The 57671-nt window shown below is 71.9% G+C and carries 46 protein-coding genes and 1 pseudogene (1 of these 47 running past the window's edge); 25 read left to right on the top strand and 22 right to left on the bottom strand.

The window, feature by feature from the left end:
* The 3 genes from AB0I15_RS35905 to AB0I15_RS35915 form a co-directional block, all read left to right on the top strand.
* Positions 1 to 1125 (top strand): thaumatin family protein (locus tag AB0I15_RS35905; protein WP_358105587.1); only part of this gene is annotated, 1125 nt, incomplete at its 5' end.
* A gap of 106 nt (positions 1126 to 1231) precedes the next feature.
* Positions 1232 to 2434 carry an FAD-dependent oxidoreductase gene (locus AB0I15_RS35910; protein ID WP_358105591.1) on the top strand — a complete coding sequence of 401 codons (1203 nt, stop codon included), beginning with the start codon at positions 1232 to 1234 and terminating at the stop codon, positions 2432 to 2434.
* Between the two features lie 131 nt (positions 2435 to 2565).
* Positions 2566 to 3462 (top strand): RNA polymerase sigma-70 factor, encoded by an 897-nt coding sequence (locus tag AB0I15_RS35915; RefSeq protein WP_358105594.1) that lies wholly within the window; start codon positions 2566 to 2568, stop codon positions 3460 to 3462.
* Positions 3463 to 3495: 33 nt separating this feature from the next.
* On the opposite strand, the gene AB0I15_RS35920 is transcribed toward AB0I15_RS35915, so the two are convergent.
* Positions 3496 to 6534 carry a BTAD domain-containing putative transcriptional regulator gene (locus AB0I15_RS35920; RefSeq protein WP_358105597.1) on the bottom strand — a complete coding sequence of 1013 codons (3039 nt, stop codon included), beginning with the start codon at positions 6532 to 6534 and terminating at the stop codon, positions 3496 to 3498.
* Between AB0I15_RS35920 and AB0I15_RS35925 the strand changes: the two genes are divergently transcribed.
* On the top strand, positions 6533 to 6871 hold the full coding sequence (locus tag AB0I15_RS35925) for a hypothetical protein (RefSeq protein WP_358105600.1): 339 nt from the start codon (positions 6533 to 6535) through the stop codon (positions 6869 to 6871). The genes AB0I15_RS35920 and AB0I15_RS35925 overlap by 2 nt on opposite strands.
* Here the strand turns inward: AB0I15_RS35925 and AB0I15_RS35930 are convergent.
* The gene (locus tag AB0I15_RS35930) at positions 6840 to 7448 is read right to left on the bottom strand and encodes a TetR/AcrR family transcriptional regulator (protein ID WP_358105603.1); all 609 of its coding nucleotides are present in this window, start codon (positions 7446 to 7448) and stop codon (positions 6840 to 6842) included. The genes AB0I15_RS35925 and AB0I15_RS35930 overlap by 32 nt on opposite strands.
* A 74-nt stretch (positions 7449 to 7522) precedes the next feature.
* Here AB0I15_RS35930 and AB0I15_RS35935 point away from each other — a divergent pair, with 74 nt between their 5' ends.
* Both AB0I15_RS35935 and AB0I15_RS35940 read left to right on the top strand, forming a co-directional pair.
* Positions 7523 to 8710, top strand: coding sequence for a cytochrome P450 (locus AB0I15_RS35935; protein ID WP_358105606.1), 1188 nt, complete (start codon positions 7523 to 7525; stop codon positions 8708 to 8710).
* A gap of 109 nt (positions 8711 to 8819) precedes the next feature.
* Entirely contained in the window at positions 8820 to 9629 is an 810-nt protein-coding gene (locus AB0I15_RS35940) for an oxidoreductase (protein WP_358105609.1), read from the top strand.
* On the opposite strand, the gene AB0I15_RS35945 is transcribed toward AB0I15_RS35940, so the two are convergent.
* The 4 genes from AB0I15_RS35945 to AB0I15_RS35960 form a co-directional block, all read right to left on the bottom strand.
* Positions 9622 to 10575: an aminoglycoside phosphotransferase family protein gene (locus AB0I15_RS35945; RefSeq protein WP_358105611.1), complete on the bottom strand. Its 954-nt coding sequence runs from the start codon at positions 10573 to 10575 to the stop codon at positions 9622 to 9624. The genes AB0I15_RS35940 and AB0I15_RS35945 overlap by 8 nt on opposite strands.
* A 42-nt stretch (positions 10576 to 10617) precedes the next feature.
* Positions 10618 to 10971: a VOC family protein gene (locus AB0I15_RS35950; protein ID WP_358105614.1), complete on the bottom strand. Its 354-nt coding sequence runs from the start codon at positions 10969 to 10971 to the stop codon at positions 10618 to 10620.
* 123 nt (positions 10972 to 11094) lie between these two features.
* Positions 11095 to 17184: an RHS repeat-associated core domain-containing protein gene (locus AB0I15_RS35955; protein WP_358105617.1), complete on the bottom strand. Its 6090-nt coding sequence runs from the start codon at positions 17182 to 17184 to the stop codon at positions 11095 to 11097.
* Between the two features lie 101 nt (positions 17185 to 17285).
* Complete coding sequence (locus tag AB0I15_RS35960) at positions 17286 to 20759, bottom strand: LamG domain-containing protein (protein ID WP_358105620.1); 3474 nt, start codon at positions 20757 to 20759, stop codon at positions 17286 to 17288.
* Between the two features lie 129 nt (positions 20760 to 20888).
* Here AB0I15_RS35960 and AB0I15_RS35965 point away from each other — a divergent pair, with 129 nt between their 5' ends.
* The 4 genes from AB0I15_RS35965 to AB0I15_RS35980 all read left to right on the top strand — a co-directional run bounded on the left by AB0I15_RS35965 (position 20889) and on the right by AB0I15_RS35980 (position 22879).
* Positions 20889 to 21074 (top strand): hypothetical protein, encoded by a 186-nt coding sequence (locus tag AB0I15_RS35965; protein WP_358105623.1) that lies wholly within the window; start codon positions 20889 to 20891, stop codon positions 21072 to 21074.
* Complete coding sequence (locus AB0I15_RS35970; protein WP_358105626.1) at positions 21071 to 21808, top strand: PmoA family protein; 738 nt, start codon at positions 21071 to 21073, stop codon at positions 21806 to 21808. Before AB0I15_RS35965 ends, AB0I15_RS35970 begins: the two co-directional genes overlap by 4 nt.
* On the top strand, positions 21802 to 22359 hold the full coding sequence (locus tag AB0I15_RS35975; protein ID WP_358105629.1) for a hypothetical protein: 558 nt from the start codon (positions 21802 to 21804) through the stop codon (positions 22357 to 22359). Before AB0I15_RS35970 ends, AB0I15_RS35975 begins: the two co-directional genes overlap by 7 nt.
* A gap of 88 nt (positions 22360 to 22447) precedes the next feature.
* Entirely contained in the window at positions 22448 to 22879 is a 432-nt protein-coding gene (locus tag AB0I15_RS35980) for an ABC transporter substrate-binding protein (protein WP_358105632.1), read from the top strand.
* 646 nt (positions 22880 to 23525) lie between these two features.
* Here AB0I15_RS35980 and AB0I15_RS35985 read toward each other — a convergent pair.
* A complete protein-coding gene (locus AB0I15_RS35985; RefSeq protein WP_358105635.1) occupies positions 23526 to 27086 on the bottom strand; it encodes an alpha-N-acetylglucosaminidase TIM-barrel domain-containing protein in 3561 nt (1186 codons plus the stop codon).
* Positions 27087 to 27262: 176 nt separating this feature from the next.
* On the opposite strand from AB0I15_RS35985, the gene AB0I15_RS35990 reads away from it, so the two are divergent.
* From AB0I15_RS35990 to AB0I15_RS36010, 5 genes and pseudogenes are all read left to right on the top strand, one after another.
* Positions 27263 to 28105 (top strand): class II aldolase/adducin family protein, encoded by an 843-nt coding sequence (locus AB0I15_RS35990; protein ID WP_358105854.1) that lies wholly within the window; start codon positions 27263 to 27265, stop codon positions 28103 to 28105.
* A 37-nt stretch (positions 28106 to 28142) separates the two neighbouring features.
* Positions 28143 to 28448: pseudogene (locus AB0I15_RS35995) on the top strand (FAD/NAD(P)-binding protein); the annotation flags it as partial.
* 619 nt (positions 28449 to 29067) lie between these two features.
* Positions 29068 to 29544: a hypothetical protein gene (locus tag AB0I15_RS36000; RefSeq protein ID WP_358105866.1), complete on the top strand. Its 477-nt coding sequence runs from the start codon at positions 29068 to 29070 to the stop codon at positions 29542 to 29544.
* A 77-nt stretch (positions 29545 to 29621) separates the two neighbouring features.
* Entirely contained in the window at positions 29622 to 31724 is a 2103-nt protein-coding gene (locus AB0I15_RS36005) for a tetratricopeptide repeat protein (RefSeq protein ID WP_358105638.1), read from the top strand.
* A gap of 180 nt (positions 31725 to 31904) precedes the next feature.
* Entirely contained in the window at positions 31905 to 32666 is a 762-nt protein-coding gene (locus AB0I15_RS36010) for a methyltransferase domain-containing protein (protein WP_358105857.1), read from the top strand.
* Between the two features lie 82 nt (positions 32667 to 32748).
* On the opposite strand, the gene AB0I15_RS36015 is transcribed toward AB0I15_RS36010, so the two are convergent.
* The 6 genes from AB0I15_RS36015 to AB0I15_RS36040 form a co-directional block, all read right to left on the bottom strand.
* Positions 32749 to 34023: a serine hydrolase domain-containing protein gene (locus AB0I15_RS36015; protein ID WP_358105641.1), complete on the bottom strand. Its 1275-nt coding sequence runs from the start codon at positions 34021 to 34023 to the stop codon at positions 32749 to 32751.
* A 58-nt stretch (positions 34024 to 34081) separates the two neighbouring features.
* Positions 34082 to 34513, bottom strand: a complete 432-nt coding sequence (locus AB0I15_RS36020; protein WP_358105644.1) for a hypothetical protein — start codon at positions 34511 to 34513, stop codon at positions 34082 to 34084.
* Positions 34514 to 34524: 11 nt separating this feature from the next.
* Positions 34525 to 34785 (bottom strand): hypothetical protein, encoded by a 261-nt coding sequence (locus AB0I15_RS36025; protein WP_358105647.1) that lies wholly within the window; start codon positions 34783 to 34785, stop codon positions 34525 to 34527.
* A complete protein-coding gene (locus tag AB0I15_RS36030) occupies positions 34782 to 35144 on the bottom strand; it encodes a DUF2089 domain-containing protein (RefSeq protein WP_358105650.1) in 363 nt (120 codons plus the stop codon). Before AB0I15_RS36030 ends, AB0I15_RS36025 begins: the two co-directional genes overlap by 4 nt.
* A gap of 86 nt (positions 35145 to 35230) precedes the next feature.
* Positions 35231 to 35506 carry a hypothetical protein gene (locus tag AB0I15_RS36035; RefSeq protein ID WP_358105653.1) on the bottom strand — a complete coding sequence of 92 codons (276 nt, stop codon included), beginning with the start codon at positions 35504 to 35506 and terminating at the stop codon, positions 35231 to 35233.
* 198 nt (positions 35507 to 35704) lie between these two features.
* Complete coding sequence (locus AB0I15_RS36040; RefSeq protein ID WP_358105656.1) at positions 35705 to 36112, bottom strand: nuclear transport factor 2 family protein; 408 nt, start codon at positions 36110 to 36112, stop codon at positions 35705 to 35707.
* Between the two features lie 92 nt (positions 36113 to 36204).
* On the opposite strand from AB0I15_RS36040, the gene AB0I15_RS36045 reads away from it, so the two are divergent.
* Genes AB0I15_RS36045 through AB0I15_RS36055 form a run of 3 tightly spaced genes read left to right on the top strand, consistent with a single transcriptional unit; the run spans position 36205 to position 38112 of the window.
* Positions 36205 to 36387, top strand: a complete 183-nt coding sequence (locus tag AB0I15_RS36045) for a hypothetical protein (RefSeq protein ID WP_358105660.1) — start codon at positions 36205 to 36207, stop codon at positions 36385 to 36387.
* A gap of 56 nt (positions 36388 to 36443) precedes the next feature.
* Positions 36444 to 37256 (top strand): alpha/beta hydrolase, encoded by an 813-nt coding sequence (locus AB0I15_RS36050; RefSeq protein ID WP_358105663.1) that lies wholly within the window; start codon positions 36444 to 36446, stop codon positions 37254 to 37256.
* A gap of 28 nt (positions 37257 to 37284) precedes the next feature.
* Positions 37285 to 38112: a MerR family transcriptional regulator gene (locus tag AB0I15_RS36055; protein ID WP_358105666.1), complete on the top strand. Its 828-nt coding sequence runs from the start codon at positions 37285 to 37287 to the stop codon at positions 38110 to 38112.
* A 124-nt stretch (positions 38113 to 38236) separates the two neighbouring features.
* On the opposite strand, the gene lysA is transcribed toward AB0I15_RS36055, so the two are convergent.
* The 3 genes from lysA to AB0I15_RS36070 all read right to left on the bottom strand — a co-directional run bounded on the left by lysA (position 38237) and on the right by AB0I15_RS36070 (position 40476).
* Complete coding sequence (gene lysA / locus AB0I15_RS36060; RefSeq protein WP_358105669.1) at positions 38237 to 39568, bottom strand: diaminopimelate decarboxylase; 1332 nt, start codon at positions 39566 to 39568, stop codon at positions 38237 to 38239.
* A complete protein-coding gene (locus tag AB0I15_RS36065; RefSeq protein WP_358105672.1) occupies positions 39568 to 39828 on the bottom strand; it encodes an SAV_915 family protein in 261 nt (86 codons plus the stop codon). The genes lysA and AB0I15_RS36065 overlap by 1 nt, the downstream gene beginning before the upstream one ends.
* A gap of 126 nt (positions 39829 to 39954) precedes the next feature.
* Positions 39955 to 40476 (bottom strand): MauE/DoxX family redox-associated membrane protein, encoded by a 522-nt coding sequence (locus AB0I15_RS36070; RefSeq protein WP_358105675.1) that lies wholly within the window; start codon positions 40474 to 40476, stop codon positions 39955 to 39957.
* A 100-nt stretch (positions 40477 to 40576) separates the two neighbouring features.
* Between AB0I15_RS36070 and AB0I15_RS36075 the strand changes: the two genes are divergently transcribed.
* The 5 genes from AB0I15_RS36075 (at position 40577) to AB0I15_RS36095 (ending at position 46447) form a co-directional block, all read left to right on the top strand.
* Positions 40577 to 43285: a BTAD domain-containing putative transcriptional regulator gene (locus AB0I15_RS36075; RefSeq protein ID WP_358105678.1), complete on the top strand. Its 2709-nt coding sequence runs from the start codon at positions 40577 to 40579 to the stop codon at positions 43283 to 43285.
* Between the two features lie 98 nt (positions 43286 to 43383).
* Positions 43384 to 43566 carry a hypothetical protein gene (locus AB0I15_RS36080; protein ID WP_358105681.1) on the top strand — a complete coding sequence of 61 codons (183 nt, stop codon included), beginning with the start codon at positions 43384 to 43386 and terminating at the stop codon, positions 43564 to 43566.
* Positions 43567 to 43617: 51 nt separating this feature from the next.
* A complete protein-coding gene (locus AB0I15_RS36085) occupies positions 43618 to 44166 on the top strand; it encodes a hypothetical protein (RefSeq protein ID WP_358105684.1) in 549 nt (182 codons plus the stop codon).
* Positions 44163 to 45995, top strand: coding sequence for an ABC transporter ATP-binding protein (locus AB0I15_RS36090; RefSeq protein ID WP_358105687.1), 1833 nt, complete (start codon positions 44163 to 44165; stop codon positions 45993 to 45995). Before AB0I15_RS36085 ends, AB0I15_RS36090 begins: the two co-directional genes overlap by 4 nt.
* Positions 45992 to 46447: a S26 family signal peptidase gene (locus AB0I15_RS36095; protein WP_358105690.1), complete on the top strand. Its 456-nt coding sequence runs from the start codon at positions 45992 to 45994 to the stop codon at positions 46445 to 46447. The genes AB0I15_RS36090 and AB0I15_RS36095 overlap by 4 nt, the downstream gene beginning before the upstream one ends.
* A 64-nt stretch (positions 46448 to 46511) precedes the next feature.
* Here AB0I15_RS36095 and AB0I15_RS36100 read toward each other — a convergent pair whose 3' ends face one another.
* Positions 46512 to 50477 carry a S8 family serine peptidase gene (locus AB0I15_RS36100; RefSeq protein WP_358105860.1) on the bottom strand — a complete coding sequence of 1322 codons (3966 nt, stop codon included), beginning with the start codon at positions 50475 to 50477 and terminating at the stop codon, positions 46512 to 46514.
* Positions 50478 to 50643: 166 nt separating this feature from the next.
* Here AB0I15_RS36100 and AB0I15_RS36105 point away from each other — a divergent pair, with 166 nt between their 5' ends.
* On the top strand, positions 50644 to 51672 hold the full coding sequence (locus AB0I15_RS36105) for a helix-turn-helix domain-containing protein (RefSeq protein WP_358105693.1): 1029 nt from the start codon (positions 50644 to 50646) through the stop codon (positions 51670 to 51672).
* 109 nt (positions 51673 to 51781) lie between these two features.
* Here AB0I15_RS36105 and AB0I15_RS36110 read toward each other — a convergent pair whose 3' ends face one another.
* The 3 genes from AB0I15_RS36110 to AB0I15_RS36120 all read right to left on the bottom strand — a co-directional run bounded on the left by AB0I15_RS36110 (position 51782) and on the right by AB0I15_RS36120 (position 54724).
* Complete coding sequence (locus tag AB0I15_RS36110) at positions 51782 to 52762, bottom strand: aldo/keto reductase (RefSeq protein ID WP_358105696.1); 981 nt, start codon at positions 52760 to 52762, stop codon at positions 51782 to 51784.
* Between the two features lie 216 nt (positions 52763 to 52978).
* Entirely contained in the window at positions 52979 to 53911 is a 933-nt protein-coding gene (locus AB0I15_RS36115) for a cytochrome P450 (protein WP_358105701.1), read from the bottom strand.
* 99 nt (positions 53912 to 54010) lie between these two features.
* Positions 54011 to 54724, bottom strand: coding sequence for an SDR family NAD(P)-dependent oxidoreductase (locus AB0I15_RS36120; protein WP_358105705.1), 714 nt, complete (start codon positions 54722 to 54724; stop codon positions 54011 to 54013).
* A 573-nt stretch (positions 54725 to 55297) separates the two neighbouring features.
* Between AB0I15_RS36120 and AB0I15_RS36125 the strand changes: the two genes are divergently transcribed.
* Positions 55298 to 56539: a low temperature requirement protein A gene (locus AB0I15_RS36125; protein ID WP_358105708.1), complete on the top strand. Its 1242-nt coding sequence runs from the start codon at positions 55298 to 55300 to the stop codon at positions 56537 to 56539.
* Between the two features lie 113 nt (positions 56540 to 56652).
* Here the strand turns inward: AB0I15_RS36125 and AB0I15_RS36130 are convergent, their stop codons facing one another.
* Entirely contained in the window at positions 56653 to 57420 is a 768-nt protein-coding gene (locus AB0I15_RS36130; protein WP_358105711.1) for an SDR family NAD(P)-dependent oxidoreductase, read from the bottom strand.
* A 150-nt stretch (positions 57421 to 57570) separates the two neighbouring features.
* Positions 57571 to 57671, bottom strand: partial view of a helix-turn-helix transcriptional regulator gene (locus AB0I15_RS36135; protein WP_358105863.1) — the 3' portion only. Its footprint extends 85 nt past the window's final position; 101 of the gene's 186 nt are visible here — the last part of the coding sequence; its start codon lies off the right edge, out of view; its stop codon occupies positions 57571 to 57573.

Below are 57671 nucleotides of genomic sequence, written 5' to 3' on the forward strand. Positions count from 1 at the left end.
GCGGCGGGGGCGGCGGGGGCGGCGGGGGCGGGGGCGGATCGTGCCGTCGGCGCGGCGGCGTCGTACACGGTGACGTTCGTCAACCACTCCGGCCAGACGATCTGGATCGGCAGCGGCGTCAACGCCGACGGTTCGGAGAACCTGACCGGCCTGCCGACGCTGGCCCCCGGCCAGTCGGCCACCGTCGCCGTCCCGATGACCTCCACCGACCACTGGCGCGGCAAGTTCTTCGCCCGGCAGTTCTGCTCCGGAGCCCCCGGGAGCGATTTCCGCTGCCTGGTCGGGGACTGCGGTGTCCAGGCCGACCGGTGCACCACCGGGGAGCAGCCGGCCGGCCTCGCCGAGTTCAACTTCGACCGCGCCGACCGGCTCGCCCCCTGGTACAACGTGAGCTACGTCAACGCGTTCTCGCTGCCGATCACGATCAGCCCGGACAACGCCCCGCCACCGCCGGTCGGCGGCGGGGAATGCGAGGTGGTGGGATGCAGCACCGCCCTGCTGGCCTACTGCCCGGCCGAGAACCTCACCTACCGTCCCGGCACGCGTGAACGCATGGTGTGCACCAACCCGAACCGCGACGCCGCCACGTCGTACAGCAACGCCATCACCGCGCACTGCCCCAAGGCGTACGCCTGGTCCAAACAGGACACCGTGCCGGGTAACAGGGTGATGCGGCAGTGCGCCCCGTGCACCGGCTTCACGATCACGTTCTACCCGCCGGGCGGCACCGAACAGGCCATGCCCAGGGGCGAGATCCCGGGCTTCGCCGCCAAGTGCGCCGACGTGGCCGGCGCGGACCCCGCCGACCGTACGCAGGTCCAGCTCTACCGGTGCAACGGCTCCATCGCACAGCAGTGGACGGTCGCCACCGACGGCACGCTGCGCGCGCTGGGCAAATGCCTCGACGTGGACGGCGGAGGCACCGGCAACGGCACCAGAGTGCAGTTGTACACGTGTAACAACTCCGGCGCCCAGCAGTGGCGCCACACCGGCGGCAGGGACATCGTGAACCCGCAGGCGAACAAGTGCCTGGACGTCAAGGACGTCAACTCCGCCGACGGCACGCCGCTGCACCTGTGGGAGTGCACGGGCGGCGCCAACCAGAAGTGGTCCTTGCCCACCTGATGACGCGTTCCCCGCCGCCTCCGGTGTGCGCTATGTCTCATCCTCGGGCCGTTACGCCGGATGCGCGGCCGGTGTCTCCATGCCGAGTCCACAACACGAGGGAGACATGATGAACGGCAACGTCGAGGTGGTCGTGGTCGGCGGCGGGTACGGGGGCGTGATGGCGGCCAATCGCCTGGCCCGGCACGACGGCGTGTCGGTGACCCTGGTCAATCGACGTCCCGACTTCGTCGAACGGATCCGCCTGCACCAGCTCGTGACCGGCTCCGATGACGCGGTCGAGGGCTTCGGAGAGGTTCTGGGCGGGAACGTCCGGCTGGTGGTCGACGCCGTGACCCGGATCGACGCCGCCGGGCGCCGGGTGTCGCTGGCGGGCGGCGGCGCGGTCTCCTACGACTACCTCGTCTACGCGGTGGGCAGCGGCGCGGCCGATCCCGGCGTGCCCGGGGCGGCGGAGTTCGCTCATGCGGTGTCCGACCTCGAAGGGGCGGAACGACTGCGGTCGGCGCTGGCCGCGGCCTCCGCGACGGCTCCGGTGACCGTGGTCGGAGCCGGCCCCACCGGCATCGAGACCGCCGCCGAGCTGGCCGAGCTGGGCCGCAAGGTCACCCTGGTCTGCGGCGACGTGCTCGGCCCGTACCTGCATGCCCAGGGCCGCCGCCCGGTCGCCCGCAGGCTCGCCGAGCTGGGCGTGACCGTCCTCCAGGGTCCCCGCGCGCGGGTGACGGAGGTGACACGCGACGCCGTACGGCTCGGCGACGGCCGCGAGCTGCCCAGCGCGGTGACGATCTGGACCGCGGGCTTCCGGGTCCCGGACCTGGCCGCCCGCAGCGGGCTGCGTACCGACGCCGACGGCCGCCTGCTCACCGACGCGACGCTGACCAGTGTGGGCGATGAGCGGATCGTCGCCGCTGGGGACGCGGCGGCGATGATCGACCGGCCGTTCCGGATGAGCTGCCAGGCCGCCGTGCAACTGGGCGCGGGGGCCGCCGCCACGATCCTGCGCCGGATCGCGGGGAGAACGCCCGCTCCCGTCCGGTTGCTGTTCGCCGGGCAGTGCATCAGCCTCGGTCGCAACGGGGGCGTCACCCAGTTCTCCTACCTGAACGACAAGGTGAACCCGCTTCACATCAGCGGCCGGCTCGGTGCCAAGGTCAAGGAGTTCGCCTGCCGGTTCCCTCTCGACCAGTTGAGGTCCGGGGCACGCAAGGCCGGCTCCCGCGCGTCCCACGGCGACGGCACCACCCGCCCGGAGCCGCCTCAGCCGGAACACCGTACGACGCCGTCCGACACCCGGCGCGCGGCCTAGCCGCCGAGTCCCCTCCGGCCGGACCGATCCCGCATGGCCTGCTCGGTGGGGACTCCGCCCGCGGAGCGGGTACATTTCCACGGCCTGCCTCCGGCGTCTGGGGCCGACCGCGAGAGAGTGAAACGCACGACATGAACGACCACGTCACCGACCCGGCGACCGAGGCCTTCGTCGCCCACCGCGACCTGCTGTTCACCGTCGCCTACGAGATGCTCGGATCGGCGGCGGACGCCGAGGACGTCCTCCAGGAGGCCTGGCTGCGGTGGGTCGAGGTCGACCTGGCGCAGGTGCGGGACCGGCGCGCCTACCTGGTGCGGATCACGACCCGGCAGGCGCTCAACCGGCTGCGCGCCCTCAACCGGCGCAAGGAGGCCTACGTCGGCCCCTGGTTGCCCGAGCCCCTGCTCACCGCGCCGGACGTGGCCGAGGACGTCGAACTGGCCGAGAACCTGTCGCTGGCGCTCATGTTCATCCTCGAAACCCTCTCTCCGACCGAACGCGCCGTCTTCGTGCTGCGCGAGGTCTTCGACTTCGGCTACGACGACATCGCGGCCGCGATCGGCAAGAGCCCCTCCGCCGCACGCCAGCTCGCCTACCGCGCCCGGCGGCACGTCGACGCCCGCCGGCCGCGCACACCGGCCTCCCCGGAAGAGGCGCGGGCGGCGTTGCGTTCGTTCCAGACCGCGCTCGTGACCGGGGACCTGCAGGGGCTGCTCGACGTGCTCGCCCCGGACGTGGTCTTCGTCAGCGACGGCGGCGGCCTCAGGCTGGCGGCCCTGCGGCCGGTCGTCGGCGCCGACAAGGTGCTCCGTTACATGGCCGGCAGCCTCGACAAGGCCGGCGGCACCTTCAGCAGTGAGCACACGACGGTCAACGGCAACCCCGGACTCATCCTGCGCCTGGACGGCGTGATCGACGGCGTGCTGGGCTTCCGCGTGGAGAACGCCCGCGTCACCGGCCTCTACTACGTCCGCAACCCCGAAAAGCTCACCCGCGTCGAGTCCGAAACCCTCCTCACCTCCCGCTGACCGGTGAAGATCGAGGACGGTGGAGGCGGGAAGTCAGTGCGGTTCGGTGCGGTGCAGTTCGAGCAAGGCGGCGACCTCGATGGCTTCCGGTGAGGAGGTGGCCTCCAAGATCGTGAGGGAGCGTTGCCAGGCGGCCAGGGCGGCGAGAAGGTCTCCGGCGTCGCGGCGCACGTCGCCCAGGGCGCGCAGGGCCAGGCCGTGGCGGCGTGGGGCCGGGATGGCCTGGCAGATCGCGACGACCTCGGTCAGCATCGCGGCCGCCTCGTCCAGGCGCCGCTGCCGGCGCCGAAGCTCCGCTCGGGTGAACAGGACGCGGGCCTGGCCCACGTTGTCTCCGGTGTCGCGATAGACCGCCAGAGCCTGCTGGAGGAGACGTTCGGCGTCGGCGAGGTCGTGCCGGGCGAGCCTGGCCTCGGCCAGGCCCAGGGACGCGTAGGCGATCCCGCTGGGGAAACCGAGCGCGTCGAGACCTTCCAGCGCCCGGCTGAGGCTGGCTTCCGAGGCGGCGAGGTCGCCTCGGGCGAGTTCGATCTCCCCGAGGACGATTCTGGTGAACTCCCGCGAGCGTACGTCGCCGGTGTCGTCCGCGAGCTGTATCGCCCGCCGGATGAACGTGTCGGCGAGCTCGAACCGGCGCTGGTTGAAGTGGATCCGGCCGATGCCCCGCATGACGGTGATCTCCGTGCTCCGGTCGCCGGCCTGCGCCAGGCCGTCCATGGCCTGCTCGTAGCAGGTCAGCGCGTCGGCATTGCGCCCTTGGAGGCGGTGGAGCTCGGCCATGTTGACGAGGGCCAGGGCGTGTCCGTGCCGGTCTTCGGCCTTGTCGAACAGGTCCAGGGCCTCCTCCAGGGCGCGTCCGCAGCCGGTCAGGTCGTCCTGGGCGAAGTGCAGTCGCGCGAGACCGTTGAGCATGGCCGCCTGCCCGCGGATGTCGCCCGACATGCGGGCGCTGTGCAGGGCGGTCTCGTGTGTGGCGCGCCATTCGTCGTGGCAGCTTCGTGTCTCGAAGAGGTTCATCGCGCTCATGGCCCAGTCCCAGCACAGTTCGTCGAGGCGCAGCGAGGCGCATTGACGAACGCCGGCGACGATGCCCGCCCGCTCGGCTTCGATCCAGGCGAGCGGGTCGCGTACGACGCGTTCGGCGGTCCGGGCGTCAGGACGCCAGCGGATGCCGTTACCGCTGATGATGCGGTAGTCACCTCCGCACAGGTGGGCATGCGCGCGCTGGGTCATGACCAGCCATCCGCTGAACGCGCGTTGCAGGGCGGCGGCCCGTTCACCGTCCTCCTCCTCGGTCTCGGCGCGCTCTCGCGCGTAGGCCCCGGTCAGGTCGTGGAAGCGGAAGCGCACCTCGCCATCCGGGCCGTGACCTGCCACCTCGAGGAGGCGGACGTCGGCCAGTTGCTCGATAAGCTGCTCGGCCACCTGTTCGGACGTGTCGAGCAGGGCGGCGCCGACCCAGGCCGCGAAATCGGGGGCTTCCAGCAGGCCCAGCCGGCAGAACATCCGCTGGGCCAGGGGCGCCAGGCCCTGATACCCGATGCCGATGCTGGCCCGGACCTCATGGGAGCCGTGGGAGAGCTGGCCGAGCCGGCCGCGGGTGTCGCGGAGGCGCGAGACCAGGTGGCCCAGGCTCCAGTGCGGGCGTGCGGCGAGTTTGGCGGCGGCGATGCGCACGGCCAGCGGCAGTCTTCCGCAGAGCTGGACCAGCCGGTGCGCGTCTTCGGGCGCTTCGGCGGTCTTGTCGTCGCCGATGATGTTCCCCAGCATTTCGACCGCGTCTTCGACGGGGAGAACGTCGAGATCGATGCGCTGGGTCGCGGGCAGCGTCGCCAGACGGTGCCTGCTGGTGATCAGTACGGCACATCCTGGCGTCCCCGGAATCAGCGGGCGGAGCCGCACCTCGTCCGCCGCGTTGTCGAGCACCACGAGATAGCGCCGATCGGCGATCCTCTCGCGGTAGAGCTCGACGCGTTGGTCCAGCTCGGCCGGCATCGCGGAACTGTCCAGGCCCAGGGCGCGCAGGAAGCGGCCCAGCGCCTCGGTGGCGTCGAGCGGATGCTTCTCGCCCCCGCGCAGGTCGATGTACAACTGGCCGTCAGGGAACTCGTGCCGGAGCCGATGGGCGATGTGCACGGCCAACGTGGTCTTGCCCACACCACCTTGGCCGGAGACGGCGCTGATGGGCACGGCCGCGCCGGTGGGTGGGACGTGGCGGTGGGCCGAGAGCAGGTTCCGCGTCACCGTGGCCAGTTCCTCGCGCCGCCCGACGAAGTCGGCGTGGTCGGGCGGGAGCTGGCAGATCGTCCTCCGGCGCTCGGCATCGGCCGCCGGCAGGGCATCGGCCAGGATGACGGCCTGCAGGTGCCGCAGCTCCTCGCCGGGCTCGATGCCCAGCTCGTCGACGAGCCGGGCGCGCGCCTGCTGGTAGGCCTCCAGAGCCCGGTGCCGCTGGCCGGCTCGCGCATAAGCGAGCATGAGCAACCGCCACCCGCGTTCGGACAGGGGTTGTTCCGTGAGGAACGGCCGTAGGTCGCCGATCACCTCCGCGTACGAGCCGATGCCCAGCATGGCCTCGGCGCGGTCCAGACGCGTCTCGGCCAGCCGTTCCTCCAGCTCCGCCACCCGGGCGAGCGCCCAGGCGTAGAGCTGGATGCCTTCGGCGGGCCGCCCGCGCCGCAGCTCCAGGGCCCGTTCGAACCGGCGTACGGCGGCGACGAGGTCGCCCTGTTTCGCCTCGGCCCGCGCGCGTCGCGTCTCCCGGTCGAAGATCAGCAGATCGACCTCTTCCGGAGCCGCCTCCAGCAGGTAGCCCGGGCCCTTCGTGAACAGCCGGATGTCGGAGGTGAACGTCTTGCGTATGCGGGCGACGTGGGTCTGCAGATTGGCGACGGCGGAGGCAGGGGGTGTCTCCCACAGTGCGTCGATCAGCCGCTCCCTGGAGACCGGCACGTTGACGTTGAGCAGGAGCACTGTCAGAACCGCGTTCTGTTTGCCTTCGAGCGCGACCTCTCGTCCATCTGCCCGGTGCGCACGGACGGGGCCCAGGATGCCGAAGGTCGCTCCCGCCATGGCCGCGCTCCCCTACTGGGTCGATACCAAGCGTGCGAATGCCGGGATCGTCAAGATCCGCGGGGACATGCTATCGATCGCATCGGCGACATTCCAGCGATACCGGCGGCCGTGGGGGGCGCATCGCGATGGTCAGGTGTGTCAGGCGTCAGGCACCGGGGTCGACGCCATCGCGCCGAGGACGGAGGTGGTCACCCTGCGCACGTGCGCCGTCGACGTCTTCGCCACCGAGCCTCCGGACCTCGCGAACCCCCTGCTCGGCACGCCGGGCATCATCCGTCTCCACACGCGGCAGGGCCCGGCGGTCAGGAACCGTCGAGGCTCGACAGCCCGTTGACCGCGACCTCGATCCCGCGCCGGCCGGCGGCCAGGACGTCCTCGTTGGAGCCGCCCCGCTGCTGGACGACCAGCCCCGCCACGGTCAGCGCGCCCAGGAAGCCGCCGACCGCGGCGCCGGCCGACACAGGATCCAGCTCGGGGTAGACCTCGCACAGGGCCTCGGCCAGCAGAGGCTGCCCCTCGAGCATGAGCGTCATCCCGCGCGCCCGCAGCGCGGGCTCGGTGAACATCAGCCGAGCCCGCAGCGGCGACAGCGAGAAGTCCAGCTCGTCGTCCTCGGCCAGGCTGCCCACCAGGGCCTCGAACATCCGGCTCAGCAACTCCCCCAGGGGCTCTCCCGGTTTCCGCCCGGCGATCACGTCGATCATGACCCGCCAGCGATCCTGGACCTGGAGGAAGATCACATCCTCCTTGCTGGCGAAATACGCGAAGAACGTCCGGGGCGCCACGTCGGCCGCCGCGGCGATCTCGGCGATGGTGGTCTGCTCGAAGCCCTGCTCGCTGAACAGCCGCACCGCGGCCTCCAGCAGCGCACGACGGGTGCGGACCTTCTTGCGTTCGCGATGCCCTTCCACGACGCCACCGTACCGCATGCCCTGTGTTTATGCACAGGTTGCAATTTCGCATCCTGTGCGCTTTTCTGGGAGGCATGGACACCATCGATGCGCTGCCGCTCGAGCGGGAGGACCCGTTCGAGCCGCCTGCCGTACTGAAAGAGCTCCACGGACCGCTGCACCCGATGACCTACGCCGACGGGCGGCCCGGCTGGCTGGTCACCGGCTACGCCGAGGCACGCGCGGTGCTCGACGACCCGCGCTTCAGCAACACCTCGCAGGGGGCCGCGCCGCCGATCAAGGAGCTGACGCCCCCCGAGGGGCTGGCGGATCTGGTGATCCCGCCGGGCTTCTTCATCGCGATGGACGACCCCGAGCACTCGCGCTACCGCAGGCTGCTGACCGGGCACTTCAGCATGCGGAAGATGCGCAGGCTGGAGCCCAGGATCCAGGAGGTCATCGACGACCGGCTCGACGAGATGGCCCGCGCGGGCGCTCCCACGGACCTCGTCCGCGCGTTCGCGCTGCCGATCCCCTCGCTGGTGATCTGCGAGCTGCTCGGCGTGCCGTACGGCGAGCGCGCGCGCTTCCAGGACACCACCGCGCGGGCGATGGACTTCGACAACTCCATCGAACAGCGGGGCGCCGCGGCCGCCGAGCTGATGGCCTACCTCTCCGAGCTGGTCGGGAGCAAGCGGTCCGAACCCGGCGACGACCTGCTCAGCGGGCTGGTCGCCGGTGGCGAACTCGACCACGAGGAGCTCACCGGGGTCGCCACGCTGCTGCTGACCGCCGGGCACGAGACGACCGCGAACATGCTCGGCCTGGGCACGCTCCTGCTGCTGTGCCGCCCCGAGCAGGCCGACCTCGTACGCACCGATCCCGGCGCGGCGGAGAGCGCGGTCGAGGAGCTGATGCGCTACCTCAGCATCATCCACATCGGCCCGATCCGGGTCGCCAGGGCCGACGTGCCGCTCGCCGGGCAGACGATCAAAGCCGGGCAGACCGTGACGATCTGCCTCCCGGTCGTCAACCGGGACGCGACCCGCTTCCCGGACCCCGACCGCTTCGACGTCACCCGCCAGGCCGGGCAGCAACTGGGCTTCGGCCACGGCATCCACCAGTGCCTGGGCCAGCAACTGGCCCGGCTGGAGATGCGGCTGGCCTTCCCGGCGCTGCTGCGCCGCTTTCCCGCGCTGCGGCTGGCCGTACCCGCCGAGGAGGTGCCACTGCGGCAGCGGGCCACCGTCTACGGTGTGGCCGCCCTGCCGGTCACCTGGTAGTGGCGACCACGGGCACGACCTCCACCCGGCCCATGTCGCCGCACCGCATCGCCGGGCCGCGTCCCGGTCGCATCGGCACCGAGCACATCACACCAGAAGGGTGTCAACGATGAAGGTATGTCTGGTCACCGGAGCCTCGTCCGGGATCGGGATGACGACCGCGCTCGACCTGCTGCGCGCGGGCCACGTGGTCTACGGCGCCGCGCGGCGCGTGCACAGGATGGAGGCCGTCCGCGCCGCCGGTGGCCACGCGCTCTCGATGGACGCGCGCTCTCATGAGGACCTCGACCGGGTGGTCGACACCGTCCTCACCCAGCAGGGGCGGATCGACGTCCTGATCAACAACGCCGGTACGGTCCTGCACGGCGCCGTCGAGGACGTGCCGCTGGACCAGGCGCGCGACCAGTTCGAGGTCAACCTCTTCGCGCCGGCCCGGCTCGTCCAGCTCGTCCTGCCGCACATGCGCGCGCGGCGGTCCGGCACGATCGTCAACGTCTCCTCGATCGGCGGCGAGATCGCGCTCCCGCTCGGCGCCTGGTACTACGCCGCCAAGCACGCGCTCGAGGCATTCTCGGACACGCTGCGCATGGAGGTCGGTCCGTTCGGGATCGACGTCGTGATCGTCCAGCCCGGCATCATCAGGACCGAGTTCGAGGACCACACCGCCGCCCAGTTGCGGGAGTACTCCGGCGCCGGGGCCTACGAGGCCATGGCGGAGGCCATGGCCCGGCAAAGCGAGACCGGCCTCAGCGACGGCTCCGACACCGACGTCGTCGCACAGGCCATCCGGCAGGCGATCGAGTCCGATCGGCCGCAGACCCGGTACGCGGTGGGCTGGATGGCGGACAAGCTCCTGGAACTCAACCGGACCCTGCCCGACCGCGAGTTCGACGAACTGGTCACCCGCACGCTCAGATGACCGGGCGCGACGGTTCTTCTGAGGAGTGCGGAAGCGGTCGGCCGGCGGTGAGGCGTCGTAGCGCGGCGTGGCCGGGTGGGCCCCAGGTGGGTTTGCCGCCCGGGCGGCCACGGAGGCCGGCTTCGCCGATGAGGATGGCGCTGAGGGCGCGTCCCGCCGCCCAGCCGCGGGCGCGCCGCAGGGTGGCGGTGTCGGGGGCGGGCCGGTAGGCGGCATGGAAGTGGTCGGTGGCGTCGCCGGGCAGCAGGGTCCACGCGGCGGCGAGGTCGTAGGCGGGGTCGCCGGCGAACAGGTCGCCGAAGTCGATGACGCCGCAGATGGTGCCGTCCGTGGTGAGGACGTTGGCCGGGTGCAGGTCGCCGTGGAGCCAGAGGGGCGGGCCGGCCCAGCCGGGCGCGGCGGTGGCGTCGTCCCATACCGCGCGGACGGCGTCCGGGTCGGGGATCAGCCCCATCTCGGTGGCCTCGGCGAGCTGCCTGGCGAAACCTTCGGAGTAGCCGGCCAGCGGCCCTCCGCGGCCCCGGCCGGTGGGCGCCTGCTCGGGGGCGGGCCGGTGCAGGGCGGTCAGGAAGGCGGCCAGGGCGCCGGCCGCCTGCGCGGGGCGGGTGACGGGGGCCCGGTCGGCGGGCGTGCCCGGCACCCAGGTGGTGACGAGCCAAGGTCGCGGGAACCGTGGGGAGGGCCGGCCGAGGCGCTGCGGGACGGGGACCGGCAGCGGGAGGCGCGGGGCCAGCGCGGGCAGCCAGGTGTGCTCCTTGCGCAGCAGCTCGTCCGCGGACTCCGTCGCCCAGGGCAGGCGGACGGCGAGGTCGTCGCCGAGCCGCCACAGTTGGTTGTCCCAGCCCCGTGCGCCGAGTCGCACCGGCTGGTCGGCCAGGTCGGGGTGCTGGTCACGCAGCAGGTCCCGCACCAGCTCCGCGGTGATCTCGATCTCGGTGTGCGTCATGCGCGACAACAGTAGCCGGATGGCGGCCGGCCCGTTCCGGCCTCACCCCGGGCCGCCGCCGAAGCTGATCTCGTTGCCTTCCGCGTCCCGGTAGGTCACCTTGGTCACCCCGCCTTCGTACGTCTCGCGCCTGGCGGGCTCGATGCCCCGCCGGGCGATCTCGGCGACCCGGTCGTCCAGGTCGCCGACGAAGGACATCACCAGGGCGTTTCCCGCCCGTTCCGGCTCCTGCACGATGTAGACGTACCGGTGCTCGGCCACCTCCCAGACCGCCTCGACGTCGTTCGGCAGGAACGAGGGCGGCCTGCCGAAGAGCCGCTCGTACCATGGCAACGCCGCGGCGTAGTCGGCGACGGGGATGCCGGCGAACAGATCCAGGGCCATGTCGTCCTCCATGTCGTCCTCCACGCGTAGCCGATGTGACGCCGGTACCGACTCCGGTGGCGCCGGAAACTCATCGGCGACCCGGACCGCTCACCGTAGCCGAGTGGCTGCCCGGGTCGCCCGCCGCGCGTCCGTTCACCAGTTGTAGATGCGTACCACCTCGGTGTTCGACCTGCCGGCGTTGACGAGGAAGCCCGGGCCGCCGCCGTAGGAGCCGACGTACGTGCCGTTGCCCCACGCGACCGCGCCCTCCCCGGTGGAGACGAAGTCGAAGGGACCCGCCAGATCCTGTTCGGCGGTCCTGGCGTTCGACACCTGGATCCCTCCCCCGAGACCGACGCCGGCGCCGAAGCTGCCCCTGGGGGTCGCGTCGGTGGCCTCCCAGAAGATGCCCTTCTTGTCCATGCCGACGCAGTGCTCGACGCTGGCGTTGCCGACGAGGGCGACTCCCCAGTTCACGCACCCGGCGACCGTGCCCCTGCCGACCTTCTGCATGATCACGCAGCCCATGCCGGCCCACCACGGGCAGTCGCCCTCCTCTTTCTTGCCGGGCTTGTCCGCGGGTTGCCGGTCCAGGTCGATCACCACGACCTCGGCCGCCTCCTCCCGCCTGCGCTCACAGGCGTTCGCCGAGCCGCACGCCGGCCCGCGCCGGCTGATCCGGTGGTCGCAGGCGCTGGCCGAACCGCAGGTCGACCTGGGCCGCTCCCGGTGGATGCGGCGCTCGCAGGCGTTCGCGGAGCCGCACGTGGGCTTCTTGACCTGGCTCGGCGGGTTCGGCTTGAGCGTGCCGCCGTTGCAGTCGCCCGGGTTGCGCCGGCAGTAGTCGCGCTCGTCGGGGTCGAACAGGCCGGTCGGGTCGCTGCGGGTGACGGGGGCGTTGTGCGCGTACGCGTACCCGTTGATCTGCAGCGGGTCGCCCTCGTCGGTGACGGGGTCGTCGGACAGGAACCGGCCCGTCGCCGGGTCGTACTCGCGCGCCCCCAGATGCGTGGTCCCGGTGCCGTCCACCGTGCCGCCGAGGAAGCCCCGCTCGTTGGGCCAGGTGACGGGCGCGCCGCGCAGCGCGCCGAAGGGGGTCTGGCGGCGGACGGTGATCGCCTGGGTGGTGGCGGTGACCGCCGCCTGCGCGGTGGCCTGCCGGTCGCCGGCGAGCCAGGTCAGGCCGCTCGCGGGGGCGCGCGAGCCGACGATCTCCCCGGCGTGCGCGTAGTAGCGGGTGGCGGCCTTGACGTCGCCGCCGGTCAGGCGCAGGTCCTGTCCGGGCAGGTAGAGCGTCCTGCCGCCGGGGTCGCGGCGCAGCAGCCGCTGCCCGCCCGCGTCGTAGACGTACTCGGTGGTGCCGGTGGCGTCCTTGCTGGTGGCAAGGTGGCTCTCGGCGTCCCAGGTCAGCGTGCGCGTGCCGGCCGCGGCCGGCTGGGTGGTCGTGTTGCCGGTCGCGTCGTAGCCGTACGTGCCGGTGGTGGCGGTGCCGGTCGGCGGGCGGGTGGTCAGCGACCGCAGGGTGTGCGGCCGGTCGGAGTCCGCGCCGCTCGGCGGGTAGGCGTAGGTCTGTGTGGTGTCCCCGGCGGCGGCGTGGGAGACGGCGGTGAGCCGGTTACCGGTCCTGGGGTCGTGGGTGAAGCTCTGCCAGTACGGCGCGGGCCCGCCGAGCGCGGAGACGGAACGGCCCGCCGCGCAGTCGCCCGCCGCGGGCGTCCACGCCTCGGTGAGCTGGCGCAGGTGGTCGTAGGCGAAGCACTGGGTGTCGCCGGCGGCGGCGTCGGCCAGCCTGGTGACGTTGCCCATCGGGTCGTAGGAGTAGCGCCAGTCGGACACCAGCGACGGCGCGGTCTCGCGGGTGGTGCGGATGCTCGCCAGGCGGCGCGTCCCCTCCTCGTAGTAGCGGCCGGTGTCCAGGATCTTGCCCGAGTCGTGGCGGCGGCCGACCACGGCGGGCTCGCCGTAACGGGTGTACTGCGTGCCGTCCACGAGGGAGACGTCCTCGCCGTCGCCGGACAGGTTCGTACGCAGGGTGACGGGCAGGCCGAGCGCGTTGTAGCCGATGGTGAGCCGCTCCGCGGGAAGCCCGCCGGCGGCGGGCAGCGTGGTGCTCGCCGGGGATCCGTCGGGCCGGTAGGTGTACCTGTACGTGTAGGTGCCCGCCAGCCCGCCCTCCGCGCCGGGGACGGTGATGGCCCGCCCGGTGGGGCGGTACTCGTCGTCGTACCCGGTGACCTCGTCGGTGTAGGCGGCGCCCGCCTCGTGGCGGATCGCGGCGTCCGGCTGCCCCTTGGCCAGCGAGTCGTACGTCCACTCGGCCCGCTTGGCCCCGGCCGGTCCGTCGTCGCGGACGGTGGTCCTGCGGCCCAGGAGGTCGTAGGTGTAGGCGACGACCTCGCCGCGGGCGTCGGTCTGCGAGATCACGTCACCCGCGTCGTCGTGGACGGTGGTGGTCCGGCCCTTGTCCGGGTCGTCGGTCATGGTCTGACGGCCGCGCAGGTCGTAGCCGCGCTCCCAGCGGTTGCCCGCGGGGTCGATGACGGCCGTGAGCCGGCCCTTGCGGTCGTAGGTGTAGGTCGTGGTGTCGAACGCGCCGGTCGGCGTCGCGGCCCGGTACTGGCGCAGCGCCACCGTGTGGCCCTGCGCGTCGGTGACCGTGGAGGTGGCGGTGCCGCCCGCCGGCGGCGTGGTGTCCACCCGGTCACCGGCGTACGCGGTCGTGGTCCGCCACTTCTCGGCCGACTTGGCGTAGGTGATCTCGGCCGTCACGCGGCTCGCCCCGTCGTAGACGGTACGGGTCCAGGACGGGATCTGCGCGTCGGGCAGCGGCAGGAACAGGTTCGTCGCCGGGGCTCCGTCCGTGACGTAGTCGTCGTTGACCCGCACCACCCTGCCCGCGGTGTCGTACAGGGTGTCGGTGAGGATCTTGCCTCCGCCCGAGCCGGCCTCGGGACGCTGGGTCTGCCGGTGGCGCAGCAGCCCGTCGAACAGCTCGTACGAGGTCGTGTAGGCGCCCGAGGCGTTGACCGTGGAGGTGGTCACCACGCCGGGACCGTTGTCGCGGACCTGGTAGGCGTAGGTGGTGGAGGCCGGGTCGCCGCCGGCCTTGTCGCGGCCGGGCCGCCACACCGCGGTGAGCCTGCCGAGGCCGTCGTAGGTCAGGTCGGTGCGGCGCCCGTTGGGGTCGACGGCCGAGGTGCGCGTCCCCCACGCCGGGTCCAGGGTCGTGGCGGTGACCCAGCCGAGCCCGTTCGTCTCCGTCGTGGCGGTGACCGGACCGCCGGTGGCCGGGGTGTAGGCGGTGGTGGTCGTGTTGCCTCGGACGTCCGTGCCGGTCAGCGGCCGTCCGTGCGTGTCGTGGGTGGCCGTGGAGGTGGTGACGTACTGGGGTGTCCCACCGCTGTGGGCCTTGAGCTCCTCGGTCGCGCTGACCGCGCCCTTCACCGGCGCGGTCAGGCGGTCCTGCTGGTCGTAGCGGGTGTACCCGTCGGAGATGACGTCGTCCTCGCCCATGCCGCCTGCGGCCACGGCGGCGCAGCCGGCGGCGAACTCCTGGCCGCGCTGCACGTAGGACACCAGCCAGGCCGTGGTGTTGCGCGGCGCGTACGTCGTCAGCGTGCACCGCTCGTCCCCGTCGGAGGCCAGGTCGCCCAGGTCCTCCTCCTTGACCGCCATGCCCAGCGCGTCGAACGAGGTCCTGGTGCCGGTGCGCCGCCATCCCCGGCCGCCGTCGAGCGCCGCGCGGGCGTTCTCGGCCTGGACGCCGGTGAAGCGGGCGTGCACCGTTGAGCCGTCGATGGTCCGCGTGGCCGTGGGCGCCGACTGCCAGGGGTCCTTGATCACCGCCTCCGTCACCGCGCCGCCCGGCCCGTTGTGGGTGAGCTCCTCGCGCGGCATGCCCGCGTAGGCGTCCAGGTCGGCGACGGCCGCCCCCTCGGAGGCCTGCACCGACACCGTACGGGTGCCGGACGGCAGCCTGTCGCCGTGCATGCCCCGGAAGTACAGGGTCTCGGTGCGGGTCTGCTCGCCCGGGTCGCCCTTCGTCACCCGCACCCTGGAGTAGCCGCGCCACACCGACCAGGTCTTGTACCTGTCCTCGATCAGCCCGTCGTCGTCGGTGTAGTGCCAGGCCGGGGCGCCCACGTACTCGTAGGAGGTGATCGAGCGCGGCGAGCGCCCGTTCGAGGGCAGCGCCAGGTCCGTCTCGGTGACCGTGGTCACCACGTACTTGTGGAAGTAGTCGAGGATCGGGGCGGTGGCGCCCTGCGGCGTCCAGCGCGCCGGGTAGCAGCGCAGCCCGTTCGACTCCGGCGCCGACGGCATGCGCGAGCCGCGCACGCAGTTCTGCGGCGAGTAGGTGACGTCGACGCTGCCGCCGGTCTCGGTGTCGATGTGGGCGACGCGCCACCAGTTCATCGCGGGGTGGCCCTCGGTGGCGTCCACCCGGTTGGGGAGCTGCGTGCCGACGAAGCCGACGTCGGGCACGCTGGCGCCGCCGCCGCTGTGACCGATCCGGTCCAGCCAGAGCCCGGCCCTGGTGCCGTCGCCCGGGTCGGGGAAGGAGTGGGTGAGCGTCCAGGACTCCACGTCCCGGTAGGCGGTGCCGGTCCGCACCCTGGTCGTGACCTTGGCCAGCCGCTTGGCGGTCCAGAACGTGGGCGAGCCGACGTAGCACGGGCTCGCCTTGCACTCCTGGTCCCAGGGCGTGTCCGGCCAGTGCGCGGCGTCGCGGGCCGAGCAGCCCGACAGGCACCGGTCCGCCGTGGTCACGGCCACCTGCATGGGCGCGGTGCCGTACGCGGTGTCGGAGCGGGTGCCGTAGTCGATCCTGGTCAGGTGGCCGCCGCGCACGTACGCGCTCAGCGCGGTGGGCGTGGCGTTGGCGGCGTAGGCGTTGGTCTCCTTGGCGTACCAGTACGACATGGTGTTGCCGAAGGGGTCCACCACGTGGTCGAGGTTCCAGCGCCACGCCTGCGCGCACGAGGACGCGGCGAATCCGGCGGCGTGGCACGGCTCGCCGGCGTGGTTGCCGTGCACCGGGACCGTCCAGGCCGCCGCCGTCTCCGCCTTGCCGCTGCTCCAGCCGGGCAGCCGGTTGCGGCCGAACCAGTACTGGGTCCCGTCCGGCGTGGTGACCACCCAGTGCTCTCCGCGGTCTTCGTCGCCGCCGCCGTCGCCGTTGGCCGCGCCCGTACGGTGTTCGACGCGCGAGCCGTCCTCCGAGCGGGCGTGCCAGGTGCCGTCTGCGGCCTTGAGCAGCTCCGTCGAGGAGCCGTTCAGCGACAGGACGGCGTTGTCGCGCGCCCAGCACAGGTCGCCGGTCCTGGCCGTGTTGTTCGCGCCCGTCCCCATGTCGGCGGCGCACGGCTGGTAGCGCCGCTCGACGAACCCCGGCGCCCAGTCGAAGCCCTCGCCCGCCCACGACGGCTGGTTGTTGGAGGCGGGCATGCGGCCGTCCACGGAGGCCGACGAGTAGCCCAGCTCGATCCGCGGCGCCGGGCCGCCCAGGGACGGCGGGGTGCGCATCGGATAGGACCAGGAGAACGAGCCGGAGTTGCCGCCCGCCGACCACGCCCAGGACGGCTGCAGCGAGGTCGCCGCGTAGTCGCCCGCCGGTCCGGACGGCTCGGCGGCCAGCGCGAGCAGGGTGCCCGCCTGGCCCAGCGGCTCGTCGAGCGCGGCGGACACGGTGCCCGCCGCGGGATCGTTGTCGGTGGCGAGCGTGCGCGTGCGGCAGCCCTCGCACTGCGGCAGGGCCAGGACGCGCAGCCTGGACGCCCAGTCGGCGCCGTAGGCATGGCGGAAGCCGGAGTAGTCGACCGTGAGGCGGACCTTGCCGGTGTCCGGCGCCCCGGACACGCGCAGCAGCAAGCCGTTGCCGCCCTCGGCGCGGCCCATCAGCTCGACCCGGACCGGCTGGGCGCCCGCGGAGGCGGCCACCCACACGGGCAGGTCGCCCGCCCGCTGCCCCTGGCCGGCGGTGGGGACCGCGTCGGCGGTGGCCGCCTTCGGCCAGACCGCCTCGGCCGCGGTGAACGGCCTCCCCGTCGCCCTGCGGTGGTCACCGCTGGTCAGGGGCACGGCCGCCACCGGCACCGACGGGTCGTCCTGGGGGCGCAGCCGCTCGTACGCGGCACTCGACGCGGCGGCGGGCGGCACCGACAGCAGTTGCGCCAGTAGGACGAGCCCCGTACCCAGCGCCATGACCCGCTGGCCGACGCGTACGGCATGAACGGACAACATCACGCGCACCTCATGTCTCAGGGAGTTCGCAAGCAGGGAGTTCGCAAGCAGGGAGTTCGCAAGCAGGGGGTTCGGGGCCGTGGGTCCGGAGTCCGGAGGGCTCAGGGCTCGGCCAGCCTGGCGATCTGGGCCGGGGACAGGATCCCCGCGTACACGCGCACGTCGTCGAGCGCGCCGTTCCAGCGGTCGGAGATGTTCGCCACGCCGTCGGTGCCGGCGTACAGGCCGCGCCCGAGCGTCAGCGGCCCGGCCGCGTTCCAGTACATCCGCACGGGCGCGACGGCGTCGGCCACGCCGTCCACGGCGTTGACGTACAGCCGCAGCTCCCCCGTGGTCGCGTCGTGCACCCCCACCAGGTGGACCCATTCGCCGACGTCCTCGGGGAGCGCGGCGGCGCCCGCGGTCTGCCACGAGCCCTGGTCGGGCGCGCCCTCGAAGGAGTCGGCGGTCTTCACCGCCAGCCGCCAGCGCGGCGGCGACTTGCCGCTGTAGCCGAGGTAGAAGCCGCTGACCTTGGCGCCGTCCTGACCGACGGCGTTGACGTTCCAGGTCACGGCCTGGTCGAGCCGGACCCAGGCGGCGACGCTGTAGGACTGGTCGGTGCGGATCGCGGGGCCGCCGGTGACCAGCCAGCCGGAGCCGTTCAGCAGGGCGGCCCCGGGGTCGGTCTCCTGCCGGTGGTCGGCGTCCCAGGTCGTGGCCGGCGTCGCGGTGGCGTCGCGGCCGTACGGGCCGCCGTCCGACCCGTCGCCGTCCAGGGACCAGCGGCCCACCGGTGTGGCGGCCATCGGGGCGGCCTCCGCTGCTGCCACGACCCGGTCCCAGACGCGTACGTCGGAGATCTCGCCCGACCAGTAGTTCTGCCGCACGTCCGCGGCCAGGGCGCGGCCGATCGCCAGCGGGCCCGTCGCGTTCCAGGGCTGCGGCCGGGCGGTGCTGCCGTTGTGCACGCCGTTGACGTACAGGTGGATCAGCCCGGACTGCGCGTCGTAGACGCCCAGCAGATGCGTCCAGACGTTCGGCACGACGACGGCCGTGGAGATCACCTTGTCGGTCGTCGCCGGCGCGGTGTCGGTCCTGTGGGTCGCGAACGTCCACCTGCTGCCGTTCTTCTGCAGGAAGAACGGGCTGGTGTGGGCGCCCTCCTGGCTGACCGCCGTCTGGAAGGTGGGGGCGGCGTCGGCCAGCCGCACCCAGGCGGCCACGCTGAAGCTCTTCGCGGTGTTCAGCACCGGCGTCCGGGTGATCGCGTACGATCCCGCGCCGTCGAAGCGGGCCGCCGTGGGCGCCGTGGCGGCCGGGCCGTCCAGCAGCCGCCCCGGCACTCCGGTCACCACCGCGCTCGGCGCCGCGTCGTGGAGGTCGCCGCGCTCGTTGCGGTCGGCCAGCGTCGTCGCGCCCGCGGGCTCGTCGAGCCGCCAGCTCCCGGCGGGCGCCGTGGCCGAGCCGACGTTGAACGTGTACGCCGCCAGCGGCCCGAGGTGTCCGGCCCGGTCCACGGCGACCGCGTACAGGGTGATCTGCCCGCCGGAGGTGGGATCGTCCTGCTTGGGGGGCGGCGGCGTGAGCTGGAGCGTGACCGGCGCGCCGACGGCCGGCGCCGTCACGGCCGTGGTGGGCGGGTCCTCCCAGCCCCACCGGTAGCCGGTGACGTCGGGATCCTTGGCCGGGTCGGCCACGGCGAGGGTGAACGGCGCGGTGAGCCCGACCGAACCGTAGAACTGGTCGAGGTCGTCCCCGTACACCGGTGAGGTGACCTTCGGCTCGAGTTGCGGGCCGGCGGTGTCCACCTCGAACTCGCAGTAGCCCGACCACGCCGACGCGTCCGTGCCCGAGGAGCCGCTGTAGGACCACGGGTCGAGGGTCTGCGCGCGCCAGCGGTAGACGCCCCCGCTCACCAGTCCCGAGCCGATCCGTACCTGGCCGGTGGCGCCGGGACGCAGGCTCGACTGCGTCCCGGACCCGAGCGCCGACCAGGTGCCCGAGGTCAGGCGCTCCCAGGCGAAGGAGGCCCGCAGGTCCGTTTCGGCGGTGTCGGCGTCGGCGACGACGCCGCGCAGGGTCGGCGTCGCCGTCGACAGCACGGGCCGCCCGGTCCCCGACGCGCAGCCGCGCCCGTCGGTGCTCAGGCCGGTCGGCACCCCCGGCCTGGAGTTGTAGACGACCACGAGCCTGCTGGAGCCCGGCGCGAACTTCTTCCACCAGGACTCGACGCCCTCGTCGGTACCGTCGGACTGGCGGGCCGACAGGACCAGCGTGTACTCCGTCCAGTTGGCGGTGGCGCCGGCCTGCACGTCGGCGGTGAGCCCGTTGCCGAACTCCATCGGCATGTCCGGCTGCGGGTCGCCGGAGCAACTCCCGCTGCCCTTGTGGGCGTGACCGCTGCGCTGGTCGAGCCACTTGGACAGCGCCGACCCCGGCCACGCCGCCCGTCCCGCCGCCTGGCCCGTGCCCCGGTACAGGTTGACCGGGGTCGCGCCGCACGACCACGAGTGCGTCAGCGTGATCCCGAACGTCGCCCTGATCACGTGCTTGCCCCGGATGCCGGAGACGTCGAAGGCGAAGGAGGAGCGGTACAGGGCGCCGCTGTCGGGGCTTCTGCCGACCCGGGCCGCGCTGTTGTCGTTGTTCTCGTTGGCGCTGTTGGCGAAGCCCCAGCGCTTGTTGCCCTTGGCGTAGGAGGGGTCGATGTAGACCGGGTAGACCGTGCCGGGGCCGTTCAGGAGGTCCTCGTCGGGCTTCAGCTCCAGCGCCGCCGGCGACACGGCCAGCCCGAGGCGGGCGCGCCGGGCGCCCTCGCCCGGCTGGACGGACGTCGAACCGGCGTCCTCACCGGGTCGCGTCGTCCGGGCGTGCTCACCTGATCGGCCGGAGTCCCACATGAGGGGCTCTCCCGCGCTCAGCGCCACCGGGCCAACGGGCCGGGACGCCTCGATCCCGCCCCCTGCCGCGCGCGGAACGAGATCGCCCGACACACCGAACCGGATCGCGCGCAGCGCCGGGTCGGCGGCGGCCTCGCGGTCCTTGACCACCAGCACATGGGCGAACCCGCCGGCCGTGGCGCGCGCCTCCAGGTCCACGCCGGGCCGCACGTCCCGGTAGACCGCCGTGTCGCCCCTCAGCACCGGCGCGGGGAGCGTCCCGGGCCACGAGAGCGCGAACGTGCCCTCCTCCGTCGCGAACACCGCGAACGGGCCGTCCCCGCCCGCCGAGAAGCGGACGTCCGCCGCCGCCGCCGGCCGGACCGCGTTTCCTTGCCGCCGCAGCGTGGTGTCCGGCTCCGCCCAGGCGCCGGACGGGAGCCGCACCCGCACCGGCTCCGCGTACTGCTCCAGGGTGCGGGTGCCGTCCGGGTTGACCAGCGTCCTCGACCGGTCGGTGCGCTGGGACGGCAACTCGACCGGCGCGTTCGAGGCGCGTGCCGAGACGAGCGCGGCCTTCTCCTCCGGCGGCGCCCCCGCCGCCTCGCTCATCGTGCCGGCCGGGCGCGCGGCCACGAGGGCGGCGCAGGCCAACGACGTGGCCATGACGATCGCGAGCCGCCTCGGCCACCCGGCCGCGGATAAACCGTTCATTGCCGTCGCTCCATTCCCCTGACGCGAACAGCTATTCATCTCAGTTGATGAAGACGGCGTCACGGTAAACCGAAACGGAGCATCCCGTCAACTAGTGACAGGAAAACCTGCTGGGCTCACTCATTTCAGTTGATCGGCACGGCCGCTCACGGCGACAGCGGCCGGCAGACGCTCGAGTTCATCACCGCCCTGTACAAGTCGGCGTTCACCGACACCCTGGTCCGCGCGGGCGACATCGGCCCCGGCGACCCCTACTACACCGAGCTGCACGGCGGCGCCCCGGGCTGGGCGCCCGCCAGGAAGGACCACGCATGACCCTGGCACTGACCCACGCCCACGGCGACCGCGTCACCGTCGCGTACGAGGCGACCGGGACAGAGCTGTTCGCCTACGTCTACCGGCCCGAAGCCGCATGGGAGGCGCCCAAGCCCTACCTGCACCCGATCCGGACCCTGTCCGGCGGCCTCGTCACCGACTACCGCCCCAACGACCACCGCTGGCACAAGGGACTGCAGTTGACGGCCTCCCACCTGTCGGGCCAGAACCTGTGGGGCGGCAACACCTACGTGCACGGCGAGGGATATCTGGCACTGCCGGAGAAGGTCGGCTCGATGGCCCACGTCGCCTTCGACGAGGTCCACGCGGCGGGCGACCGCGCCGTCATCGCCGAGCGCCTGACCTGGCACCCGTACGAGGGCGAGCCGTGGGCCGAGGAGGAGCGCCGCGTCGAGGTGTGCGACGTCGACCTGATGGGCAGCCAGGCTTGCTGGCTGGCGTACGTCGGTGAGCACGACGGGCGCGACGGCCACGCCACGCTCGTCTTCGAACACGCCCCGGCCAACGACCACGCGGGCGAGAAGGGCGCGCACCCGGCGCACTGGTTCGTGCGCAGCGACCCGTTCGCCGCGGTCGCCCCGTCCTGGGCGTTCCACGAGGAGCTGGTCCTCGCCCCCGGCGACACGCTCACCCGCGGCCACCGCATCCTCGTCGCCGACGGCGCCTGGGACCGTGAGCGGGTCGCCGCGCACGTGGCGGGGCGCGCATGGTGAGCGCGACGTACGACGGGTTCCCGGCGGCGGTCGGCGTGTCCCGGCTGCGCGTGTACGACTGGCCCACCGTCGACGGCCGGCCCGGCGGCGGCACCCCGCACCTGCACCTCACGTGCAGCGAGGGGTACATGGTGACGGCTGGCCGGGGAACCGTGCAGACCCTCACCGCCTCAGGCCACCAGGAGACGCCCCTGGAACCGGGTGTCGTGGCGTGGTTCACGCCCGGCACGATCCACCGCCTGACCAGCGACGGCGACCTGGCGACCCACCGCTTCCTGGAGCTGCGTGAGGCCACCGAAAGCGGCGACCCGGAACCACTGGCCGCCTTCCACCGGGCGGCGGCCGAGCTGGTGCGGTCCCGGCTGGACGCGTGGGAGCGGCGCTGGCGCGACGGCGCGCACGCCGCCGCGACGGCGACACAGGCCCAGTTCGGCGCTCTGCGCGACCGTGAGGAGCGGTATCTGGCCGAGGCCCGGGTCGCCGCGACCGGTCCCGGCGCACGCGGACGCTCCGGCATGTGCGGCCGTCTGGACGTCTACCCGGACCTCTGACGGCGCGCCCGTCATCGCGCGCCCGTCATCACGCGCCCGTCATCGCGCACCCGTCCTTCTGCGCCGCTCCCATCCCTGGAAGGCTGTCATGCCCGATCCCCGAAGTGGCCGGCGCCGGCTCCCGTGCCGCCGGGCCGTCCTGGCCGCGGCCACCGCCGGTCTCACCATCGCCTCGGCGTCCACCCTCTCCGCCTGCTCCGCCGCGGACGGCGGAACCTCCACCGGAGTCACCCTCACCTTCTCCTGGTGGGGCAACGACGACCGTGCCGCGCGCACCGAGCAGGCCGTGCGGCTCTTCGAGAAGGAACATCCCGGTGTCACCGTCCGCACGTCGAACGCGGACTTCGGCTCGTACCTGCAGAAGCTGGCCACGCAGGCCGCGGGCGGCGGCATCCCGGACGTGGCCCAGCTCGACTACCGGCAGGTCTCCCCGTACGCGGGCGGCGGCTTTTTCGCTGCTGTTCATCGTCGCTCTCCGAAGGACATGTGCCCATGGGATCTCCAGTATGTCGAGTCCTGAACATATCGATCGATCGATATGTTCAGCGATGAATGGCGGCGGCCGGGAGTTCGAACCACGCGGACTTGCTCGCCGAGCCGACGTCACTGCCCCAGCAGCAGGCGAGCGCGTCGAGCAGTCGCAGCCCGTAGCCGCCCTCGTCGTGTCCGGGCCGGGCCGGCAGCAGGGGGCGGCGGGATGCCGGTCCTCGACCTCGCAGCGCAGGAACCCGTCGACCAGCCAAACGGTGAGTCGCACCGGTCCGGGCGCGTGGCGTACGGCATTGGTGATCAGCTCGCTGACCAGGAGTTCGGCGTCTTCGGCGAGGTCGCGCAGGCTCGCGTCGGCCAGTTGTGCCCGCAGGAGCGAGCGGGCCACGGGCACGGAGACGACGTCGTCCGGCAACGTCCAGGACACCGCCCCCACGTGGTCCGTCCGGACGGGCGTGGCGTTCGCGGGATCCGTGGCACTCATGCCGGGCCTCGATCGGGTTCGAAGTGACAGGCCCTGATGGCGGCGCATACGCATGATCGCGCCCTTTCTGTGGCGGACAGTGGATTCACCTATAAACATATCGATCGTTCGATATATTCTCCAACAAAGGGAATCGAGATCTTTGATAGGTGAACTCTTCCCCCGGAACCGGCGGGCTCCGGGGGAAGGCGGGTCATGCTCTCGGTGTGCCGTACGCACTGACCTCTGTGAGGTGGAACGACAAGTTCGCGCTGTTGTACGTGCCGACCACCCGGACGTGGCGGGCCCTGGCCTCCATGGTCAGCGTGTCCCCGGCGTCGGTCGCGGCCCGGGTGCCCCGCCGTCCGCCGAGGGTGTACCAGGTGACGCCGTCGAGACTCCCCTCCAGCCGGTACTCGTAGTAGCGCTCACCCCCGACGTAGTTGCGTACGGTGACGCGTGAGAGGTCGTTGACCGCCCCCAGGTCGACCTGCCACCAGGTGGTGTCCCAGTCCATCTGGCCGGCGAAGTACGGCGAGTTGTCCCGGTCGCCGTCGTTGGCGTGTTCGGGGTTCCGGTTCGGTTCCCAGCTCAGCGCCTTGACCGGTCTGCGGAGGCTGCGCAGTGTGTCCCCCGCGCTGTCGCGTGCGGTCGACGGGGCCGACACGGGGTCGGTCAGCGTCGCGATCGCCTCCTGACCGGTGTGGCGGTTGGCCGCGCTGACGAACAGGCCCACGTCGAGCGTGGCCTCCGCGCCCGGGACACGGGCCGATCCGACCAGCGACCAGTTCTTGCCGTCGCTGCTGCAGGAGCCGGTGAGCCGGTCGCCGGACTTGCCGATGCGCACCCGTACGGGTGGTGCGAACCCGCCCACCTCGGTGTAGGAGTCGAGCTGCCCGTCGCTGTCCGAATCCCAGCTGAAGACACAGCCGCGGCCGGGGGTGACGGCGATGTTCGCGTAGCCGGTGGACCCGGCGGCGGCCAGGTTGTCGCTCACCACCAGCCCGGTCCTGGTCCAGTCCGCCGCGCCGTCCTGCCGCAGCACCGTGCTCGTGAGCTGCCGTCCGCCGGCCAGGGCGTCCTTGCGGTAGGCCGTGGCCAGTTCGTTGGTCGCCCGCCACAGGTCCGCGCCGCCCGCCGCGATCGCGATCCCGCCGCTGACGGGGGCGAACTCGGCCTGCGTGCTGGCCATGGTCCGGTACGACGCGGGCGCGGCTCCGGCGACCAGCAGGTGGGTGGAGGCCCTGTCCTGCTGGGCGTCGATGCCGGATCCCCAGGAGGCGGTGGCGTTCAGCGCCGGGGTGTGGCCCGGGGTCGCGCCGGCGGGTACGGTCACCGTCCAGGTCGTGCTGAAGGTGCCGCCCGGGACCACCTGGTCGGCCCCGGTCGGGGCGGTCGGCCGCACCTGGTATCCGTCCGGGGCGTCGAGCCGGAGTACGACGTCGTCGGCGGGTCGCAGCCTGTTGTCGTTGGCGAAGGCGGCGGTGACCCGCACCGTGCCGCCCGGCTTGACGCCCTTGCGGTCGGCTCCGACGCTCACCGAGCCGTACGGCAGCCCGGCCACCTGGCTCGCCTCGACGTGGGCGTCGCCGCTGGGCTCGGCGGCCAGCTTGGTGCCGGCTCTGGCCCAGTCCTGGGCGACGGCCTGCCAGTCGATCGGATCGGGATACTCCTTGCCCGAGCGCAGCGCGGTCTTCAGGCTGTCGAAGAACAGTTTCCACCGCTTGGCGTAGTACTGCCCGACGAGGCCGTTCATCTCCCTGCGCGCGTAGTCCTGCAGATCGGTGCCGGTGGCCCAGAGCGTGACCAGCGACTTCAGGTTGTAGTCCAGGGTCGCCGCCTCGGCCGGCGTGGCGGCCTGCCGGTGGGCCTCGGCCTGCCAGGCTCCGAGCAGGAAGTTCTCGTCGGTGCCGAGCAGCCGGTCGAGCAGCCGCGTCCAGTCCAGCCATTGGCCGGTGAGGCGCTCGAACCGTTGGAGATCCTTGGTGCGGTACGCCGCGCGGATCCTGGGCAGCAGCAGCCGGCTGCGGTTGGCCAGCACCTGCCGGGCAACGTCGACCAGGTCGTAGCGGTAGGCGCCGGAACCGCGCAGGCCCTGGTCCACCTGGAGCAACTCGTCGAGCGCCGCGTCGAAGGCGGCGGGGTCGTACGGGAGCGGGTAGCCGGTGTTCGACAGGCCGGGCTCGTCGTCGTACAGGCCGGTCACGTGCCGGCTGTCGGCGCCGGCGGGCCAGCTGTAGACGGTGTCGAGGAGAATGCGCCATGCCGCCTTGGCGTGCGGGTCCTCGCCGCCGTACCGGGCGGTGGCGTAGTCGTCGAACCACGTGCGCATCTCGGCCGGGCCGTCCCGCCACGGCATGTCGGCGAAGAACGCGACCGCGGCCGGGTTGTTGTCGATGGCCTCGGGCATCAGCGCGATGCCGTTCATCGCCGTGCCGGGCTTGCCGCGCCAGGCGTGGAACTTCTCGTTCCACACCGTCAGCCTGGCGCCGAGGTTGAAGTGCCCGCCGAAGTTCCAGATGGTGCCGAACGCGTACCCGGTGCCGAGGAAGTCCTTGTCCCGGTCGGTGATGCCGGGCTCCTCACTGATGCCGTCGACGATGAACATCTTGCTGCGGTCGATGGCCTGGAGCGTCGCCGGCAGCGGGTTCTTCTGCCAGCCCAGGATCGCCCAGAGCGCCTGAGGGTGGGCGGTGTTCAAGGCCCGCTGCACCGCCTGTGAGGCCTTCGCGACGTCGACCGTCCCGGCCGTGCCGCCCTCGTGCAGCAGGTCCATCTTGTACATCGTGCTGGAGCCGAACAGCTCGGCCTGCACCTGGTAGAACTTCGCCGCCACCCGCGCGAACAGGGGGTTCGTCGGGTCGAGCCAGTGGGGGCGCTCCAGCCTGTTCCAGGTGCCCTGCGGGACCGTGTTGGCCGTCGGGTTGCGGGACGTGAAGTCCGTCGGCACGGTGCCGAAGTAGCCGGGCAGCACCGGGACCATGCCCAGCGAACGCAGGCGGTCGGTCATCTTGCGGCCGAGCTCGGCCCGCTGGTCGATGAGCTGCTGGGAGATCGGGCCGTCGGTGCAGCACATGTTCTGCAGCAGCCACCAGGCCTGGTGGCCCGGCTGCGGAATCCACGCGCGCATGTCCTGCTCCGAGTAGCCGAACTGCGTGAACGTACGCTGGTAGACCGCCTCCTGGCCCTCGTAGACGAGCACCTCGTTGATACCGCGCAGCGCCAGGACGTCGATCCGCCGCTGCCACTCCTCCCAGCTCAGGTAGGGCCCCGCGTAGCCCTGGTTGGTGTCGTTGAGCGCGAAGCGGTGATCGACCGAGGAGTCCTTGGCGATGGGCGCCGCGGGCAGCGGGAGCCGCTCCGGCAGCCCGATCTGGGAGCCGTTGATCGCGACGTCGGCGTGTGCCACGTGGCGCAGGTAGTATCCGAAGCCGGTCAGTTGCACGGCGGGCGTCGTACCGGCGACGACGATGCGGCCGTTCTCGGCCGTCACCTCGAACCGGTCCTGGCCCGTGCCCTTGTCGATCGTGCGCAGGGTGACCTGCTCGGCGCGCGACGTTCCGATCAACCGTTCAAGGGCCTGCGCGGCCGGGCCGTCGAGCGGGGCGGGCACCGACGGCGACGGCGACGGCGAGGGTGTGCCGGCCGCCGCGCCGGATGGGGAGACGAACGCGGTGGCGAGTACCGTGAGCAGGACGGCGATCGCCGTCAGGAACGGCCGCCAGCGGCGGGGTAAGACGGTGGCGGCGTTGTGCGGTTCGCGGGAGCGGGTCATAGGGCGGGCTACCTCCGGGCCGGGGAACAGATGCCGATCATGCGACCAGTGTGATCTTCGATCCGCGATTCGGCACCCCTGGCGCCGCCCTCATGGCCGCGACCGCCATCTATCGCGTTGCCCGGCCCCTGAGTCCGGGGAGACCCTGGAGCCACAGCCGCCGCCGGCCGGCACCGATACGGTCGGGCACGGTCGGCTGTGCGCACGCACGACGGCACCACGATTCCGGAGAAGACATGAATCTCGATCCCATCCCCACCGACCGGCTGACCTTCCGCCTGCCGCAGAAGTTCGACGACGTCGAGGAGGAGCGGCGGCACCGGCAGCAGCGCCTGGTCGCCGCGCTGCGGTTGTTCGGCAGGTTCGGCTTCGAGGAGGGCGTGGCCGGGCACATCACCGCCCGCGACCCCGAGCACCCCGACCACTTCTGGGTCAATCCGTTCGGCATGAGCTTCAAGCACATCAAGGTCAGCGACCTGATCCTGGTCAACCACGAGGGCCAGGTCGTCCACGGCGAATATCACGTCAATCAGGCCGCCTTCGCCATCCATTCGATGATCCACCAGGCCCGCCCGGACGCGGTCGCCGCCGCGCACTCCCACTCGGTGTACGGCAAGGCGCTGTCGTCGCTCGGCACCTGGCTGGAACCGCTGACCCAGGACGCCTGCGCCTTCTACGAGGATCACGGCCTGTTCGACGACTACACCGGCGTGGTCCTGGAGACCGAGGAGGGCCGCCGCATCGCCGCCGCGCTGGGCTCGCACAAGGCCGTCATCCTGCGCAATCACGGCCTGCTGACCGTGGGCGACTCCGTCGACGCCGCCGCCTGGTGGTTCATCACGATGGAGCGCTCCTGCCAGGCCCAACTCCTGGCCAAGGCGGCGGGCCCGACCGTGGCCATCGACCACGACCAGGCCAAACTCACCCACGGCCAGATCGGCAACGACCTCGTCGGCTGGATCAACTTCCAGCCGCTGTACGACCAGATCGTCCGCTCCGACACCGACATGTTCGAGTAGGCGCTCCTTTCCGGTCGCGGACGGCGGCTGGGGCACGGTGCTGGTCAACGCCCCACCCGCCCTCATGTCGATCCGCCACCTGGATCCCGGGCACTACGCGGCCTGGCTGGGCGAGCGTGGCCCCGCCCACCTCGACCGCCTGCTGGGGCAGCCGCTGGTTCCCCGCGCGCTCTACGGCGACTATCTGGAGCACACCGCCGAAGCGGCGTTGGCGGTGCTGCGCGAGCGGAGCCGGCACGTACGTGTGCTCGCCGCCCGCGTCACCGCGATGACCGGCTCCCGTGACCGGCTGGTGCTGCGCACCGAGAACGGGCAGGAGTACGAAGCCGATCACGCGGCCCTGTGCGTGGGAGCGGGGACGCCCCAGGACCACTACGACCTCGGCGGAGCCCCCGGCTTCGTGGCCGATCCGTACCCGCTGGCCCGCACGCTGCCGCAGGTGGCGGCCGAGAGCGCCGTGGCGGTCATCGGCAGCGGCCTGACCGCGGTCGACGTCGTCGTCTCTCTCGCCGCGCGCGGGCACACGGGGCCGATCAAACTGCTCTCGCGCGGCGGCTTGCTGCCGCATGTCTGGCAGCGCCCCCTCGATCACCGGCCACGGCATCTGACCGCCGAGCGGGTGGCCACCCTGCACCGTGAACGCGGCGCCGTCACCCTCGACGACGTCACCCTCGACGACCTCACCCACCTGCTGCGCGCCGAGCCGGCCCACGCCGGGGAGGGCTTCGACGCCTTCGTGGCCGACCTGCTGGCGGCCCGGTCCGAAGACCCGGGGCGGCGGTTGCGGCGGCTTCACCTCGGCCGACCTGGAGGACGGCGTTTTCCTCCCCCACATGCCGAACTCCCTCGACCAGCAGGACGTGCATCCGTCCCGCTCACGACCGATCCGCGCACCATGCTGAGAAGTAAGGCCTTCGCTACTTTCAGTCTCGCTCGCGCTGGTTCGGGAGGACTCTGGAAGCATGTCGAAGACGACGCCAAGGGCAGAGCGAACGGCGGGTTCGCGGCTGTGGCGGGTCGTGGCGCTCGCCGCGCTGGTGGTGTCGCTGGTGGCGGGGCCGCAGCGGTTCCTCGCCGATTCGCTGACCTTGCCTGTGGATGTGCTGAAGACTGTGGATCAACGGATCAGCGTGGTGGCCATGTTCACCGGCATGACGCTCGGCGTGGCCGCGCTGGCGATCGCCGTACTGAGGTTGCGCGCCCAGAAGCGCACCGCCCGAACCTCGCTGACTGCTACCACCGCTTCCGGCACGCCCGCCGCCGACCAGACGCCGCCCCGGGTGTCGGCCGAGAACGCGCGGTCGGTCATCATGAGCGGCGATGACTCCGGCATCGTTTCGACCGCTGAAAGCATGGGAAACATGCAGATTTCGGCGCAGGCCTCAAGCCTGCGCCGGGTGCATCGGGGCGGCGACGGCCAAGCCGTCAACCAGCGATGATGGCCGCCCCACCGGGCGATCCGCTTGAGCCGCCGCCGAGCGTCCGGCTACAGGGCAGCGCCGGTGAGCAGAGCCGTGTGTACCAGGCGGCCCGCGACCAGACCATCAACCAAGTCACGCAGCACAGTCCGCGGCGGCCGCTGCCTGAGGCCGGCACCGTGCAGGTCCCTGTCGGGCTGGCCGGGCTGCCGCGCCGTCCGGCCGCGACATTCGTCGGCCGCGATGGAGCCTTGACCGCCTTACGTCAGGCGCTGCAGGACAGATCCGAGTCTGGGGTGATCAACCAGGCTGTGTTAGGGCTGGGGGGCGTCGGCAAGAGCGAACTGGCGCTGCAATACGCCCACCGGCACCGTGGCCAGCACCCGCTGGTGTGGTGGATCGACGCCGACGGCCCAGAACAGATCCGCGCCGGGCTGGCTGCCCTGGCCCGGGCGCTGACCTCCGGTATCGATTCGATGGCCGCCGAGCAGGCCACCGTGCAGGAGGCCGCCGCCTGGACGCTGAGCTGGCTGACCGCCCACCCGGGCTGGCTGGTCATCTTTGACAACCTCGAGGAAGCCGCCCACGTCGAGCCGTACCTGGCCCGGCTGGCCCACGGCCACGTCCTGATCACCACTCGCCGTGACATCGGCTGGCAGCAGATGGGCATCGCTCCACTGCGGTTGGACATGCTCGAACGGCAGGCATCTCTCGCCTTACTGAGCGGGCTGCTGGGACCGAACGCGGCGGGCCAGATCGAGCTGTCGGATCGGCTGGCCGACCACCTGGGGGACCTGCCTCTGGCGCTGACTCAAGCTGCCGCCTACATCGTCCGCACCCCCCGAATGACCTTGAGCAAGTACCTGGAGCTGCTGAAGCGCACCCCGGCCCGCATGTATGCCACCGCCGCAACAGCCGGCGGCGACGCCGAGCGGGTGATGGCCAAGGTGCTCACGCTCAGCCACTCCCACATCGACGCTGTCAACCCGCTGGCCGGCCATGTGCTCAATCTGCTGGCCTGCTATGCCCCTGACAAGCTGCTCTGCACGGTCCTGGACGGCTTGCCGGAAGCCGACGAACTGCAGATCGATGAGGCGCTGGCGCTATTGGCCTCCTACAGCCTGATCACCCTCACCTCCAGCCCTGTCGATCCCGCGACCGGCCAGACCGAGGACATGATCAGCATGCACCGACTCATCCAGGCCGTCACCCTGCACCGGCTCACCCCTGACCAACGCGACCACATCCGCGGCATCGCCGCAGACCTGCTCTTGGCTGCGCTTCCCGATGATCCGGGCTCGATGCACAACTGGCCCGCCTATCGAGCGCTCCTCCCGCACGCTCGAAACGTGCTGCCGCTGAATTCGTCCGGCCTGCATCTTCTGGTCGCTTACCTCGGTGCCAGCGGCGACTACACGACCGCCTTCCAACTCCAGCGACAAATCCACAACCAGGCGATGGCGACGCTCGGCGCCGAGCATCCCCACACCCTCGCTACGGGGCACGACCTGGCCTATTGGATGGGGGTAGCGGGAGATGCGGTGGCGGCCCGCGACCAGTTCGCCGCTCTGCTGCCCACCTACGAGCGTATTTTGGGCGCTGAGCACCCCGACACCCTGCACACCCGACTCAACCTCGCCGCCTGGACTGGGCAAGCGGGGGACGTATCTTCCGCCCGAGACCAATTCGCCGCTCTACTGCCCATCTACGAACGCGTTCTAGGCGCCGAGCACCCCGACACTCTGACCACCCGGCTCAACCTCGCTCGTTGGGCGGGGGAAGCAGGAGATGCGGCTGCCGCCCGCGACCAGTTCGCCGCTCTACTCCCCATCCGTGGACGCGTTCTGGGTGCCGAGCACCCTCACACCCTGATCACCCGGAATCAAGTCGCCCGTTGGACGGGGCGGGCGGGGGACGCGGCCGGCGCTCGCGACCAGTTCGCCGCCCTGCTGCCCATCTACGAGCGCGTCCAGGGCGCCGACCACCCCGCCACGCTGATCACCCGGAGCCAACTCGCCCGTTGGACGGGGCGGGCGGGGGACGCGGCTGCCGCTCGCGACCAGTTCGCCGCTCTGCTCCCCATCTGCGAGCGCGTTCTAGGCGCCGAGCACCCTCACACCATAACCACCCGGCATGACCTTGCTACCTGGACCGAGAGGGCATCAGATGCGGGGTCGAACGCTGGTGATGTCTTCATTTAAGCCCACAATGGTTCGTCTGTGTACGGTCTGGTCCGAAGCTAGAAGTCATCAACCTTCAGTGACAATGGCCGGTCAGGTATGGCGCCACCTCATGCCGAGAAGTGATGTCGATGAGTTTCTGACGCCATCGGCGGGGGTGCGATGATGGAACGCGTGACCGACGGGCCCGAAGACATCGACATACGGCGGCCTGCCTGGGTTTCCGCCGCAGCCCAGCCTGCGGACCCGGCCCAGGCGAACGACTACGACGGCTTCGCCGAGGCGTACTCGGCCGAAACCGAGAACAGCCTCCAGAACGCGTACTTCGCGCGGCCCGCGATCATCACCCTCGCCGGAGACGTGGCGGGCCGCCGGATCCTGGACGCCGGCTGCGGCTCGGGCCCCGTCATCGCCGCACTGCGCGACCGCGATGCCGCCGTCACCGGCATCGACTCCAGCGCCGGGATGCTGGCGGTGGCCAGGCGGCGGCTCGGTGACGACGCGGACCTGCACGTGGCCGACGTGAGCAGCCGCCTGCCGTTCGCCGATGGCGCGTTCGACGACGTGGTCGCGTCGCTGGTGCTGCACTACCTGGAGGACTGGGGGCCGGCGCTGGCCGAGATGCGGCGGGTGCTCAGGCCCGGCGGCCGGCTGATCGCGTCGGTCAACCACCCTTTCGTCGACCACGTGACCCAGAGTCCTCGGCACAACTATTTCGCGACCACCAGTTTCACCGACGAATGGACGTTCGACGGGCAGGCCTTCCCGATGGTCTTCTGGCGCAGGCCGTTGCACGCGATGACCGCCGCCTTCACCGCCGCCGGATTCCGCATCGCCGTCATCCACGAGCCGCAGCTCGACCCGGCCGCCCGTGAGCTGGTCCCCGACGACTTCGATGACCTCTCGACCAAGCTCAGCTATCTGGTCTTCGTCGTCGAGGCACCGCCGGCCGTGGGCTCGTAGCCGGCCGCATCCGGTCACTTCCCGTGGCGTGGTGGCCGATCCGGTGGTGGAGCACCCGGCCTGTTCCGCCGCGGCGTCCCCGTCATCCGAGGCAGGAGCGGACGGCCTTGGCCAGGTTCAGCGCCCGCCGGTCGTCGGGCCGGAAGTTCCAGAGGTTCGTGACGTAGCCGAAGCCGACACCGGCGTCGGGGTCGGCGAAGCCGATCGATCCGCCGGAGCCCGGATGGCCGAACGACCCCGGCCCCGCCATCGGCAGTGGCTGGGAGGCTCGCCAGAATCCGAGTGACATGTAGAAGGAGCGGTCGGCCGGGAGGTTCAGCCCCGGCGGCAGCCCGTGCATCGGCGTCCTGTCGGTCTGGACGGCCGTCATTGTCTCGACCGTCGACGGATCGAGCAGCCGTACCCCGTCGACGTCGCTGACCGTGGCGGCGTACATCCGCGCCACCGATCGCGCGTCCGCGAGCATGTTCGCGGCCGGGAACTCGGCCGCGCGCCAGGCCCGCGTGGTGTGGTACGGGGACGTGTTGTCCAGGGCGCCGCCGAGCCCACCGGCGCGGGCCTGGACCGAGTCCGCGCTCCACACGGCGTCGACCCACGCGGTGACCGTGCCGGCGTCGAGGCCGGAGATCGCGATCAGCCCGGCCGTCAGCTCCTCCACGCTGAACGGAGCGGCGTAGTGGATCCGGGCCACCCGCTCCTCGTGTTCCTCGGGCAGCCCGATCCAGGCGCTCAGTCCGAGAGGGGCGGCCACCTCCTCGGCGAAGAACCTGCCGAGCGACCTGCCGGAGATCCGGCGTACGACCTCCCCGACCAGGAACCCGAACGTGATGCTGTGGTAGACGTGCTCGGTGCCCGGCCGCCACAGCGGCTTCTGCGCCTCGAGCGCGCGGATGACCGGGTGCCATGCGCACGCCTGCTCGAACGTCAGCGGCCCGTCGACGATCGGCAGACCGGCCTGGTGTGACAGCAGCCAGCGCACCAGGATCCGGTCCTTGCCGGCCGCGCCGAACTCCGGCCAGTAGTGGGCCACCGGGGCGTCCAGGTCCAACTCGCCGCGCTGGGCCAGCATGTGGGCACAGATCGCGGTAGCGCCCTTCGTCGTGGACGCGACCTGGAGGATCGTGTCGTCGCGCCACGGCCGGTTCGTCTCGCGATCGGCGAGGCCGCCCCACAGGTTGACGACGGGGCGGCCGGCCACGTAGACGCTGCACGCCGCGCCGACCTCGCCGGGGTCGCCCTCGAAGTTCGCGCGGAACGCGTCGGCGACCTTGCCCCAGCCGTGCTCGACCTGCTGCCCGGCATCGTCGCCACCACCGCTCGCGGAGGCGTCGCCGCCCTGGGCCTGATCGGCTGCCATACGAATGTCCAATCTCTCGTGAATCGGGCTTACCGGAGTCCGTGCAACGGGACGGCGCCTACTCGCAGAAGACGCGCAAGTGCCCGTCGGGCTGCTCGAGCTCCACGATCGTCTCGTCGAGGTGGTCCACGAGCGCCTCGAGCTGTTCGGGCTTGAGCTGCGTCAAATCCAATGGCACACCCGACTTGTCGAGTGCGGCGTTGGCCTTACCCAGTGCCTGCGGCGGGATCAGGGCCGCCAGTTGTACGCCGGCCCGCAGCAGTTGCAGCGGTATCCGCATGTTGAGCCGCCCCGCCTCGCCCGACTCGCCGTCCTCGACGAACTCCATCACCACCCGCAGGTACTTCGCCCTGCCCTTCGGCCGTGCGCCGGGACTCGGCGCCGCCGGCGACTGGTCCCTTTCGAGCGCGACGATGAGCCGCTCCGCCTCCTCAGCGGTGATCCTGCCCTCGGCCAGCAGGTCCAGGATGTCCTTGCGCTGTTCGTTCATCGCAACCTCTGCTATCGGATGGCCACGAGCACGGCCGTACGGCTGTACTCGATGTCGAAGCGGGTGCCGGGCAACGCGGAGACGATGCGCCGGGCGGCGCCGAGTGCCCGCATCGCGTCGACGTGGTACAGGTGGCAGGCCACGACGGCCGCCAGGACGGCCAGGAGCACGACCGGTGAGAGCACGAGCGCCACCGGGAGCACCGGGACCCAGACCCGGATGGGACGACGGTCCGGACGTTCGACGCGTACGGTCAGCGACTGCGGCATCATGTCCGGCCCTCCAGTTCGGACAAGGCCTGCTGGGCGGTGATCTCGCCGCGGCGCAACCGATCGATGACGTCGGCCGCCGGGGGCGCCGGATCGGTCTCGACGAAGTCGAGCATCTGGGCGATGCGGTTGAGTCGTGCCTTGATCGTCGGATAGCTCACCCCGAAGATCCGTTCCATCTGCTTGATGGAACCGTGGCACCGCACGAACGCGGTGACGAAGATCTGATCCTCGACGCTGAGCTGAGCCAGTTGCGGCAGCTCGAACTCGCCCTCGATCGCGACGCCGTTGCCTGTCAGACGCACCCGCTCGACGACGAACGACCGGCCCCGGGTCAGGTTCGTGAGCTCCTGCCAGTCCATCGCCTGCTCTGTCATATTTAAGGTATAGCCGGTCCATCTTCAACTTTCAAGAAGTTGATCTTAATTTTCTCAAGGATCGCGTGCCGCTAGGAGGGATCGGCGCAATCCACGACCAGGTGAGAGGCCCACTTGGGGATGTCGTCGAAGTCGTCCCCGTTCAAGTCGATCCGTTCGAGCGAGGAGAGCTTCTTCAGCCATGTGGGCAGCTCGCTCAGATACGTGTCGGTCAGGTCGAGCTCGGCGAGGGAGTGAAGGCCGGCCAGCGAGTCCGGTAGGGTGCGCAGCTCGAGTGCGGAGAGGTCCAGGACGGGAGCACCGGTGTGCAACGCGTGGTCTATACGCTTTTCGGCTTCGGACGCCATCGATTCCTCCTCATGTGGGTCACGCCAGGTCGCCGACTCCAGCGCGCCACTCGATCAGTTCCAGGCCGTGGGCGCGGAAGGCCCCTCGACACACCGCTCGCACCGCTTCGGGCGCGACGGCCCCGTTGGCGGGGTTTCGGAGCAACCCAGTATCCAACCTCGGCCGTGCCCGGCACGCCCAAGTCCGGCGTACGTTTCTTATCGGTCGCGGGCCGGGATCGGCTCAGCGAGCGCGGCCCGGCCGGGAGGCGCGGGGAAAGGGTCGGCGAAGTATTGGGTCTCGTGCGTCACGAGACCATCGGTGAACTCCATGACGCTGAGCGAGTGTGTGGGCACGCCGTCATAGGTGATCACGCACTCGCTCACCCAGAGGTCGCCGCCGCCCAGGATCCGGCGGATGGTGAAGTGGCGTTCGGCCGGGTGCCCGCCGCGTTGCGCCTGGATCCTTGACCGGCCTCTGAAACGCTCGCCCGACTGCGGGTAGTCCAGGATCGCGTCCGCAGCGTAGATGGAGTGCTCGGCGTCGACGTCTCCGCGCTCGGACGCCTCCCAGTGCTCCTGGAGCCGGGCCCGGATCTCGGCTTCGGGATCGCTTGCGCTGTTCACCCGTCAGACCCCTCGTGACCAGTAGAAATGCCGCTCGTCTCGTACGACGGATGTTACCTGAGGGTTCTCCCCCGGCAACCGCCGTCGACCTGATGACCACCAACCGCCTCACCCCCGACCAGCGAGCCGCCCGCCACACCATGGCCACCGACAACGTCCACCTCTCCTTCGGCCAAGGCCGGCACGGCGGCTGGGGCTACGGCATGGCCGTCCCCAACTCCGCCCACCTCATCCACGACTTCTGGACCACCCTCTGCCAGGCCCTCGACGACTGACACCGACACACAAGGGGTTGACCCTGACGCAGGGGCAACCCCTCAGCATGGTCGGCATGACTACGGAAACCAGGCACTTCACGGTGCACCACGACGGTGTCACGATCCCGGTGTCCCGCGGCGGCCGGGGACGGCCGCTGGTCCTGTGCCCTGGGCTGAGCTCGACACAGGCCGACCTGCACGAGCTGGCCGGGCTGCTGCGGCGCGACCACGACGTGGTGACCTTCGACCTCCGGGGCCATGGTCTCGCGTCGGCCGCCGACCGGTACTCCTTCGAGGCGTTCCGCGGCGATCTCGGCGCCGTGCTGGCGGAGCTGGAACGCCTCGGCCCGCCCTCGGCGCCCGTGCTCGTGGGCTACTCGCTGGGCGCGGACCTGGCCGTGCACCATGCCTCCGAGCATCCGGGCGCCGTCGCCGGGCTGGTTCTCATCGACGGGGCGAACCCCGTGCCCGAACCGTTCATCACCGAGGCCGACCTGCCGGAGTTCCGCGCGATGTGGCAGGACATGGCGGCACGGCAGGAAGCCCTGCGCGGCAGCGCGCGTCAGGTGCTGCTCACCGCCCAGGAGATTCTCGAGCTGAACGTCGAGATCGATCTGATCCGGTCCGGCATCCTCGACCGGTACCGGAAGGTCGACCGGCCCATCAGCATGATCATGTCGACCTCGATGGCCGGCGACGGCGGCGAAGGGCATGCGCCTCGGTTCAACCAGAACTGGTGTGCCGGTGTGGAGCGGCTGGTCCGCGAGCAGCCGCACATCTCCACGTCCTGGCTCGACGCCGATCACCGGCTGGTCTTCACCCACGCCCCGGAAATCGCCCGGATCATCCGAAGCGCGCTGGACCCTGCGGCCGGGCCGGCTTCCTGACCATCTCCTGCGGTAGGAGACTGGTCTGATGCTGACCATCGGCGAGCTGGCGTCGTACGCAGGAGTGACGGTGCGCGCGGTCCGGCACTACCACGCCAAGGGGCTGCTGCCGGAGCCGGAGCGGGACCACTCCGGCTATCGGAGGTACGACGCCGGCGCCGTCATCGAGCTGATCAAGATCCGGACCCTCGCCGAGGCCGGGGTCCCGCTGGCGCGGGTGCGGGAGCTGCTGCGGGCCGGCGAGGAGGAGTTCGCCGCGGCGATCTCGGACATCGACAGGCGGCTGCGGGCGGAGATCCGGGAGCGGCGGCGGCACCGGGAGCGGATCGCCCGCCTCACCGCCGGCGACAGCCTGGCGCTGCCCGCGGAGGTGGTCGAGTTTCTCGACCGGTTGCGCGCGCTCGGGGTCGACGAGCGGATCGTCCGGGTCGAACGCGACGGCTGGATCCCGCTGGCCGCGCACTCACCCGAGCGGGTCGCGGAGTGGATGGCACGCAAGCGGGAACAGGTCGCCGATCGGCAGCTCATCGATCTCTATCTCACTCTGGGCCAGGCACTCGACCCGGCCGACGACGACTCACAGCCGGTCGAGTCACGGCTGGTCGAGTCACGGCTGGTCGAGCTGGCCGACAAACTGGCCGCCTACCTCACACGGATGGCCGACGAGCGGGGCGAGGACTACGTCGGCGATGTCGACGTCGCGCCACCGTTCGCCAAGCTGATGGACACGCTGGCGTTCGACACCGTGCCGCCCGCCCGCCGGCTGACCGAGCTGCTGAAGGAGCGAGGCTGGACCGGCTGGACCAAACTTGAGCGCGTGGACCCGGCCCAGGGAGAGGCCGGGACACGGCGGTGACGGTGGGGCCCTGCCGCGCCCCTGATCCCGCCACCCGGCCGACGGCGATGAGGCTGGGTCAGGGTGAGCAGGGCGGCGACGGCGATCAGGGCCAGGAGGGCGATGGTCTCGGGCCGGATCCTGGTCACAGCCCCACGTCCCGGCGCAGCAGGTCGTCGAGCTCCTCACGGCGCACCACCACCCGCGCGGCCCCGTCGGCGACCGCGATGACCGGTGGGCGCCGGGTGAGGTTGTAGGTGGAGGCCATCGAGTGGTGGTAGGCGCCGGTGGCCGGCACGGCGATGACGTCGCCCGGCCTGATGTCCGAGGGCAGCGGCACCTGCTCGGCGATCACGTCGCCCGCCTCGCAGTGGTGCCCGACCAGGGTGACCTCACAAGCGGACATGGCCGAGCGGCGGCCGACCAGGCGGGCGGTGTAGCGGGCGCCGTACAGGGGCGGGCGCGGGTTGTCGCTCATGCCGCCGTCCACGGCGACGAAGGTACGGGCGAGCGTGCGCTTGACCGCGATGACCCGGTACAGGGTGAGCCCGGCCGGCCCGCTGATCGAGCGGCCCGGCTCGATGGTCAGCCGCGGCACCGGCAGGTTCAGTGCCGCGCAGCGCTCCCGCATCGCCTTGACGACCGTCCTGGCGTAGTCGCCGGGGCTCAGCCCGTGCTCGGTCCCCAGGTACGCGATGCCCTGACCGCCGCCCAGGTCGAGCTGGGGCAGCACGATCCCGTACGTGTCGCGGACGCGGGCGATCTGCTCCACCATGACCCTCACCGCCCGCTCGTACGGCTCCGCCGCGAAGATCTGGGAGCCCAGGTGGCAGTGCAGGCCCACCAGGTGCAGCTCCGGCTGCCGCAGCACCCTGGCCACGGCCGCCGCGGCGTCACCCGCGACGATGGACAGCCCGAACTTCTGGTCCTCGCCCCCGGTGCGGATCGCCGTGTGGGCGCCCGCCTCGATGTCCGGGACGATCCGCAGCAGCACCTGCTGCCGTCGCCCCGGCGGGACCAGCGCCGTCAGCCGGGGGATCTCGGCGAGGTTGTCCACGACGATCCGGCCGACTCCGTAGTCCACCGCCTCCGCCAGCTCCTGCGGGGTCTTGGCGTTGCCGTGGAAGACGATCCGGTCGGCCGGGAAGCCGACGGAGCGCGCGATGGCCAGCTCGCCGCCGGAGCAGACGTCCAGCCCGAGGCCCTCCTGCCTGATCCAGGTGGCCATCGCCCGGCACAGGAAGGCCTTGGCCGCGTACAGGATGTCGGCGTCCGGCAGGGCGGCGCGAAAGGCCCGGCAGCGCCCGCGCACGTCGGCCTCGTCCACCACGTAGGCGGGCGTGCCGTAGCGCTCGGCGATGTCCATCAGCGGCACTCCCCCGGTGGCCGCGACCGGCCGGAAACGGGTGGTGAGCGACCAGGGCTCCGCCGCGGGCGGCGGCTCGTGCGCGGCCTGGTCCTGCCGCAGGACGCACATCAGGCCACCTGCTCGGCGGGCCTGGTCATCGTGCCCGCCGGGTCGATGACGATGCCGGTGACGTCCAGCTCGGCGATCATGGTGCGCAGCGCGGGGGCCGTGAGCACGACCCACCGCTGGCCGGTCCCGAGCACCTGGGTGAGCCTGAGCGGTGAGGAGAAGGCGACCGCCGTCCGCTTGCCCGCGGTGGTGCGGAACAACCGCAGGGCCGTGGCGCACGCGCCGGCCGTGACGGGGACGAACAATCGGGGCTCTGACATCTGCTTCCTTCCAGCGAAAAGCCGTACAAGGCAGACGCTAGAGCCGCAAACGGACACATCCCGCGATCGCTACGCATTCCCGACGCGGGACCCCGGAAATCCTGATGCCGCGTTGACGGCGCGCCCTCACGGGCGGAGGAGTGAGGCGAGATCGTCCCATCGGGCCATGAGGAGCCCCAGGACGGCGCCGAAGAGGCCGACCACCACGGTGAAAGCCGGGTCGAAGGAACCGCTGACGAGTGATCCGGCCAGCCCGAGCAGGGCGGTGGCGAGGAGGATCAGGTTGCGGATCACGTGCGGCGCGCCCATGGGCGTCTCGGTGGCCCCGAAGCAGCGGCAGGGCACCGCGGCGCCCCTTCCGACGACCAGGACGACCGCGACGGTGAGGCAGCCGAGCAGCCCGGTCGCCAGGACGAACGCCGCCGAGCCGGTCCAGCGCACGGGAACGGCGGCCAGGACGATGACGCCCGCTTCGGCCGCCGCCGTCGCAGCGGCGGCCGGAGGCGCCAGCTTGTCGGGGATCACCGCCATCGCCCTGGTCGACCGGACGAACGCGCTCCAGGCCCCGCGGCTGGAGACCTTGCTCACCAGGGCGAGGACGAACACGGTGATCAGCAGCGCTCTGCCCGCCACATCGACGTATTGCACCAGCGCAACCTAGCCATCGCCGGGCGAATCCGGCAAGAGCGCCCGGCGAGGCGTGCGTTCTCGTTACGCTCGAAGATCTTCGGGCGAAGAGTGAGGCGGCGTGCTGATTCGGTTACTCGGACCGGTCGAGGTGGAGCGCTCGGGGCTGACCCGGCCCGTGCGCCCGCCGCAGGTGGCGCTCGCGCTCGCCGCGCTCGCGTGGGAGGCCGGCCGGGTGGTGCCGGTCGAGTCGCTGCTCGCCCGGGTCTGGGGCGACGGGGCTCCGCAGGGCGCCCGGCGCACCCTGTACACGATCATCACGCGCATCCGGCGCGACGTGCTGGCCGACGAGGGCGCCGTCGTCCGCCGGCTCGGCGGCTACCTGCTCGACGTCGACGAGTCGGCCGTGGATGTGGCGCGCTTCCGCGGCCTGGCCGACCGCGCGACGGCGGCGCCGGATCCGGTGCCGCTGCTGGGTGAGGCGCTGGCGCTGTGGCGCGGCGATCCCCTCACCGGGCTGCCCGGTGAATGGGTGGAACGGGCCGGCCACCGGTTGCGTGACGAGCGTAAGGAGATCGTGCTGCGCTGGGCGCGGGCGATGACCGGCCGCGACGCCGGGGCGGCGGTGACCGCGCTGTCGCCGCTGGCCGAGGAGTACCCGCTGGACGAACTGGTGGCGGCCGCGCTGATCGAGGCGCTGCACGCCTGGGGCCGGACCGCCGAGGCGCTGGCGCGCTTCGCCCGCGTACGGCGGACGCTGGCCGAGGAGCTGGGCGTCGAGCCGGGCGCGGCGTTGCGGCACCTGCACGGGACGCTGCTGCGCCCCGGCGACGTCACCGAGACCGCCCGCCTGGTCCCGGCGCAGCTCCCGATGGCCCTGCGGTGCTTCGTCGGGCGGGAGGCGGAGCTCGAACGCCTGGAGGCCATGATCGCCAGGCGGCAGGCCCCCGCCGCCGCGTGCGCGATCTCCGGGCCGCCCGGGGTGGGCAAGTCGTCGCTCGCGCTGCGCTGGGCCCACCTGTACCGCGACCGGTTCCCCGACGGGCAGTTGTACGCCGATCTGGGCACGGCCGACGCGGCGACGATCCTGCCCGGGTTCCTCAGCGCGCTCGGCGTGCCGGAGTCCCGGATGCCGTCGGGAGTGGCGGCGCAGATCGGGCACTACCGCAGCCTGCTGGCCTGCCGGCGGGTCCTCGTCGTGCTCGACGACGCCCGCGACGCCGAGCAGGTCCGCCCGCTGCTGGCCACCGCGCCGGGGAGCCTGACGCTGGTCACCAGCCGTTCCGAGCTGTCCGGTCTCGCGGTGACCGAGGGCGCGTACCTGCTGCGGCTGGACGTCCTGCCCGACGCGGAAGCGTACCGGCTGCTGGCGGCGTGGCTGGGTGAGCAGCGGCCGGCGGTGGAGCCCGAGGCCGCCGCGCTGATCGTCCGGCGGTGCGGCCGGCTGCCGCTGGCGCTGGCGATCGTCGCGGCGCGGCTGGCAGGGCGTACCGAGCTGCCGCTGGCCGAGGTCGCCGCCGAGCTGGAGCGGGCCGGCGCGGACCTGGAGCCGTTCGCCCACAGCGACCCCGCGATCGACCTGCGCCGCGTGTTCGGGCGCTCCTACCAGAGCCTGCCCGCGCCCGTGGCCCGGCTGTTCCGGCGTCTCGGGCGGCATCCCGGCCCGCACCTGTCGCTGCTCGCGGCGGCGAGCCTGGCCGCGCTGCCGCCGGACCGCACGCGGGAGCTGGCCACGCAGCTCGAACACGCCAACCTGGCGGAGCTCCGCGGGCCCGGCCGCCTGCGCCTGCACGACCTGCTTCGCGTGTACGCGGCCGAGCAGGCACGCGCCGCCGACAGCCGGGCGGTACGACGGGCGGCCACACGACGGTTGCTGGACCACTACGTGCATACGGCGTGCGCCGCCAACGACCTGTGTTACCCGCACCGCGACAGCCTGACCCTGGATCCGCCGGCCCGGGGCACGGCGGTGCAGCGGTTCGCCGGCCAGGCCGAGGCCCTGCGCTGGTACGCCGACGAGTCGGCGGCACTGCCCACGTTGCTCGCGGAGGCGACCGCGGCCGGGCTGGACGGGCACGTCTGGCGGCTCACGTGGGCGTTCGCGGAGTTCATGCAGCGCCGCGGCCTGTGGGAGGAGACCCTGCGCGCGCACGCGGTGGCCCTGGACGCGGCCGGCCGGCTCGGCGACAGGCTGGCCCGGGCGCGCTGCCACAACAGCATCGCCCGCGCGCACGCCCGGCTCGGCCACCACCGCGAGGCGGTCGAGCATTTCGAGCAGGCGGCCGAGCTGCACCGCGATCTCGGCGAGCTGGGCCTGGAGGCGCACGTCCACCTGGGGCTGAGCCTCCTGCGGGGCAAGGACGAGCCCGGCGTGGCCCTGAGCCACACGGTGCGCGCGCTGGAGCTGTTCCGGCGGGCCGGCGACATCGTCGGGCAGGCGCGGGCGCTGAACAACGCGGGCTGGCTGCGTGCCGAGTCCGGCGCGTACGACGAGGCGCTGGCCGACTGCCGCCGGGCCCAGCGCATCCTGGCCGACGCCGGCTACGCGCAGGGCGAGGGACACGCCTGGGACAGCGTCGCCCACGTCCTGGACCTCAAGGGCGACGTCCCGGGCGCGGTGGCCGGCTTCGAGCGGGCGGCGGAGCTGCTGCAGGGCTGCGACGACCTGCACGCCGCCGCGGACACCCTGGTCCGCCTGGGCGAGACGCACCTGCGGGCGGGCGACGTCACACCGGCGCTCAACGCGTGGAAGCAGGCGGCGGAGCTGTACGACGCCGTCGGCGACCCCCGCGCCGACGAGGTGCGCGACCGCGTCTCCGCCCACGTCTGAGGTCGTTAAGACTTCGTTGAGAAATCGCTGAAACCTCTGGCACAGGCTGCGACGAGCGGCGGGCACCGGCCCGCCCGTCCGACCGAAAGGGAGGTTCGATGCGTCTCATGACCAGGATGGCCGACCGTCTCCTGGAGCTCGTCGCGCCACGCACCGTGGCCCAGGCGGCCGACTGCGGCTGGGAGTGCTGCGGTCCGATCAACGCCGGCAGGTGGTGCTGCTACTACCCCAACGGCAAGTTCTCGTGCGGCTCCTGCCAGACCTACATCTACTGCTCATGACCGGGTGCCCGGCCGGCGGACCGGCCGGGCCCCTTTACACGGAGGTGTCCCATGTCCTATTTGATCGCCGTCGTGGCACTCGTCGGCGCCCTGTGCGTGGTGGATCTGGTGCTGACCCTCGGCGTGGTCCGGCGGCTCCGTGAGCACACCAAGCTGCTGGACGCGCTGTACGAGGCCGTCGACCTGATGGGCGGCCCTCCCGCGGCGGGCGGGCGCCTGGGCGTGGGCGACGTCGCCGGCGATTTCGAGGTGACGACCGCGGACGGCGCCCGGCTCACCCGAGATCTCCTGCCGGAGGGGACCGTGGTCGCGTTCCTGTCGCCCGACTGCCGCGGTTGCCACGAGAGGCTTCCCGCGTTCGCCTCGTGGGCCGCGGGCCAGAACCGGTCCCGGGTGCTGGCGGTGGTCGACGACCGAGCGGGCGACCCCACGGAGATGATCGCCACGCTGCGGCCCGTGGCGCAGGTGATCGTGGACGGCGCGATGAGCGGCGCGTTCGGCGTGCAGGCGTACCCGACCTTTCTCCAGGTGGCCGCGGGCGGCAGGCTGCTGGCGTCCGCACCCGAGATCTCCCGGCTGCCGGCCGGGGCGCCGGCGTGACCGAACCGGCACCGGCGCCGCGAGGGCTGGCACGCAGCTCGGCGCGAGCCGCCGCGCTGGTGTGGCGCTCGGCCCCGATCCACGTCCTCGGCTACCTGCCGATCACGCTGGTGGGCTCCGTCACGCCGATCGCCGTGGCCTGGCTGACCAAGGCGGTGCTGGACGGGGTGGCGCGACGGCAGAGCGGTACGCTGCTCGCCCTCGCGGTCACCATAGCCGTCGTCACCACGGCCGCCGCCGCGGCGGCGCACGCCGGCGACTATCTGCGCGCCGAGGTGGACCGCCGGACGGCGCTTCGCGCGAAGGACGAGCTGTTCGCTGCGGTGTCCCGGTTCACGGGCCTGGCCCGGTTCGAGAGCCCGGCGTTCCTGGACCGGCTGCGGCTGGCCCAGCAGAGCGCGAGCAATCCCGGCAGGCTCGTGGACTCCGCGCTGTCGGCCGCCCGCGGCGCGGTGACCACCGTCGGCTTCGTCGGGTCCCTGGCACTGATCAATGTCTCGTTCACCGTCCTGGTCGTGCTGTCGGCGCTGCCGGCGCTGCTCATCGAGTTGCGGATGTCGCGGCAGCGCAACGCGATGCTGTGGCGGATCGGACCGGCCGAGCGCCGCGAGATGTTCTACGCGGAGCTGATGTCCACGGCGGACGCGGCCAAGGAGATCCGCCTGTTCGACCTCGGCTCCTTCCTGCGCCTTCGGATGCTGACCGAACTGCGCACCGCGAACGCCGCCCGCCGCCGGCTGGACCGGCGGGAGTTCCGCATCCACGCGAGCCTGTCGGGAGCCTCGGCGATCGTGGCCGGCGCGGGGCTGATCTGGGGGATCCTGGCGGCCGGGCAGGGGCGGCTCAGCGTCGGCGACGTGTCGATGTTCGTGGCCGCCGTCGCCGGGGTGCAGGCGGCGCTGAACGGCACGGTGTCGGCGGGGGTGATGGCGTACGAGCATCTGCTGACCTTCCACCACCACGTCGCCGTCGTGACCGCCGGAACCGACCTGCCGGCTCCGGCCCGCCCCAGGTCGCTGCCGCCCCTGCGCCGGGGCGTCGAGCTGCGCGACGTCTGGTTCCGCTACAGCGCGAGCCACCCGTGGATCCTGCGCGGCGTCGACCTGCTCATCCCGCACGGCGAGACGGTCGCGCTCGTCGGGCACAACGGCGCCGGCAAGAGCACGCTGGTCAAGCTGCTGTGCCGGTTCTACGACCCCACCAGAGGCACGATCCTGTGGGACGGCGTCGACCTGCGCGACGTGCGGCCGGAGACGCTGCGCTCCCGGATCGGCGCGGTGTTCCAGGACTTCGTGTCGTACGAGCTGACGGCCGCGGACAACATCGCGGTGGGCGACCTGTCCGCCGCCGAGGACGAGGCGCGGATCGAGCGGGCGGCCCGCGAGGCCGGGGTGCACGACGTCGTGGCGGCCCTGCCGCACGGCTGTCGCACGCTGCTGAGCCGGTCGTTCTCCCCCGAACAGGACGAGGAGGAGGACGGCGTGCTGCTGTCCGGCGGGCAGTGGCAGCGGCTGGCCCTCGCCAGGGCGTTCCTGCGCCACGACCGCGACCTGATGATCTTCGATGAGCCCAGCGCGGGGCTGGATCCCGAGGCCGAGTACGAGGTGCACCGCCGGCTCGCGCGGTTGCGGGCCGGGCGGACCAGCGTGGTCATCTCCCACCGTCTGGGCGCGGTCCGTGACGCCGACCGGATCGTGGTGCTGGCCGACGGCGCCGTCGTCGAAGAGGGCACACATGCCGGCCTGCTGGCGGACGGCGGCACGTACGCGCGGCTGTTCACCCGGCAGGCCGCCGGTTACCGGGACGACATGACGGAGGTATCCCGGTGACGCCCCTGGTGGTCATGGGGCTCGCCGGTCTGATCGCGGGTGTGCCGGTCGTCTGGTGGGTGCGCCGGCGGTACCTGGTGGTGACCGTGCACGGGGAGAGCATGGTGCCGGCGTACCTGCCGGGTGAGCGGGTGCTGGTGCGCCGGACCGCGCCCGGCGCGCTGCGTGCCGGGCAGGTCGTGGTGCTCAGGGAGTTCGCCGCCGCCCGGCCTGACGGCGACCGGGTGGAGGAGCCGCGCCCGCAGTGGATCATCAAACGGGTCGCCGCCGTGCCGGGTGACGCGATACCCCGCGACACCGTCCCCGCGCTGCGGACGGCGCCGGGCACGCTGGTGCCGGCCGGACGCCTGGTCGTCCTGGGGGACAACCCGGCCCGCTCCCACGACTCCCGTCACACCGGGTACCTGACCGCGGACCGCCTGTTCGGCGTGGTGCTCCGCAAGGTCGAATAGCTCGACCGCGGGTCCGGCCGCCCAAAGCCGTCGGGCGGCCGGACCTGCGCCGAGGCCGGCGGGACTACCTGACCAGGTAGGCGTCGGCGATCACCTGCTCGACCGAGTTGCCGTCCCTGTCCCTCGCCCCGACCTTGATCGAGACGCTGCCGGGTCCCTTCGGGTTGAGCGCGAGCACCTTGCCGCCGGGCAGCACCGTGGCCTCGGACCAGTGCGCGCCCTGGTCATGGGAGATCCAGACGTTCCGGACGGACGGCGACCGGCCGCCCTCGGCCCTGACGGTGAAGGTGAACGGCCTGCCTCCCTTCACGGTGTCGTCCGCGGGCAGCTTCAGCTCGTACGCGAGCCTGATCAGTGGCACCTGGGCGCACGGCTGCCCGTCGCCCCACAGCACGGTGTCCAGGCAGGGGAACGTCGCGTTGCCGGCGGCCGGCCGCGCGGAGCGGAACGTCCACGTCGTCTCGACGCTGGTCCCGCCGTGCTGCCCGGTGAACCCGTCCTTCCACGAGTCCGTCAGCCGGTACGTGCCCGGCCCGGCGGGCACGGTGTAGTACGGCACGCCAAGGTCGTCGTACTGCGCCGGGACCTCGGTGTCCCCGCTGAACAGGTGGACCTCCTCCGTGCCGCGAGCGCCCTGGTAGGTACGGCTCGGGTCGGAGGCGTCGGCGTAGTAGCCGAAGCCCACCGGGCTGAGCGCCCGCAGCCGCAGCCGGTCGCCCTGGCGGCAGCCGTCGCAGTAGATGCCCGGGTCGAACCTCCAGCCGGGCAGGTCGGGCCCCGGCGTGATCTGCGTGGGCAGGATGACCTCGTTCCAGTCCTCCCGCTCCTGGCCGCCGCGGACGAAGCCGCGGTAGGACGTGGGCACGCGCCCGTCGCCCGAGGCGGGGTCGTAGAAGGAGTAGCCGCGCTCCCACAGCACGTCCCGCCCCGTCACGCTGTAGTACTCGGTCCTGGCCGTCGGCCCCGAGAAGGCGTGCGAGCCCCGGACGCTCAGGCGCTGCTCGCCGGTGTAGGTGTGGTTGACCTCGGTGAAGTCCGCGAACGGGCCGAACCTGCCCTGCTTCGGGGCGAACCGCGCGTGGTAGGTGGTGTCGATCTCGACGAGGTCGCGGGCCTTCGGCGCGAAGCTCAGCCGCCCCGCCGTGGCACCCTTCACGTAGTAGGCCATCTTGTACTCGTACGGGGCCGTCGGCGTCACCCGCAGGGCGGCGCTCGGGTACGGCCGGCGGGCCAGCACCTTGCCGAGCCGATCCGCCTCCGCGCTGTCGATCCACAGGATCGGCAGCTTGCTCTGCGCCGCGTACACCTCGGAGGACAGCAGCCAGGCGAACCGGTCGCTGGTCACCACCCCCGCCGCCTGCCCCTTGATGGCCAGGTCCAGGTCCGCCAGCAGCGACTGGAGCGAGTCCCGGGCCGGGAGGTAGAGGAGCCTGCCGCGCACGTCCGCGCCGCCGCGCAGGTCGTCGCCGGTGGCCAGGCTCAGCCGCCGGTCCGCCGCGAACTTGGGCACCCGCGCGTCGTGCTCGCTGACGTAGACGGGCCGCAGCTTGACGCCCGGCACGGCCAGCTCGACCTCCGGGGTGCGGTGGACCTGGTCGAACAGCAGCATGGACGAGCCCACCGTGGGCGCCTTCCTGAGCCGCGTGACCCAGAAGGAACCCCTGCTGACCGGCTCGTAGCTGAGCAGTGCCGCGCCCGCGTACAGCTTGCCCGAGGCCGTCGTGCGGGTGGGCATCACGTTCAGGAACACCGGCTCCGACGGGCGCGGCGTGGTGATCTGGATCGGCTCCACGTCGGTCGCGTCCAGGGTCACCGTGGTGTCGGCGTCCAGTTTGACCTCGGGGGCTTGCAGCAGGGCGTACTGGAGGTCCCGGTCGGGCTTGGTGAACCACCAGGGCATGGCGGAGATGGAGTACACGCCGCCGTGGGCCAGCTTGAACTCGGTCTCCACCGTGCCGGGCGTGTCCGTGGTCCGCCAGGCGGGCCCGTACACCGACATCGGCTCGCCTTCGAGCAGCGGGTCGGTGTCGCTGACCCGCAGGGCGGTGGCGGTGTCCGGGTTCAGCGTCCACTCGGGCCTGCCGACCATCCGGACGCGGACGGTGTTCATCCTGGCCTGCTTGCGGAACGCGATCGGCGCGGTCAGCCTGGCCGTCCCGGCGGTGGCCGTCAGGCGGCCCTCGTACCAGCCGGGGTCGCCGAGCGACGGCTCGATGGTCAGGTCGGCGGTCGCGGTGCCGCCGGCGGGGACGGTCAGCGACGACGGGGTGAGCGTGGCCATCCCGGCGGGCGGGTCGGCGTCGTCGCGCTTCAGCGCCAGCCTCAGGTCCAGCGTGACGGCGTCCTTGCCGGTGTTGCGGAAGGTGACCTTCCTGGTCAGCGTCTGCCCGGTGTACGGGTCGGTGAATCCGGCGTACACCGTCGCGAGGTCGTCGAACACCTGCTGGGTGACGGCCTGCCCGATGTCGAGCCGCCCGGCGCCCTGATCGTAGACGGTCGCCTCCCCCGGCTTGGCGGTGGCCGTCAGCGCGGTCTTGAGCCGGCCGGCCGTCCAGTCGGGGTGCTGGGCGGCCAGGATGCCCGCCGCGGCCGCCACGTGCGGGGTGGCCATCGAGGTGCCGGACGCCGCGGTGTAGTGGTCGTCGATCGGGCCGCCGCCGGGGACGCTGCTGCCCTCGCCGAGTGAGGTGCCCTTCGCGCGGGCCGCGATGATGTTCACGCCGGGCGCGGTGATCTCCGGCTTGATCGCGAAGTCGTCGCCCAGGCGCGGGCCGCGGCTGGAGAACGAGGCGATCTTGTCGGAGGAGTCCACCGCGCCGACGGTCAGCGCGGACTCCGCCGCGCCGGGCGAGGCCACGGTGTAGCGGCCGGGGCCCGCGTTGCCCGCCGCGACCACGAACAGCGTGCCGTACTCGGCGGTCAGGTCGTTGGCGGCCTGGCTCAGCGGGTCGGTGCCGTCGGTCGGGTTCCTGCTGCCCAGGCTCATGTTCACCACCCGGACGCGCGCGGTGGCCGCCTGCCACTCCATCGCGGCGATGATCTCCGAGTTGTTGCCGCTGCCGTTGTCGTCCAGCGCCTTGGCGATGGTCAGCCGGGTGCCGGGCGCGACGCCCTTGTACCTGCCGTTCGAGGCCGCGCCGCTGCCGGCGATGGTGGACGCGACGTGGGTGCCGTGACCCTGCCGGTCGGTGGCGTCGTCGGGGTTGCCGCCGCCCGGCATGCCCGCCGGGACGAAGTTGCGGGCCGCGTCCACCTTCCCCTGGAGGTCGGGGTGCGTGGGGTCGAAGCCGGTGTCGATGACGCCGACCGTGGCGCCGGTGCCGTCGAACCCGGCCGCCCAGGCGGCGGGGGCGCCGATCTGCGGGTTGCTGACGTCGTCGAGCGCCTTCACCTTGCCGTCGAGCCACACCTTGCTCGGGGCGCTCGCCGCCGACGCGGCCTGCGATCTGGCCTGTCCCAGTGACTGCCAGAACGCGGTGGCCTGCTTCTTGTCCACCTTGATCGCGGCGCCGTCGATGCTCTTCAGGACCAGCGGCTCCGTGCCGCCCTTCAGCGTGCGGGCCCGGGGCGCCAGGTCGCTCGCCCTGGTCTGCGGCTGGTACTGGACGATGAGCGGGAGCTGGGCGGACTTGGCGTCGCCGTACCCGTTGGCGGCCAGGTAGTCGACGTTGAACAGCTCCTTGTCAAGCAGGCCGCTGTTGACGTAAGGCCCGGCGTCAGCGGGGATCACGTAGTAGCCGTGATCGTCCTGCTGCGCCTGGTACCTCCGCGCCTCGGCGCCCTCGCGGGGGTCCAGGGTGACCGACGCGCGTCCCTCGGCGTCCTTCGCGTAGGTGACCGTGTCCCCGGTGATCAGCGTGATCCGGACCGGCGCCTGTACGGCTGCTTTCGTGGGTACGGCCGCTTTCGCGGGTGTGGCGGCCTTCGCCGGTGTGGCGGCGGCGGCCGGTTGGGGGGCGACGACGAGAGGCACGGCGAGGACCGCCGCGAGTAAGGCCCCGAGTCTGCGGCGCCGGAGGGTGGACAGCATGCGCACGACAAGCTCCAGACATGAGAAACACCGGGCATCGAGGCCCGCGCGCGATAGAGATCGTTTCTTCGCTGACCTAATCTGGGAATCTGTCAGGGCACAAGTCCGCCGAACGGGCCAAAACCCGCCAGATGGCGGTAACCCGCCATCGGGAGAGAGGGCGCCAATGCTCGAAGCGATCGGCCTGTCACCGGCCGAGAGCCGTCTGTACGCGACGCTCGTCGAGAACCCGCGATCCTCCGCCGCCGAACTCGCCACCCACTGCGGCGTCTCCACCCCCCTGGCCGCCCGCACGCTGGCCGCCTTCGCCCGGCGCGGCCTGGCCAGCAGGCTGCCGGGCCGCCGCGCCCGCTACGTCGCCGTCGCCCCCGACATCGCCGTCCGGCCGCTGCTCGCCCGCCAGGAAGAGGAGCTCCACCAGGTGCGCACGGCCATCCACGAGCTGACCACGTCCTTCAACCTGGCCTCGCGGTACGCCGCGCACCCGGCCGAGCAGGTCGAGGTCGTCACGGGCACCGACAACATCATCAGCCGGGCGTACGCGCTGCAGGACAGCGCCCAGACCATGTTCCGCAACATCGACAAGCCCCCGTACGTGATGCGCGGCCACGCCGACAACGTCGAGCGCGAGCGCCGGATGCTCAGGGACGGCATCACCTACCGCAGCGTGTACGACCTGGAGGTGCTGGCACTGCCCGGCAGGCTGCGGCTCATCCAGGACGCGGCGGCCCACGGCGAGAAGTCGCGGGTGGTGGCCGGGGCGGCGGCCAAGATGTGGATCGCCGACGACGCGCTCGCGCTGATCCCCATCCGCAACGGGGCCTACTCGATCGACGCGGCGTTCATCCTGCACTCCTCCGCGCTGCTCGACGCGCTGATCGCGCTGTTCGAGCACGAGTGGCAGCGGGGGTTCCCGTTACGCGCGGCGCCGCGGCCGGGCGCGGCGTGGCCCTCGGGAGAAGGGCCTTCCGGGGAGGGATCTTCCGGAGCGGAGCCTTCCGGGGAGGGGCCGGACGAGCTGACCAGAGACCTGTTGGCGCTGCTCGCGGGCGGGCTGACGGACGAGGCCATCGCGCGGGCGCTGGGGCTCGGGCTGCGCACGGTGCAACGCCGCATCCACGCCGTCATGCAGGACCTGAACGCCATCACCCGCTTCCAGGCGGGCCTGGCGGCCCGGGAACGCGGCTGGATCTGACGGGCCGGGCCGCGCGAGGCGACCGCCGCCTACGGCCTGGGAACGCGCTGGGCCGGCGAGGCGGCCACCACCGCCTACGGCCCGGACAAGCCCTCTCTGGCCTGTACGTTCACGAGTGCCCGATGATCTGGTGGGGCCGGTAGGGGGCCTCCAGCCGGGCCGTCTCCTCCTCGCTCAGGGACACCTCCACCGCCGCGATCGCGTCGTCCAGGTGGCCCACCTTGCTCGCCCCGACGATCGGCGCGTTCACCCCGGGCCTTCCGAGCAGCCAGGCGAGCGCGACCTGCGCCGGTGGCAGGCCTCGTTCGCCGGCGACCGCGCGCACCACGTCGACGACGTCGAAGTCCGCGTCCTCGTACATGCCGTCGGCCAGCGAGTCGCTGCCGGATCGGGCCGTGCGCGGCCGGCCGTCGCGGTGGCGGCTGCCGGTGAGCAGTCCGCGGGCCAGCGGGCTCCACGGGATGACGCCCACCCCCTGGTCCAGGCAGAGCGGGATCATCTCCAGTTCCTCCTCGCGGTACACGAGGTTGTAGTGGCCCTGCATCGACACGAACCTGGTCCAGCCGGCCGTCTCAGCGGTGTGCTGCGCCTTGGCGAACTGCCAGGCGTACATGCTGGAGGCCCCGATGTAGCGGGCCTTGCCGGCGCGTACCACGTCGTGCAGGGCCTCCATGGTCTCCTCGATCGGCGTCTCGTGGTCCCACCGGTGGATCTGGTACAGATCGACGTGGTCGGTTCCGAGCCGGGTCAGCGAGGCGTCGATGGCGGACAGCACGTGTTTGCGGGACAGCCCCCGGTCGTTCGGGCCCGGCCCCGTCGGGAAGTAGACCTTCGTGGCCAGGACGTAGTCGTCGCGGCGCGCGAAGAGCTTGCCGAGCAGCCGCCCGGTGATCTCCTCGCTCACGCCGCCGGAGTACATGTCGGCGGTGTCGAAGAACGTCACACCGGCCTCGACCGCGCGCCGTACGATCGGCTCGGCCGCGTCCTCACGCAGCAGCCACTCCCAGGAGTCCGGGTCGCCGTACGTCATCATGCCCAGGCAGATCCGGGAGACCCGCAGTCCGGACGAGCCCAGCCTCATGTATCGCATCCCGTCGAGCCTTCCTGTGCGAGCGTGCTCTTCACCGCGCTGGAGGAGACGGCACGAGGGCCGGTGAGCGGCGTGACGTCATTCTCGGCCGGCCCGTCATTTCGGAGAATGGCGAAGCGAAGGATCAGACCCGGGCGGACGTACGAATCCAAGGAAATCGACGCCCTCGACCTTCGTATTCGCGCCCTGGGATGAAACCCGGAAGGGAAGAGGGTGCTACCAGGTCACCCGCAACGACATGAGCCGGCGGCCCGGCGAGATCGGGTCGTAGGACAGGTCGTCGGTGACGAGCGTGAGCTTCGGGAAGCGCTCGAACAACGACGTGAGCGCGACGCGCAGCTCCAGCCGCGTCAGGTGGGCGCCGAGGCAGAAATGGGTCCCGTGGCCGAGCGCGGTGTGCGGGGCGGGCTCCGGCCGCGTGATGTCGAACCGGTGCGGCTCCGGATAGACGGACGGGTCGCGGTTGGCCGCGGAGACGATGGGCATCACCGCGGCGCCCTTCGGGATGAGCACGCCCTCCAGCAGGATGTCCTCCGTCGTCACCCTGGGCAGCGCGGAGCTGCTGAGCCTGCTGTAGCGGAACAGCTCCTCCAGCGCCTGGGGCATGCGGCTCGGGTCGTCGCGGAGCAGCGCGAGCTGGTCGGGGTTGCGCAGCAGGGTGACCGTGAAGTTGCCGAGCTGGTTGACCGTCGTCTCGTGGCCGGCGGTCAGCAGCACCTGCAGGTTCGACACCAGCTCGTCCGCCGACAGGTGGTGTTCGGCGTCGTTGACGCGGACCAGCTCCGCGATCAGCGCCTCGTCGGGTTCGCGGCGTTTGAGCTCGACGAGCCCACGCAGGTACGCCTGGATCTCCCGCTCGGCGACCCTGATCTCCTCCAGGGGCAACGTGTTGGACGTCAGTGTGCGGGACCAGCCTTCGATCTGGGCGCGGTCTTCGTACGGGGCGCCGAGCAGCTCGCAGATCACCATGACCGGCAGCGGCCCGGTGAAGTCCCGTACCAGGTCGGCGGGCGGCTCCAGCGGATCGAGCAGGTCATCGACGATGGCCTGCACCCGGGGCTGGAGCCGCTCCACCATGCGCGGGGTGAACGTCTGCGACATGAGCTTGCGGACCCGGGCGTGCCGGGGCGGGTCCATGCTCGTGATCACGAACGGGTTGGACGCGGACGGGATGTAGACCGGCCCGCCCGGCTTGGTCGCCTCCTCGCGGCCATCGCGGAGACGATCCCGCCGGCCGGCCGGGGTGGGTCAGTCGAGCGGGACGCCTGTGCGGCTCTCCAGGACCTCGATGAGGCGAGCCTGGAACTCCTCGTCCCGCGCCGCCGGGTGTGGGGTCTGCGCCTGCCGGTGGTACCAGTAGCCGCCGGTGCCCGGGGTCACGTCAGGGTGGGTGGCCAGCCACACCTGTGTCTCGTGCCCGGCGGTCAGGTCGTCCGGTGCGCCGGCGCCGCCCATCCGGGTGGGGACCCAGCCGGGGTCGACCGCATGGCTGGCGGTTCCCTCCCACCGGGACGCGAGCGCGAGCGCGAGGGCGGTGACCCACAGCTTGCTGTCGCTGTAGGAGGCGGTGCCGGCGCTCAGCCCGCGCAGGTCGGTGGAGCCGCCTCGGTGCATGGAGCTGCTGAGGTAGATGAGCCTGGCCGGTTTGTCCATCAGGGCCGTCAGCAGGTAGGGCGCGACGGTGTTGACGGTGGCCGCCTCGGGGGTGCGCATGGTCCCGGCGTTGTGGATGACGGCGTCGAAACGGCCGAACCTGGACGCTTGCCGGGCCACGCCGCGGATCTCGTCCAGCTCGGTGAGATCCCCGAGGACGACGCCTTTCCACCGGGCGGTGCCGTCCTCCTCCGTGAGACGGGCCTGGTTACGGACGTGGACGACCACGTCATGCCCCTCGTCGGCCAGCGCGTTCACCGTGCTGTGCCCGAGCCCGGTGGATGCCCCGGTGACCAGAATCAGTGCCATCTCATCCCCCGCCCGTGTGCTGCCCGCAGCCTCGTCCTTCCTGCTATTTCATCCCCTATGGACATCGATATCACCATTAACATTTGATCTGTATGCCTTTACTGCCCGGTGAGCGCCAATACCCAGCTCCGCCGAACACCCGCACCTTCTCCGCATGGACCTCGCCACGCGACGGCGAGCGATGTGCTGGTTCGAGCGGGTGGGGTGGAAGATCTCGGCCAACCCTGCGACGGCCGGGGCGGTGCCGACGTCCCTTCGGGGCGGTCATGCCGCGGTCTTTGACGTGGCGGTGTCGTGGTGCCAGGTCCAGTCGTCGCGGACGTACAGCCGGGGCCGGACGTATTCGAGGCCCAGCGCGTCCCGTGCCACGGCTCACCCCCCGGGCCGATCCGAGGTGACGTTCCTCCTGGATGGGGGCGAAGCGGGTCCGATGGGTCTCCTCGGGTCGAAAGGGCCGTGCGAGTATGTCCGGGGCGGAAGCCGCCCCCTGCCGGCTCCCCTGAGGGTGAGGAGTCAGATCGTGGACATGAATCGATGTCGCCGTCCCGGCTCCGTCAACGGCGCGGCCACGTCATGACCGAGGCCGGTCAGCGCAGGGACCATCGGCACCGGCCGCTCTCCGGCCGCGACCCGAAGCAGGCGCACCGCGGCGCGACCCCGCTGGAGCTGCTCTACGACCTGACCTTCGTGGTCGCGTTCGGGACCGCCGCGAACGAGCTGGCGCACTACCTGGCGGAGGGCCACCTCGGCACGGCGATCGGGGGCTTCGGCTTCGCGGTCCTCGCCGTCGCCTGGGCCTGGATGAACTACTCCTGGTTCGCCTCGGCCTACGACAACGACGACTGGGTGTTCCGGGTCGCCACGATGATGCAGATGGTCGGCGTGATCGTGCTGACGCTCGGGATCGAGGAGATGTTCGCGTCCCTCGACCGGGGGACGGCCCTGAACCTCGGCGTGATGGTCCTCGGGTACGTCGTGATGCGGGTGTCCATGGTCTTCCTGTGGTCCCTGGTCGCCCGGCACGACCGCGACCGCGCGCCGGCCGCGCGCAAATACCTGTGGACGATCGGCTTCGCCCAGGCCGGCTGGGTGGTGCTCGCCCTGCTGAGACCGCCGCTCCCGGGATTCCTGCTGGGAGGCTGCGTGTTGTTCGCCCTCGAACTGGCCGGTCCCGTGCTGGCCGAGCGCCGCGGCCCCACACCATGGCACGCCCGCCACATCGCGGAGCGGCACGGCCTGCTCATGCTGATCACCCTGGGCGAGGGGATCTTCGGCACTGTCGCGGCCCTCAACGCGCTCGTGCACACCGCGCACGGCTGGACCGTCGACGCCGCGCTCCTCGCCGTGGCCGGCATCGGCCTCACGTTCGGCATCTGGTGGACGTACTTCGCCGTGCCGTGGGGTGAGGTGCTGGAGCGGCACCGGGAGCGCGCGTACGTGTGGAGCGCCGGTCACATCCTCCTGTTCGGCTCCGTGGCCGCCACGGGCGCCGGCCTCCACGTCGCGGCGTACTTCCTGGAGGGCGAGACCGCCCTGGGAAGCACGGCCACGGTGCTGACCGTCGCGGTGCCGGTGTCGCTGTACGTACTCGTGCTGTACGTCCTCTACATGATCTTCATTCGGCACCGCGACCCGTTCCACCTGCTCCTCCTGGCGGGAACCGCCGGCGTGCTCGTGGCCGCGGTGGTCTGCGCCGAGCTGGGCATGAGCATGTCGTGGTGCCTGGTCGTGCTGATGTCAGGACCGGCCGTGACGGTGGTCGGCTTCGAGACGGTGGGCCATCGGCACCTCGCCGAGGCGCTGTCGGCGGACTGACGGCAGGACTGACGGCGGAGCTGACGGCAGGACTGACGGCAGGGCTGACGGCAGGGCTGACGGCAGGGCTGACGGCAGGGCTGACGGCAGGGCTGCTGTGGACGGGCTCCGGCCTACCAGGTCTGGTCGCCGGCACGGACCAGCATCTCGTTGACGGCGACCCGCCGCTCCCGCGTGACGATGTAGGCGATCGCGTCCGCGATGTCCTCCGGCCGCAGCGCTTCGATGCCGTCGATCTGCCGGCGGGCCGCGTCGCGGGTGGTGTCGCTGAGGTGGTCCACCAGTTCGGTGTCCACGGTGCCGGGCTCCACCACGCTGACCCGGACGCGTTCGCCGAGCAGTTCCTGGCGAAGCGATTCGGCGAACGCGTTCATCCCGAACTTGGTCAGGTTGTAGACGCTGCTCCCCGGCCGGGCGACGCGCCCGGCCGTCGAGCTGACGTTCACCAGATCCGCCACCTGCCGTGGGGAGGTGGACGCCGCGTAGATCAGGTGCGGGACGGCGGCGTGCGTGACGTGCAGCAGCGCCGCCACGTTGAGCGAGACCATCCGATCCCACTCCTCGATGGTGGTGTGCAGCGCCGAGTTGAGCAGCATGATCCCGGCGTTGTTGACCAGGATGTCCAGGCGCCCGAACCGGTCCAGCGTGTCCTGCACCATGGCGTCGGCGCGTGCGGGATCGGTGATGTCGGCCTCCAGCGCGACCGCCGCTCCGCCCAGCTTCGCGATGTCGCTCACGACCTGGTCGAGGCGGTCGCGGCGGCGGGCGGCCAGGGCCACCGCCGCGCCCTCGCGGGCGAGGCGGCGCGCGGTCGCGGCGCCGATTCCGCTGCTGGCGCCGGTGACGAGCGCGACGGCTCCGTCGAGCGGCTGATCGTACATGGCTGCCTCACTCTCTCGGGTCGAGGACGACGCGGAAGCGGGCGTCGCCGGCACGACGAGACTCGCGCGGCCGACCGCCGGGTCGCACCAGGGAGTCTCACTGGCCGACCGGGGCCAGGGAAGGCCACGGTCACGAGCGGCCACACCGCGTCAGGGCTGCCCGCCGCGGGACAGGGCGTCGCCGAGCCGCCTTCGCGAGCTGATCCCGAGTTTATTGAAGATCTTACGGAGGTGCCATTCGACCGTCCGGG

The organism is Nonomuraea sp. NPDC050643 (assembly GCF_040654715.1).
Classification (GTDB): Bacteria; Actinomycetota; Actinomycetes; order Streptosporangiales; family Streptosporangiaceae; genus Nonomuraea.

Excerpts from the sequence above, each read along its gene's own strand:
- AB0I15_RS36130 (WP_358105711.1), bottom strand. The coding sequence starts at position 57,420 with ATGTACGATCAGCCGCTCGACGGAGCCGTCGCGCTCGTCACCGGCGCC.
- AB0I15_RS36065 (WP_358105672.1), bottom strand. The coding sequence starts at position 39,828 with ATGTCAGAGCCCCGATTGTTCGTCCCCGTCACGGCCGGCGCGTGCGCC.
- AB0I15_RS35920 (WP_358105597.1), bottom strand. The coding sequence starts at position 6,534 with ATGGCGGGAGCGACCTTCGGCATCCTGGGCCCCGTCCGTGCGCACCGG.
- AB0I15_RS36000 (WP_358105866.1), top strand. The coding sequence starts at position 29,068 with ATGTCGAAGACGACGCCAAGGGCAGAGCGAACGGCGGGTTCGCGGCTG.
- AB0I15_RS35985 (WP_358105635.1), bottom strand. The coding sequence starts at position 27,086 with ATGACCCGCTCCCGCGAACCGCACAACGCCGCCACCGTCTTACCCCGC.
- AB0I15_RS36020 (WP_358105644.1), bottom strand. The coding sequence starts at position 34,513 with ATGAACGAACAGCGCAAGGACATCCTGGACCTGCTGGCCGAGGGCAGG.
- AB0I15_RS35925 (WP_358105600.1), top strand. The coding sequence starts at position 6,533 with ATGGCCGCGCTCCCCTACTGGGTCGATACCAAGCGTGCGAATGCCGGG.
- AB0I15_RS35980 (WP_358105632.1), top strand. The coding sequence starts at position 22,448 with ATGCCCGATCCCCGAAGTGGCCGGCGCCGGCTCCCGTGCCGCCGGGCC.
- AB0I15_RS36085 (WP_358105684.1), top strand. The coding sequence starts at position 43,618 with ATGTCCTATTTGATCGCCGTCGTGGCACTCGTCGGCGCCCTGTGCGTG.
- AB0I15_RS36125 (WP_358105708.1), top strand. The coding sequence starts at position 55,298 with ATGACCGAGGCCGGTCAGCGCAGGGACCATCGGCACCGGCCGCTCTCC.
- AB0I15_RS35910 (WP_358105591.1), top strand. The coding sequence starts at position 1,232 with ATGATGAACGGCAACGTCGAGGTGGTCGTGGTCGGCGGCGGGTACGGG.
- AB0I15_RS36025 (WP_358105647.1), bottom strand. The coding sequence starts at position 34,785 with ATGATGCCGCAGTCGCTGACCGTACGCGTCGAACGTCCGGACCGTCGT.
- AB0I15_RS36050 (WP_358105663.1), top strand. The coding sequence starts at position 36,444 with ATGACTACGGAAACCAGGCACTTCACGGTGCACCACGACGGTGTCACG.
- AB0I15_RS35935 (WP_358105606.1), top strand. The coding sequence starts at position 7,523 with ATGGACACCATCGATGCGCTGCCGCTCGAGCGGGAGGACCCGTTCGAG.
- AB0I15_RS36015 (WP_358105641.1), bottom strand. The coding sequence starts at position 34,023 with ATGGCAGCCGATCAGGCCCAGGGCGGCGACGCCTCCGCGAGCGGTGGT.
- AB0I15_RS36100 (WP_358105860.1), bottom strand. The coding sequence starts at position 50,477 with ATGCTGTCCACCCTCCGGCGCCGCAGACTCGGGGCCTTACTCGCGGCG.
- AB0I15_RS35970 (WP_358105626.1), top strand. The coding sequence starts at position 21,071 with ATGACCCTGGCACTGACCCACGCCCACGGCGACCGCGTCACCGTCGCG.
- AB0I15_RS36045 (WP_358105660.1), top strand. The coding sequence starts at position 36,205 with ATGACCACCAACCGCCTCACCCCCGACCAGCGAGCCGCCCGCCACACC.
- lysA (WP_358105669.1), bottom strand. The coding sequence starts at position 39,568 with ATGTGCGTCCTGCGGCAGGACCAGGCCGCGCACGAGCCGCCGCCCGCG.
- AB0I15_RS36080 (WP_358105681.1), top strand. The coding sequence starts at position 43,384 with ATGCGTCTCATGACCAGGATGGCCGACCGTCTCCTGGAGCTCGTCGCG.
- AB0I15_RS35955 (WP_358105617.1), bottom strand. The coding sequence starts at position 17,184 with ATGTTGTCCGTTCATGCCGTACGCGTCGGCCAGCGGGTCATGGCGCTG.
- AB0I15_RS35975 (WP_358105629.1), top strand. The coding sequence starts at position 21,802 with ATGGTGAGCGCGACGTACGACGGGTTCCCGGCGGCGGTCGGCGTGTCC.
- AB0I15_RS36035 (WP_358105653.1), bottom strand. The coding sequence starts at position 35,506 with ATGGCGTCCGAAGCCGAAAAGCGTATAGACCACGCGTTGCACACCGGT.
- AB0I15_RS35915 (WP_358105594.1), top strand. The coding sequence starts at position 2,566 with ATGAACGACCACGTCACCGACCCGGCGACCGAGGCCTTCGTCGCCCAC.
- AB0I15_RS36120 (WP_358105705.1), bottom strand. The coding sequence starts at position 54,724 with ATGGCACTGATTCTGGTCACCGGGGCATCCACCGGGCTCGGGCACAGC.
- AB0I15_RS35945 (WP_358105611.1), bottom strand. The coding sequence starts at position 10,575 with ATGACGCACACCGAGATCGAGATCACCGCGGAGCTGGTGCGGGACCTG.
- AB0I15_RS36105 (WP_358105693.1), top strand. The coding sequence starts at position 50,644 with ATGCTCGAAGCGATCGGCCTGTCACCGGCCGAGAGCCGTCTGTACGCG.
- AB0I15_RS36030 (WP_358105650.1), bottom strand. The coding sequence starts at position 35,144 with ATGGACTGGCAGGAGCTCACGAACCTGACCCGGGGCCGGTCGTTCGTC.
- AB0I15_RS35950 (WP_358105614.1), bottom strand. The coding sequence starts at position 10,971 with ATGGAGGACGACATGGCCCTGGATCTGTTCGCCGGCATCCCCGTCGCC.
- AB0I15_RS36110 (WP_358105696.1), bottom strand. The coding sequence starts at position 52,762 with ATGCGATACATGAGGCTGGGCTCGTCCGGACTGCGGGTCTCCCGGATC.
- AB0I15_RS35960 (WP_358105620.1), bottom strand. The coding sequence starts at position 20,759 with ATGAACGGTTTATCCGCGGCCGGGTGGCCGAGGCGGCTCGCGATCGTC.
- AB0I15_RS36055 (WP_358105666.1), top strand. The coding sequence starts at position 37,285 with ATGCTGACCATCGGCGAGCTGGCGTCGTACGCAGGAGTGACGGTGCGC.
- AB0I15_RS35940 (WP_358105609.1), top strand. The coding sequence starts at position 8,820 with ATGAAGGTATGTCTGGTCACCGGAGCCTCGTCCGGGATCGGGATGACG.